49 protein-coding genes and 1 pseudogene (2 of these 50 running past the window's edge) are annotated in these 57,671 nt (G+C 56.8%); 22 read left to right on the top strand and 28 right to left on the bottom strand.

Going from position 1 to position 57,671, the window contains the following annotated elements; genetic code table 11:
* The 4 genes in view from ACR0CR_RS14285 to ACR0CR_RS14270 are tightly spaced (at most 26 nt apart) and all read right to left on the bottom strand, a layout consistent with a single transcriptional unit that may run on beyond the window.
* A protein-coding gene (locus tag ACR0CR_RS14285; protein WP_480600139.1) for an alpha/beta fold hydrolase crosses the window boundary here: on the bottom strand, positions 1–48 show its beginning. Its footprint begins 783 nt before the window's first position; 48 of the gene's 831 nt are visible here — the first part of the coding sequence; its start codon is at positions 46–48; its stop codon lies beyond the left edge, outside the window.
* On the bottom strand, positions 45–1,682 hold the full coding sequence (locus ACR0CR_RS14280) for a PHA/PHB synthase family protein (protein ID WP_480600137.1): 1,638 nt from the start codon (positions 1,680–1,682) through the stop codon (positions 45–47). Before ACR0CR_RS14280 ends, ACR0CR_RS14285 begins: the two co-directional genes overlap by 4 nt.
* A gap of 26 nt (positions 1,683–1,708) precedes the next feature.
* Positions 1,709–2,188: a MaoC family dehydratase gene (locus ACR0CR_RS14275; RefSeq protein WP_480600135.1), complete on the bottom strand. Its 480-nt coding sequence runs from the start codon at positions 2,186–2,188 to the stop codon at positions 1,709–1,711.
* Between the two features lie 3 nt (positions 2,189–2,191).
* Positions 2,192–3,823, bottom strand: coding sequence for an AMP-binding protein (locus tag ACR0CR_RS14270; RefSeq protein WP_480600133.1), 1,632 nt, complete (start codon positions 3,821–3,823; stop codon positions 2,192–2,194).
* A gap of 465 nt (positions 3,824–4,288) precedes the next feature.
* On the opposite strand from ACR0CR_RS14270, the gene ACR0CR_RS14265 reads away from it, so the two are divergent.
* The 3 genes from ACR0CR_RS14265 to ACR0CR_RS14255 all read left to right on the top strand — a co-directional run bounded on the left by ACR0CR_RS14265 (position 4,289) and on the right by ACR0CR_RS14255 (position 7,722).
* Positions 4,289–5,914, top strand: coding sequence for an AMP-binding protein (locus tag ACR0CR_RS14265; protein WP_480600131.1), 1,626 nt, complete (start codon positions 4,289–4,291; stop codon positions 5,912–5,914).
* An 83-nt stretch (positions 5,915–5,997) separates the two neighbouring features.
* Positions 5,998–6,912, top strand: a complete 915-nt coding sequence (locus ACR0CR_RS14260; RefSeq protein WP_480600129.1) for a LysR family transcriptional regulator — start codon at positions 5,998–6,000, stop codon at positions 6,910–6,912.
* 105 nt (positions 6,913–7,017) lie between these two features.
* Positions 7,018–7,722, top strand: a complete 705-nt coding sequence (locus ACR0CR_RS14255) for an NAD(P)H-dependent oxidoreductase (protein WP_480600127.1) — start codon at positions 7,018–7,020, stop codon at positions 7,720–7,722.
* 93 nt (positions 7,723–7,815) lie between these two features.
* Here the strand turns inward: ACR0CR_RS14255 and ACR0CR_RS14250 are convergent, their stop codons facing one another.
* The 7 genes from ACR0CR_RS14250 to ACR0CR_RS14220 are packed head-to-tail and all read right to left on the bottom strand — an operon-like array spanning position 7,816 to position 14,356.
* Complete coding sequence (locus ACR0CR_RS14250) at positions 7,816–8,658, bottom strand: fumarylacetoacetate hydrolase family protein (RefSeq protein ID WP_480600125.1); 843 nt, start codon at positions 8,656–8,658, stop codon at positions 7,816–7,818.
* 37 nt (positions 8,659–8,695) lie between these two features.
* Positions 8,696–10,198 carry an aldehyde dehydrogenase (NADP(+)) gene (locus ACR0CR_RS14245; RefSeq protein WP_480600165.1) on the bottom strand — a complete coding sequence of 501 codons (1,503 nt, stop codon included), beginning with the start codon at positions 10,196–10,198 and terminating at the stop codon, positions 8,696–8,698.
* 12 nt (positions 10,199–10,210) lie between these two features.
* Positions 10,211–11,323: a fumarylacetoacetate hydrolase family protein gene (locus ACR0CR_RS14240; RefSeq protein ID WP_480600123.1), complete on the bottom strand. Its 1,113-nt coding sequence runs from the start codon at positions 11,321–11,323 to the stop codon at positions 10,211–10,213.
* A 1-nt stretch (position 11,324) separates the two neighbouring features.
* The gene (locus ACR0CR_RS14235) at positions 11,325–12,155 is read right to left on the bottom strand and encodes an amidohydrolase family protein (RefSeq protein ID WP_480600121.1); all 831 of its coding nucleotides are present in this window, start codon (positions 12,153–12,155) and stop codon (positions 11,325–11,327) included.
* Positions 12,152–12,580: an RbsD/FucU family protein gene (locus ACR0CR_RS14230; protein ID WP_480600119.1), complete on the bottom strand. Its 429-nt coding sequence runs from the start codon at positions 12,578–12,580 to the stop codon at positions 12,152–12,154. The genes ACR0CR_RS14235 and ACR0CR_RS14230 overlap by 4 nt, the downstream gene beginning before the upstream one ends.
* Complete coding sequence (locus ACR0CR_RS14225) at positions 12,570–13,622, bottom strand: aldo/keto reductase (RefSeq protein ID WP_480600117.1); 1,053 nt, start codon at positions 13,620–13,622, stop codon at positions 12,570–12,572. The genes ACR0CR_RS14230 and ACR0CR_RS14225 overlap by 11 nt, the downstream gene beginning before the upstream one ends.
* Complete coding sequence (locus ACR0CR_RS14220; protein WP_480600115.1) at positions 13,619–14,356, bottom strand: GntR family transcriptional regulator; 738 nt, start codon at positions 14,354–14,356, stop codon at positions 13,619–13,621. Before ACR0CR_RS14220 ends, ACR0CR_RS14225 begins: the two co-directional genes overlap by 4 nt.
* 83 nt (positions 14,357–14,439) lie before the next feature.
* Between ACR0CR_RS14220 and ACR0CR_RS14215 the strand changes: the two genes are divergently transcribed.
* The 6 genes from ACR0CR_RS14215 to ACR0CR_RS14190 all read left to right on the top strand — a co-directional run bounded on the left by ACR0CR_RS14215 (position 14,440) and on the right by ACR0CR_RS14190 (position 21,650).
* Positions 14,440–15,993 (top strand): UxaA family hydrolase, encoded by a 1,554-nt coding sequence (locus tag ACR0CR_RS14215; RefSeq protein WP_480600113.1) that lies wholly within the window; start codon positions 14,440–14,442, stop codon positions 15,991–15,993.
* A 41-nt stretch (positions 15,994–16,034) separates the two neighbouring features.
* Positions 16,035–17,561 carry a sugar ABC transporter ATP-binding protein gene (locus ACR0CR_RS14210; protein WP_480600111.1) on the top strand — a complete coding sequence of 509 codons (1,527 nt, stop codon included), beginning with the start codon at positions 16,035–16,037 and terminating at the stop codon, positions 17,559–17,561.
* The gene (locus tag ACR0CR_RS14205; RefSeq protein ID WP_480600109.1) at positions 17,558–18,565 is read left to right on the top strand and encodes an ABC transporter permease; all 1,008 of its coding nucleotides are present in this window, start codon (positions 17,558–17,560) and stop codon (positions 18,563–18,565) included. The genes ACR0CR_RS14210 and ACR0CR_RS14205 overlap by 4 nt, the downstream gene beginning before the upstream one ends.
* 41 nt (positions 18,566–18,606) lie before the next feature.
* A complete protein-coding gene (locus ACR0CR_RS14200; RefSeq protein WP_480600107.1) occupies positions 18,607–19,551 on the top strand; it encodes a substrate-binding domain-containing protein in 945 nt (314 codons plus the stop codon).
* A gap of 176 nt (positions 19,552–19,727) precedes the next feature.
* A complete protein-coding gene (gene speB / locus ACR0CR_RS14195) occupies positions 19,728–20,699 on the top strand; it encodes an agmatinase (protein WP_480600105.1) in 972 nt (323 codons plus the stop codon).
* A gap of 264 nt (positions 20,700–20,963) precedes the next feature.
* Positions 20,964–21,650, top strand: coding sequence for a hypothetical protein (locus ACR0CR_RS14190; protein WP_480600104.1), 687 nt, complete (start codon positions 20,964–20,966; stop codon positions 21,648–21,650).
* Positions 21,651–21,776: 126 nt separating this feature from the next.
* On the opposite strand, the gene ACR0CR_RS14185 is transcribed toward ACR0CR_RS14190, so the two are convergent.
* The 15 genes from ACR0CR_RS14185 to ACR0CR_RS14115 all read right to left on the bottom strand — a co-directional run bounded on the left by ACR0CR_RS14185 (position 21,777) and on the right by ACR0CR_RS14115 (position 39,716).
* Complete coding sequence (locus ACR0CR_RS14185) at positions 21,777–22,994, bottom strand: aminopeptidase P family protein (RefSeq protein WP_480600102.1); 1,218 nt, start codon at positions 22,992–22,994, stop codon at positions 21,777–21,779.
* 161 nt (positions 22,995–23,155) lie between these two features.
* Positions 23,156–24,367 (bottom strand): ABC transporter permease, encoded by a 1,212-nt coding sequence (locus ACR0CR_RS14180; protein ID WP_480600100.1) that lies wholly within the window; start codon positions 24,365–24,367, stop codon positions 23,156–23,158.
* Positions 24,368–24,372: 5 nt separating this feature from the next.
* On the bottom strand, positions 24,373–25,647 hold the full coding sequence (locus ACR0CR_RS14175; RefSeq protein WP_480600099.1) for an ABC transporter permease: 1,275 nt from the start codon (positions 25,645–25,647) through the stop codon (positions 24,373–24,375).
* A 70-nt stretch (positions 25,648–25,717) separates the two neighbouring features.
* A complete protein-coding gene (locus tag ACR0CR_RS14170; RefSeq protein ID WP_480600098.1) occupies positions 25,718–26,809 on the bottom strand; it encodes an extracellular solute-binding protein in 1,092 nt (363 codons plus the stop codon).
* Positions 26,810–26,911: 102 nt separating this feature from the next.
* Entirely contained in the window at positions 26,912–28,012 is a 1,101-nt protein-coding gene (locus ACR0CR_RS14165; RefSeq protein WP_480600096.1) for an ABC transporter ATP-binding protein, read from the bottom strand.
* A 132-nt stretch (positions 28,013–28,144) separates the two neighbouring features.
* On the bottom strand, positions 28,145–28,858 hold the full coding sequence (locus tag ACR0CR_RS14160) for a maleate cis-trans isomerase family protein (RefSeq protein WP_480600095.1): 714 nt from the start codon (positions 28,856–28,858) through the stop codon (positions 28,145–28,147).
* Positions 28,855–30,000, bottom strand: a complete 1,146-nt coding sequence (locus ACR0CR_RS14155) for a M24 family metallopeptidase (RefSeq protein WP_480600093.1) — start codon at positions 29,998–30,000, stop codon at positions 28,855–28,857. Before ACR0CR_RS14155 ends, ACR0CR_RS14160 begins: the two co-directional genes overlap by 4 nt.
* Positions 29,997–31,040 (bottom strand): pyridoxal-phosphate dependent enzyme, encoded by a 1,044-nt coding sequence (locus tag ACR0CR_RS14150; protein ID WP_480600091.1) that lies wholly within the window; start codon positions 31,038–31,040, stop codon positions 29,997–29,999. The genes ACR0CR_RS14155 and ACR0CR_RS14150 overlap by 4 nt, the downstream gene beginning before the upstream one ends.
* Before the next feature lie 201 nt (positions 31,041–31,241).
* The gene (locus ACR0CR_RS14145; protein ID WP_480600090.1) at positions 31,242–32,288 is read right to left on the bottom strand and encodes an ABC transporter ATP-binding protein; all 1,047 of its coding nucleotides are present in this window, start codon (positions 32,286–32,288) and stop codon (positions 31,242–31,244) included.
* On the bottom strand, positions 32,288–33,535 hold the full coding sequence (locus ACR0CR_RS14140; protein WP_480600088.1) for an MGH1-like glycoside hydrolase domain-containing protein: 1,248 nt from the start codon (positions 33,533–33,535) through the stop codon (positions 32,288–32,290). Before ACR0CR_RS14140 ends, ACR0CR_RS14145 begins: the two co-directional genes overlap by 1 nt.
* A 5-nt stretch (positions 33,536–33,540) precedes the next feature.
* Positions 33,541–34,749 (bottom strand): carbohydrate ABC transporter permease, encoded by a 1,209-nt coding sequence (locus tag ACR0CR_RS14135; RefSeq protein WP_480600086.1) that lies wholly within the window; start codon positions 34,747–34,749, stop codon positions 33,541–33,543.
* Positions 34,749–35,981 carry a carbohydrate ABC transporter permease gene (locus ACR0CR_RS14130; RefSeq protein WP_480600084.1) on the bottom strand — a complete coding sequence of 411 codons (1,233 nt, stop codon included), beginning with the start codon at positions 35,979–35,981 and terminating at the stop codon, positions 34,749–34,751. Before ACR0CR_RS14130 ends, ACR0CR_RS14135 begins: the two co-directional genes overlap by 1 nt.
* Before the next feature lie 58 nt (positions 35,982–36,039).
* On the bottom strand, positions 36,040–37,395 hold the full coding sequence (locus ACR0CR_RS14125) for an ABC transporter substrate-binding protein (RefSeq protein WP_480600082.1): 1,356 nt from the start codon (positions 37,393–37,395) through the stop codon (positions 36,040–36,042).
* A gap of 24 nt (positions 37,396–37,419) precedes the next feature.
* Entirely contained in the window at positions 37,420–38,550 is a 1,131-nt protein-coding gene (locus ACR0CR_RS14120) for a LacI family DNA-binding transcriptional regulator (RefSeq protein WP_480600080.1), read from the bottom strand.
* A 140-nt stretch (positions 38,551–38,690) separates the two neighbouring features.
* Positions 38,691–39,716 (bottom strand): nucleotidyltransferase family protein, encoded by a 1,026-nt coding sequence (locus ACR0CR_RS14115; protein WP_480600078.1) that lies wholly within the window; start codon positions 39,714–39,716, stop codon positions 38,691–38,693.
* Positions 39,717–39,978: 262 nt separating this feature from the next.
* On the opposite strand from ACR0CR_RS14115, the pseudogene ACR0CR_RS14110 reads away from it, so the two are divergent.
* The 4 genes and pseudogenes from ACR0CR_RS14110 to ACR0CR_RS14095 all read left to right on the top strand — a co-directional run.
* Positions 39,979–40,579: pseudogene (locus ACR0CR_RS14110) on the top strand (IS5 family transposase); the annotation flags it as partial.
* A gap of 600 nt (positions 40,580–41,179) precedes the next feature.
* Positions 41,180–41,509 (top strand): Nif11-like leader peptide family RiPP precursor, encoded by a 330-nt coding sequence (locus ACR0CR_RS14105; RefSeq protein WP_480600077.1) that lies wholly within the window; start codon positions 41,180–41,182, stop codon positions 41,507–41,509.
* Between the two features lie 171 nt (positions 41,510–41,680).
* On the top strand, positions 41,681–42,937 hold the full coding sequence (locus ACR0CR_RS14100) for an FAD-binding oxidoreductase (protein WP_480600075.1): 1,257 nt from the start codon (positions 41,681–41,683) through the stop codon (positions 42,935–42,937).
* 24 nt (positions 42,938–42,961) lie between these two features.
* A complete protein-coding gene (locus tag ACR0CR_RS14095; protein WP_480600073.1) occupies positions 42,962–44,422 on the top strand; it encodes an NAD(P)/FAD-dependent oxidoreductase in 1,461 nt (486 codons plus the stop codon).
* Between the two features lie 195 nt (positions 44,423–44,617).
* On the opposite strand, the gene ACR0CR_RS14090 is transcribed toward ACR0CR_RS14095, so the two are convergent.
* Together ACR0CR_RS14090 and ACR0CR_RS14085 are read right to left on the bottom strand one after the other, a co-directional pair.
* Positions 44,618–44,947 carry a Nif11-like leader peptide family RiPP precursor gene (locus ACR0CR_RS14090; protein ID WP_480600071.1) on the bottom strand — a complete coding sequence of 110 codons (330 nt, stop codon included), beginning with the start codon at positions 44,945–44,947 and terminating at the stop codon, positions 44,618–44,620.
* Positions 44,948–45,194: 247 nt separating this feature from the next.
* Positions 45,195–46,154 (bottom strand): pyridoxal-phosphate dependent enzyme, encoded by a 960-nt coding sequence (locus tag ACR0CR_RS14085; protein ID WP_480600069.1) that lies wholly within the window; start codon positions 46,152–46,154, stop codon positions 45,195–45,197.
* A gap of 260 nt (positions 46,155–46,414) precedes the next feature.
* On the opposite strand from ACR0CR_RS14085, the gene ACR0CR_RS14080 reads away from it, so the two are divergent.
* The 9 genes in view from ACR0CR_RS14080 to ACR0CR_RS14040 are tightly spaced (at most 25 nt apart) and all read left to right on the top strand, a layout consistent with a single transcriptional unit that may run on beyond the window.
* A complete protein-coding gene (locus tag ACR0CR_RS14080; RefSeq protein ID WP_480600067.1) occupies positions 46,415–46,840 on the top strand; it encodes an ATP-binding protein in 426 nt (141 codons plus the stop codon).
* A gap of 16 nt (positions 46,841–46,856) precedes the next feature.
* Positions 46,857–47,606, top strand: a complete 750-nt coding sequence (locus ACR0CR_RS14075; RefSeq protein ID WP_480600065.1) for a hypothetical protein — start codon at positions 46,857–46,859, stop codon at positions 47,604–47,606.
* Positions 47,607–47,610: 4 nt separating this feature from the next.
* A complete protein-coding gene (locus tag ACR0CR_RS14070; protein ID WP_480600063.1) occupies positions 47,611–49,842 on the top strand; it encodes an MFS transporter in 2,232 nt (743 codons plus the stop codon).
* Entirely contained in the window at positions 49,826–50,950 is a 1,125-nt protein-coding gene (locus ACR0CR_RS14065; RefSeq protein ID WP_480600061.1) for an ABC transporter substrate-binding protein, read from the top strand. The genes ACR0CR_RS14070 and ACR0CR_RS14065 overlap by 17 nt, the downstream gene beginning before the upstream one ends.
* Positions 50,947–51,723, top strand: coding sequence for a hypothetical protein (locus tag ACR0CR_RS14060; RefSeq protein ID WP_480600060.1), 777 nt, complete (start codon positions 50,947–50,949; stop codon positions 51,721–51,723). Before ACR0CR_RS14065 ends, ACR0CR_RS14060 begins: the two co-directional genes overlap by 4 nt.
* Positions 51,723–53,573 (top strand): PP2C family protein-serine/threonine phosphatase, encoded by a 1,851-nt coding sequence (locus ACR0CR_RS14055; RefSeq protein WP_480600059.1) that lies wholly within the window; start codon positions 51,723–51,725, stop codon positions 53,571–53,573. The genes ACR0CR_RS14060 and ACR0CR_RS14055 overlap by 1 nt, the downstream gene beginning before the upstream one ends.
* 25 nt (positions 53,574–53,598) lie before the next feature.
* A complete protein-coding gene (locus tag ACR0CR_RS14050; RefSeq protein ID WP_480600057.1) occupies positions 53,599–55,413 on the top strand; it encodes a sulfotransferase in 1,815 nt (604 codons plus the stop codon).
* A gap of 3 nt (positions 55,414–55,416) precedes the next feature.
* Positions 55,417–56,709: a TfuA-like protein gene (locus ACR0CR_RS14045; RefSeq protein WP_480600055.1), complete on the top strand. Its 1,293-nt coding sequence runs from the start codon at positions 55,417–55,419 to the stop codon at positions 56,707–56,709.
* Positions 56,706–57,671, top strand: the 5' portion of a protein-coding gene (locus ACR0CR_RS14040; protein WP_480600053.1) for a YcaO-like family protein. Its footprint extends 264 nt past the window's final position; only the first 966 of its 1,230 coding nucleotides appear in the window; its start codon is at positions 56,706–56,708; the stop codon falls past the right edge of the window. The genes ACR0CR_RS14045 and ACR0CR_RS14040 overlap by 4 nt, the downstream gene beginning before the upstream one ends.

Here is a 57,671-nt window from a genome sequence, read left to right as displayed (position 1 = left end):
CGTTGTGATTTTAACCCGCGTTTGTTCTGTCACCGGTGCTGTTCTCATGCGTTTCCTGCTTCTTGATGAACATAGGTTCCCGGAGACGCGCAGATCGCCGGAAATTCTTTATTCCCTGTCGATTTAGGGGCCGTCTTTTCCTTCCCTGAGCGTTCGGTCATCCATTCAACCCAGTGCAACCACCATGTGCCTTCAACTTCAGTGCTCTTTTCAAGGTAGGTTTCGGTCTCTTTCGGCGGGTTTTCCATGCGGCGGAACTTGGCCTTGCGGTTGCTTGGTGGGTTCACGATTGCCTGGATGTGACCGCTGGAACTTAGGATGAACTCTGTATTCCCACCCAGCATGTTGACGGTGCGATAGCAGCCTTCCCACGGGGTGATGTGGTCGGTCGTGCCGCCCAGAACATAAGAATCACAGGTGACTTTGGACAGATCGGCCTTTTCGCCGAGAACCATGGCAGTGCCAGATTCCAGCCCGTTTTCCTCCAGCAAGTCCATATAGTCGTTGTGCAGGCCGGCCGACATATTGGTGGTGTCGTCATTCCAGAACAAGATGTCGAAGGCAGGCGGGTTCTGACCCATCAGATAGTTGTTAATCCAATAGGCCCAGATCAGATCGTTTGGCCGCAACCACGCAAAAACCTTAGCCAGATCATCACCTTCGATCACGCCTCTGGTACGAGAGATCGTTTTGGCCAGCGACAGGATTTCCATGTTGGCAAATAGGCCCATCGAGGTGTTCGCCGCCCCTTCCGTGTCCAGGATAGTCACCAGGAATGTGGCGCTGGCCGCACGGTCGATGCCCTTTGCTGCCCAATAGCTCAGCAACATGGACATGGTGATCCCGCCCGAGCATGCACCAGCGATATGTACCTTGGGCGAACCGCTGATCTTGGTGACAATTTCGGACGCCTGATCCAAAGACTGCACATAGTCATCCAGCCCGTAATCTGCGTCTTGGGGGCCAGGGTTGCGCCAGGACACGATAAAGACCGTAAAACCCTGCTTCACGAGGAATTCGACCAAGCTGCGCTCGGGCGAAAGGTCCCAGACATAGAACTTGTTGATTTGCGGCGGCACGATCAGGATCGGCGTGCCTTTGACCTTATCTGTCTGGGGCGCATACTGAATCAATTCACGCAACTCATCGCGGTGAATCACATCCCCTTCGGAGATCCCAAGGTTCCCGCCCACTTTGAATTTGGATCGGTCTACCGAGGACGGCATGCCGCCGTTGTTGACGATATCGTCAACCAGATTGCGCATGCCCGCAACGATGTTCTCACCGCCGGTCTCCAGCGTTTTTTTCATGGCAGAAGGGTTGCCCATCAGAACATTGGTTGGCGACCATGTGTCCAGAAAAGTGCCAGTCAGCAACTTCATGCGTTCGGTGTCGCGATGGTCCAGATCTAGGTCGTCGATCCATTGCATCGTGTTCTGGCACCAGGCCATGTAGCTTTGCTTGAGCGCGCGATACGCCGGATTGCTTTCCCAAACCGGATCCGCAAATCGCTTGTCGCGGGTCTCGTCCTGTGACGGGCTCATGCCGCTGAAAATACCGAACATCTGATTTCCGGTATTCATGCCCATGCGCATCAGCTCCATGGGGTGTTTCGCCATGGCACTGTAGAATTTCGAGATCGAACCGGCGAATCCGTCGTCCTTGGTGTCTTTATCGGTCATATCGGTATTCTCCTGTCCGTGGAGTATCAGGTAAAGGCCATTGCAAGCGATTCTGCGATCAGGGCAGGGCTGTCAGCCCCGACGACCTGCGCCGTCACCGTCGAGCGGATAAGAATGCGACCACCCTCTTTGCGCTCGACGCTCGACAGAACCGCCGATACCTCGACATCAGCTCCGCTGGGAACCGGTGCCAGAAAGCGCACCTTGTCCAGACCATAGTTCATAACGCCTTTGCTACCCTCGGGGACGATGCCCAAATCCATCTGTGCCGCCGCCAGCAGCGAAAGGGTCAAATAGCCGTGCGCAATCGGGCCGCCGAAAGGGCTGTGCTTGGTGGCGCGTTCAACGTCGACGTGAATCCATTGCTGGTCGCCGGTGATATCGGCAAAACCTTGAATGCGCGCCTGATCCACAGTTACGGGGTCGCTGGGGCCGAATACTCGGCCCACATGCTCTTCAATGTTTGCTACGGTGTAGCTTGGTGGAAAGGTTTTTCCGTCACTCATAGCTTACAGCCCCCTCAGGTCTTTCCGTAGGATTTTACCCACCGTGGATTTCGGCAGTTCGTCCAGGAACTTGATCTGTTTGGGAACTTTATACCCTGCCAGACCCTTGCGGCAATGTTCGATCACCTGCTCGGACGTAAGGTCAGCACCGTCCGCCACACTGATGAACAATCGGATTGCCTCTCCGGTTTTCTCGTCCGGCACGCCAACCGCGGCCACTTCGGCCACCTCATCCAGCATGGCAACATGTGCTTCGATCTCGTTGGGGTAGACGTTGAAACCCGAGACCAGAACCATGTCTTTCTTGCGGTCCACGATCTTGATCAGACCTTTCTCGTCGCGCACGCCGATGTCACCGGTGCGGAAATACCCGTCATCGGTAAAGTTCGACGCGGTTTCTTCCGGACGATTCCAGTAGCCTTGCATGACCTGCGGACCTTTGGCGCAGATTTCCCCTGCTTCACCGGTGCCGACCCGATTGTCCTCGTCATCCAACAGGATGATGTCGGTCGAAGGCAGCGGATAACCAACTGCGGCCGAGAAAGCATCCTGTCCCATCGGGTTCAGCGTCAGAACCGGTGAGGTTTCCGACATGCCATAGCCTTCCAGAACGTGGTGACCGGTGATCTCCTTCCAACGATTCGAGACCGCCTCTTGGACAGGAGCACCGCCGCCGATCATCGCACGATAGTTCGAGAAATCGACATTCTTTAGCTCGGGATGCGAGACCAGTCCGGCAATCAGGGTGTTCACGGCAGTCGAAACGGTGAACCCACTGTCGCGATAGGCCGAGATCAGTTGCTGCGGATCACGGGGGTTGGCAACCAGATAGTTTTTGGCACCGATCGAGCCATAGGTGATCATGTTCACCATCAGCGCGAAGATGTGATACAGCGGCAGCGGGGTCACAATGACCTCTACACCGTGGCGCATGGCTTCAGGCAGGGCGGCTTTGGTCTGCTCGGTGTTGGCCACCAGGTTGCGATGCGACAGAACGGCCGCTTTGGAAAGGCCGGTGGTGCCGCCAGTATACTGCAGGAACAGCAGATCGTCGCCGGTAATCTCTGGCGGATTGAAGTCCAGGTCTTCACCTTCGTCCAGCAGCTTGGCAAAGCTCAGTGTGTTTGCCAGACGTTCGTCAGCAGGCGGGCTGGGGATTTCAGTTGGAGACGCATCGCCCAGATCAACAGTGATCACGGTCTTGATCGGAGTGTTGTCGACAACCTCGGCCAGCGTCGGGGTCGAGCCGCCGAAGATCACGATGATCTCGGCACCTGCGTCGTTCAACTGATGCTCCAGCTCGTGCGGCGTATACATGGGGTTGACGTTTACCTGAACGCCACCGGCGCGAATGATGCCCAACATGGCAATCGGGAAGGCCAGAATATTTGGCACCATCAACGCGATGCGATCGCCCTTCTTCACGCCCAGCTTCGCTTGCAGATATGCCGCAAAATCGCGCGACAACCGGTCTACATCCGTATAGGTCAGACTGCCGCCCAAACCGACATAGGCCGTGTGCTCGGGATAGGTGAGAAAAGCCTGTTCAAACATTTCAACAACCGAGGAATAGCTGTTAGGATCAATTTCGACCCCCATGTCAGGCCAGATGACTTCAGATGTGATTTCACTCACTGATCTCTCCTCCAAAAATAATTTCAGTGTTTTCCGGAAAACCCGGATTTTCAGCCCTTACGCGCATTACGCCGGCATCATCTTTTGAATCGTTCTCTGTTCAATGTTGTTAGAGGACGAAAACTCGACATGCGGGGACATTGTCCGATAGTTACGCCACGGCCCGAGAAGTTTCGCGCTTCCAAAATGTTCGTGTTCGTCCGGAGCGCCGAGCAAGCCAGACTCGGAGATTCCTGACACTGATCCTTGTGGTGTTGCCACAATTGCACCGAATTTTCCAGCAATCAAACTGATATTAAGTTCCGCGCGACGGGGCGGGACGTCGCCCTGTCCGATCCCTTTCCTTGACGTCGGCCTCATTTCGGGGCGTTTCAGGCGGTATACGCTTTTGCGCATTTTATCCGTGCCAAACGCGGCCAAGTGAATGTAGTCTGCCCCGAAACCGCAAATTCGAGAGGTAAGGCCGTGTTGGAGAATTACGAATCGCTGGGTCCAAACGCTGCCAATTTTGTGCAGCTTTCACCCTTGTCCTTTCTGGCCAGAGCCAAGGCGCTGCACGGCGACCGGGTCGCGGTGATCTATCAGGATTTGCGGCGCAATTGGTCAGAGATCACAGATCGAACGCATGCCATCGCCAGCGGACTTCGCGCGATGGGGATCGGAAAAGGGGATACCGTATCGGTCCTGGCACCCAATATTCCCGAATTGTTCGAATTGCATTTCGCGGTTCCGCTTTCGGGCGCGGTGCTCAACACCATCAACATACGGCTTGAGGTCGAGACCATTGCCTATATCCTGGATCACGCAGATTCAAAGCTGGTGATCGTTGACCGGGAATTCATACCATTGCTGTCCGATGCCTTCGAACATATGGGTCGAACGATCCCGGTGGTCGAGATTGATGACCCCAATTTCGAGGGCACGGCAACGTTGGGTGGTAAGGACTTTGAAGACTTGGCCGCAACGGGGGTGGACCCGTCGCTCGCGTCTCTGCCCGAAAATGAATGGGACGCCATTGCGCTGAACTATACGTCCGGGACATCGGGGCGCCCGAAGGGCGTGGTGTACCATCATCGTGGGGCTTACCTGATCGCACTTGGAACCGTCGCTGCGTGGCAGATGCCACACTATCCGGTGTACCTGTCGGTTGTTCCGATGTTTCACTGCAACGGCTGGGGACATCCTTGGGTCATGGCAATCCTTGGCGGCACCTCCGTGTTCACCCGCATGCCTGCTGCCGACTTGTTGCTGGCGGCAATCCGCAAACATGGGGTGACTCATCTGGGAGCGGCACCGATCATTCTGCAGATGATGGCGGAAAGCGAAATGGCAGGGGACGCCCCTTTTGATCCGCCAATCCGTGTGCTTACGGCGGGCGCACCTCCGCCACCCACGGTTCTGGAAAAGACCAAGGCGATGGGACTGGATGTGATGCAGGTTTATGGCCTGACCGAGACTTATGGCCATATTTCCCAGTGTCTGTGGCAGGAGGAATGGGACGACAAGGATCCGGCCGAGCAGGCGCTTTTGCAGGCCCATCAAGGCATTGCCTTTCCTATGGTTGAGGCGGTGAGTGTTGTCGATGATCAAACTGGCGAAGAGGTCCCGCGCGATGGGCAGACTCAGGGCGAAATCGTCATTCGGGGCAATACGGTAATGAAAGGCTACTACAAAGACCAAAACGCAACTGAAAAGGCGTTCAAAGACGGTTGGTTCTGGTCCGGAGACGCGGCTGTCATGAAACCGGACGGGTACATCCAGATCAAGGATCGCCTGAAGGACGTGATTATCTCGGGCGGTGAAAATATTTCGTCGGTTGAAGTCGAGGCCGTCCTGTTCCGTCACCCGGCAGTTCAGGCTGCGGCAGTGGTTGCAAAGCCAGACGAGAAATGGGGCGAAGTGCCTTGTGCTTTTGTCGAACTACGACCCGGTCACCAGGTGGACGAGACTGACCTGATTGCTTTCTGCCGCGAACACTTGGCTGGGTTCAAAACGCCAAAATCCGTTGTGTTCGCGGACCTGCCAAAGACATCCACTGGAAAGATACAGAAATTTGAACTGCGCGAAGCAGCGCGTGATGATGCAGGCTGAGGTGAAGGCAAAGTAATCGTTCGTCGAATTACCAACACTAGTACAGACAGAAAGATGAAAGCGACCGTAATATTGCAAAACCGATGTCACTCGATCTGAACAATCTGCAGCTATTTGTCCGGGTGGCAACGTTGGGGGCCATTGGTCGCGCGGGTGCGGAATTTGGTTTTTCGCCCACAAACACGTCGCAGCGGATTCAGGCGCTCGAAACGGAGTTGGATGTAAAGCTGCTGAACAGAACGACACGGGCTATTTCTCTGACCCCGGACGGAGAGCTGTTCTTGGAACATGCAAAACGCATTCTCGAAGATTTGGAGGACGCGCGTACCGAATTGTCCAGAACCTCCGCATCTGTGTCAGGTCGGCTGCGCGTGACGGCGTCAGCTTCCTTTGGTCGCTCGCATATCGTTCCCTTTGTGCCCGAGTTCCTGCGCCGCTATCCGCATGTGCAATTGGATCTGAATCTGACGGACACGATCATCGACATCATCGAACAAGGCTATGATTTAGCCTTTCGGATTGGTGATCTGGGTCCTTCCAGCCTGCTGGCCCAAAAACTGGATGATGATCCCCGGATGCTGGTGGCCGCTCCGCAATATTTGGAGCAGGCAGGGATACCGCGGGTTCCGTTTGACCTGACAAATCACGCCTGTCTGACCATGAAACAGCGCGAGGTCTGGCATCTGATCGACGGCGATGAGCGCATGCACGATGTCCGTGTCTCGGGGCCGGTCACTGTTAGCCTTGGTGATGCTATCGTCGATTGGACGCTGGCGGGGCTGGGCATCGGGCGCGCATCCCTCTGGCAAACGGGTGATTATATTCGGGACGGCCGTTTGATCCCGGTGCTGCCGGGAATGCGCGCCTGGCCGGAATCGAAAATCTGGGCGGTGCGTCCGCCGGGTCGTTTGATGCACGCGCGCGTCAAAGCCTTTCTCGATTTCATGCGCGAACGCATCTTGGAAACCAACAAGGCCTGTTACGCCGACCTGATCTGAACCATTCTTTTGCCATTCGGGATAATCTTTCCCGAATTCAACAGATAGTGGCTGGTTTCAAGTTCACCTAAATGCCGCTCATCAACGAGCAGGAGCTTGATCCTAATGAAAGACATCATCGACACAGTCGACGTTCACACCCAGATCATCGACGCATTTAACTTCCGTCACGCCACAAAGGTCTTCGACCCAAACCGCAAAATCAGTGACGGTGAATTCGAAACCATCCTTGAAGCTGCACGTCTGTCTCCGACCTCATTTGGTACAGAGCCCTTCCAGCTTTTGGTTGTTCAGTCCCCGGAAAAACGCGAGCTGTTTCGCGAATTCACCTGGGGCGCGAACGGTGCCACAAATGGCACAGCAGGCCAGTTGGGAACATCCAGCCATTTCGTCATTGTATTGTCTCATACGGGCGCGACAATGAAGGCTGGGTCCGAATATCTGGACACGCACAATCGCGAGGTCAAACAATTCCCCGAAGACGCCGCTGGGTTTATCAAAGCTGCCTATACGAAGTTCCAGGAAAACGATTTCAAACTGGAAACGGACGCGCAAATTGCCGAATGGGCGGCGCGACAGTCCTACATCGTTTTGGGCAACATGATGACCGCGGGCGCGCTGATGGGTATCGATTCTTGCCCGATCGAAGGGTTTGAGATCGACAAGACCGAAGCCGTGCTGCAAGAGCATTTTGGCATCGACACATCGGTTTACAAACCTGCCGTCATGGTTGCGTTCGGATACCGTGCCGATGGTCCGATGTATCCCAAAACACGCCGTCGGATCGAAGACGTCGTTTCTTGGGCCTGAACCTTCAGATCAACGTCAGAAACGCGCACAAAAAAAGGCGCTGGCAGTTTGCATGCCAGCGCCTTTCTGTTGGGCGCGTCCGTGCATCAGCGGTTAACCCGCCACGACGTCCTGTGTTTGAACACCCAGCCCTTCGATTCCCAGCTCAATCCGATCGCCCGGTTTCAGATATGTCTGCGGGTCCTGCCCCATACCAACACCCGGGGGTGTCCCGGTTGAGATCACATCACCCGGCTGCAGAGACATGAACTGTGACAAATGCGAAATCACGGTCGCCACTCCGAAATGCATCGTCGTGGTGGACCCGTCCTGATAGCGATGTCCGTTCACTTCAAGATACATGGGCAGGTTTTGAGGGTCCGGAATTTCGTCCCTTGTCACCAGCCAAGGACCAATCGGGCCGAAGGTGTCGGCTGATTTGCCCTTGACCCATTGCCCTGAACGATGCAGCTGAAAGTCACGTTCGGACAGGTCGTTGACTACGCAATAGCCTGCGACGTGATCCAGCGCCTCGTCCTCAGAGACATATTTTGCCTCTTTGCCAATCACCACACCCAGCTCGACCTCCCAATCGGTCTTGACCGAGTTGCGTGGGATTTCGACCGTGTCATTGGGGCCCATGATGGCCGAGGTGGCTTTGAAGAAAATCACAGGCTCTTCGGGCAGTTCCATGCCGGATTCAGCTGCATGGTCGGCATAGTTGAGGCCGATGCAGATGAACTTGCCAACATTTCCGACACAGGCACCGATACGCGGTGAACCATCCACAACAGGCAGAGTTTCCGGGTTCAGACCACGCAGGATGTCCAGGCTTTTGTCCGACAATGCCTCGCCCGCGAGATCATCCACTTGACCCGACAGATCGCGGATTGCACCAGTCGCATCCAGCAATCCCGGTTTCTCCTGGCCTGCCGGGCCGTATCGCAAAAGTTTCATCCCTTATTCCTCATACTCTCGTCTCTAAAGACGTTCATCAGACCGACTCTGGCAGCAAATCCACAGGAAGATTCTGATAGCACACAGGTCGCAGGAACCGTCTGATCGACAATGTTCCAACAGATGTCGCACCGAAGTTGGTCGAGGCAGGGTAGGGGCCTCCGTGAACCATGCTGTCGCACACTTCCACGCCTGTTGGGAATCCGTTTGCCAGCAATCGTCCGGCTTTACGCTCAAGCAACGGCACGAGGCTACGCGCGGTATCCGTGTCTTCTGCATCCATCTGCAATGTACATGTCAGCTGTCCTTCGACAGATCGGGCGACTTGCAGCATCTGGTCGATGTCCCGCACCCGTACAATGATACCCGTTGGGCCAAAAACCTCTTCGTGCAGTCTGGCGTCGGCAAGCCAGTCATCACCCGAAACGACAAACAGGTTCGGCGCGGCGCAGCGCGCTGAACTTTCCATATCGACAACATGTTTCACTCCGTTTCCAGAGGCGATCTGGGCAACACCTTTTTTGTACGCATCAGCGATGCCGTCGGTCAGCATGGTCTGGCTGGCTACGGCGGAAAGGCCGGTTTCGGTTGCCGCCTGGAACGCATCCGCATCCGGACCTTCGACGATGACGGCAATTCCAGGGTTGGTGCAAAACTGACCGGCCCCCATGGTCAGAGATCCGGACCAACCCGTGCCGATCTCGGCACCCCGCGCAGCAGCGGCCTGCGGCAGTACAAACATTGGATTGACCGAGCCCAGCTCACCAAAGAACGGGATTGGCTCGTCGCGCTGTGCGCACAGATCAAACAGGGCACGCCCACCCGCCAGACTTCCGGTAAAACCAACCGCTCGGATCAAGGGATGTTGCACAAGGCGGGTGCCGACATCGCGTTTGCCGCCCTGAACCAGAGAGAAAACGCCGGGATGAGTTCCTGTCGCCTTGATTGCGGCGTCGATGGCTTGGGCCACAATCTCGCCGGTGCCTGGATGCGCCGAGTGCCCCTTGACGACAACCGGGCACCCCGCAGCCAATGCAGCAGCGGTATCGCCCCCTGCGACCGAAAAGGCCAAGGGGAAGTTCGACGCGCCGAATACTGCAACCGGACCCAACGGACGCTGGACCATGCGCAGCTCTGGGCGGGGCAAGGGCGCGCGATCGGGCAACGCAGGATCGTGGCGACGATCCAGATAATCTCCGGCCTCGATGTGATCCGCAAACAGGCGCAACTGACCTACGGTGCGTCCTCGTTCGCCCTGCAGCCGCGCTTCGGGCAGCCCGGTTTCCTGCGTGCCGATCTCGGTTATCGCATCCCCTCGCGCGTCAATTTCGTCAGCGATTTTGTGCAGCAGCGCGGCGCGTTCGGCGCGGGTGGACCAGCCGAATGAAGCAAAAGCATCCTCGGCGGCATCGACAGCAGCGTCGACAAGCGCAGCCGTGCCAATGGCAAAGTCATGGCTGGGACCGTGCGCGGGTTCAGAGGCAAAGGTGGCATCAGTGCCGACCCATTCGCCGGCGATCAGGTGTTTTCCGGTCAACATGTTCATTTTCTCTCAAATCAGCCCGCGTTGGGCGAGGTTTCGCATCAGATGAGACGCCCCAAACGTCCATTCGGGGCATTCTGTGGACAGGCGCACTGTATTGGTCAGCGCGCCAAGTTGGTCATTGGCGATGGTGACGACATCGCCAAGTTTATGAGTGAAGCCACCACCGGGCGTGTCGCGGTCCTGCGTTGGGGCAAATAGCGTGCCAAGAAACAGCATCAGCCCGTCAGGATATTGATGGTGTCGTCCGACAGTCTGCCTTACAAGGTCGGCAGGATCGCGGCTGATCTGTGACATCGACGAATTGCCATTCAATTCGAAGCCGTCCGGCCCGGTCACGGTCAGCGTCAGCTCGGCCTTACGCACATCGTCCAAGGTGAACCCACCATCGAACAACCGGATCATCGGTCCTATCGAGCAGGAGGCATTGTTGTCCTTTGCCTTGCTCAGCAACAGGGCCGAGCGTCCTTCGACGTCACGCAAGTTGACGTCATTGCCCAATGTCGCACCTTTGATTTCTCCGCGCGATGTGACGGCCAAAACCACCTCTGGTTCGGGGTTGTTCCAAGTCGAAATCGGGTGCAGCCCGATATCAGCATCATGCCCGACCGAGGATAAAACCTGCGCCTTCGAGAACACCTCGGCGTCGGGGCCGATCCCGACTTCAAGGTATTGGCTCCAGAGACCTTCGGCGATCAGCGCGTCCTTGACCTCGGCGGCGGCTTCAGATCCGGGCACGATGTTCGAGAGGCTGTCCCCGATCCGGTCTCCGATGCGCGCTCGGATCACGTCTGCCTTGGCCGGGTCGCCGGCCGCCTGTTCCTCGATCACGCGCTCGACCATGGACCCGGCAAACGTCACGCCGCAAGCTTTCACCGCCTGCAGATCGCACGGGGCAAGCCATTCATGGTCCGCTTCCAGTGGTCCGATGTTTTCGCCCTGTGCAGAGCGCACATACTCCGCCGTATCGTCGCGTTCTAGAATGTCGCGGACGGTAGGTGCTGTTTTTGAGGTGATATCGACAACCTGCCCATCGCGCAGGGTTACCACGCTGGGGCCGATCCCCGCGCATTCAACGCGGCCCAGCCACAGTCCGTTCGACTCCAATGTAGATATGGTCATTTCAATCCCTGAGGTTATATGCCCGGGCGGCATTGCCACCCATTATTGCTTGGTGCTCCGCGCTGCTTAGGTCACTCAGCAGCAATTCGGTCGTTTCCAACCAGCGCTCGTAACTGCTGGCCAATGTGCAGACTGGCCAGTCACTGCCCCAGATCAGGCGCGACGGGCCGAAGGTGTTCAGCAAGTGGTCCACGTAAGGACGCAGGTCTTCGATCGTCCAGTCCGCGGTGGCCTCTGTCACGAGGCCGGACAGCTTGCACCATGCGCCGGTATCTCGGGCCAAGGCGGCCATGTTGTCAGACCAATCCCCTAAGACTGCGTCTTTGATCAACGGTTTAGATCCATGGTCGATCACCACGCGCAGATCAGGATGACGGCCAAGGAGCCGCTTGAGCGGGACCAGATGCTGGGGCAGCGTCAAGGCGTCGAATGTCAGGTCGTGCCGCTGTACCGCATCAAAAGCCGGTGTCAGTGCGTCGCCGAGCATCCACTCGGGATCGGCGATGTCTTGTATCATTGGGCGAAGACCGACCAATGCCGGGTGGGCGACCAAAGCGGCAATTTGCCCGGCGGCGTTGTCGGCTTCGAAGTCGACCCAGCCCACAACACCTCTGATGAATGCGGTCCGATCAGCCAAAGACAGCAAGTATTCGGTCTCGGCCACTGTCGGCGCGGCCTGCACCAGAACCGTTCCGTCAATCTGTGCTTCCTTGATCAGGGGAGACAGATCGTCCGGTTCGAAATTCTGGTAGATCGCGCTCAGTTCGGGTGTCAACCAGCCATAGTCGCCGCGCGTCAAATCCCAAAAATGTTGATGGGCGTCGATTTTCATTCAATCACGCCTTTTTTCAGAATGATATTGCCATAGAGCCTGCGTTCGCCGGTTTGCACGATGGCAAAAGCTTTGGCAGCGCGATCATAGAACGCGAACCGCTCCAACCCTTGCGCTTTGGTTGGGTTGTCGGCCGTTGCGTCAATGATGCGCTGAAAGTCGGCGACAGCGTCAGGAACCGCCTTCGGATCACCGACCACCTGCATGGTCAATGCCGGATCGGGTACGAACGTGTCCAGTGGCATCACGGACAACACGGCCTGCAAAATTTCACTGGCCGAAGACCCATCGGCCCGAATGCAGTCCGGACCTGTGCTGTGGCCCGGAAAATTCGCGTCCGCAATCACAATCTCATCCCCATGGCCCATGGTCCGCAGGGTCCAAAGCAAATCCGGCGACAGGATCGGGTCGATGTTACGCAGCATCTGCGGCCTCGCTTGGCAGGGGTGCGTCGGGACGGATCAAGCCTTCGGATCTGAGGTCCGACCACAACCCCGGAGGAATGTCGCGCTCCATCAGGGCAACGTTGGATTGTACTTCAGATGCGCTGACGGCCCCGGGGATAACTGTCTTGACGCAAGGATGACCCAGGACAAACTGCAGCGCCGCGGCAATTAGCGGCGTGTCATGCGTCTGGCAAACGGCTTCAATCTTTCTGACCCGGTCCAGAATATCCTCGGGCGCGTCTGCATAGTTGTATTTGGCGCCGGGAACTGCCCCGGTTGCGAGAATGCCGGAATTATACGGTCCTCCGAGAATAATTCCGACATCCCGTTTTTCGCAAAGTGGCAAGAAACTGTCGAGGGCTTCCTGCTCCAGCAACGTATAACGCCCGGCCAAAAGGAACCCGTCGAAATCTCCAAGGCCCAAAAGTTTTTCACAGACCTGCCATTCATTCACGCCCGCGCCGATGGCAGCAATCTCACCAGCATCGCGCAGTTCGACCAGCGCTTTGTAGCCGCCGCCATCAAACAGCTCGCGCACCTTCGCGTCCGACATTTCCTGACTGCCCTGACTGAAAACGCAGACATCATGCACCAACAGGATATCCGCATTTGCGACACCAAGGCGTTCGCGGCTGGCCTCGTAGGACCGCATGACCCCGTCATATGTGTAATCAAACACGATGCGTTTTTGCGGGACATCCACGAAAGCCTCAGGCGTCACCTCATGCGGCTCACAATCCAGAAGCAGTCGGCCGATCTTGGTTGATAGTTGAATATTCTCGCGCCCAAACCGGGCAATCGCCTCGCCAAACCTGTGTTCGGATCGGCCTAGCCCGTATTGCGGCGCGGTGTCGAAGAATCTGATGCCTGCGTCATACGCGGCCTGCAAGGCCGCTTGCGCATCATCATCGGATACTTTTCTATACAAGTTCCCCAATGGTGCGCCGCCGAAACCCATTTGGGTCAGGGCTACGGGCCGTTGGGTACGGTTGTTCAGTAGTTCTGTCTGGGAAACGGTCATCCTGCCTCGCGATCTGGCTGTGGGGTGAGGTTGAACAAGTGTGGCTTTTGCTGTTTCAAATGCTCGATACGCGGCATCAATTGTCCAAGGTGAGTGCGCATAGCGTCCTGCGCGCCTTGTTCATCCTGATTGCTTATGGCATCGAAAACAGCCCGGTGTTCCGCCAGTGTCTCGGCGATCCGTCCCGGCGTCGGCAACAACAGCATACGGGCACGGCTGACTTGCAAGGAAACGGTTTGGGCGACGTCCGCAAGGCGGCGGAAGCCGGTGAATTCCATTAACAGGCCGTGGAACTCTTCATCGGCCTGATAGAAGCCGGGGACATCTTCATCTTCGATCAACAATTCTTGCAGGCGCATGTTGCGGCTTAGCCGCTTGCGTTGATCATCGGTCAGGTCCAGTGCAACTTTGGCGACTGTCGCCAGTTCAAGCGCCTCGCGCAGGAAAACGCCTTCGCGAATCTCGTCCATCGAAAAGTAAGACACACGAGTGCCCGATTGCGGCACCACATCCACCAATCCTTCCGAGGCCAGCCGCGCAATCGCATCGGCGACGGGTGCACGCGACACGCCCAATCTCTCGCATACAGGTGCTTTACGGAGATTCGCGCCGGGCGGAAAATCCAACGATAGAATCGCTTGTTTCAGTGAGTGGTGAACCCGCTGAGTCAGCGACCCTTCGGCTGTTGTGATCTCAGGAAGCAGAGCGGCGTTTATGTCTTGTTGCCTATTCATGTTGACTGATTAGCATTCTAACATGTTAGTTGACAAGTAATGATTTTGGGCTTAGCAGAGTGAGCCAAGCAAGCGGGGAAAAGATGCAAGCACAAAGCGGCATAAGTGTTTTGGAAGGGGCAGAGCGCGACGTCTTAAAGCTCAATCCACACGACAACATTGTCATTGCATTGCGGGACTTGGAGGCAGGTGAGCGACCTGCATCTGTGCCGGTGCCGCTTGTGGCATCGGTATCGCGTGGCCACAAGATAGCCATTGCCCGAATCAAAGCCGGTGAAAACATTATCCGCTACGGACAGATCATCGGGCAGGCCAAAAGTGATATCGCCCCGGGTGAGCATATCCATGTGCACAACCTCGGTATGGGCGCGCATCAGCAAGACTATGCACATGCCAGCGCGAACGCTCCGCTGGCGGCGCTGGCCGAAAGCCGGACATTCGAAGGCTACCACCGAACCGACGGCAAGGTGGGTACGCGAAATTACATCGGAATTCTGACCACCGTGAATTGCTCGGGCTCTGTGGCGCGCTTCATCGCCGAGGCTGCGGAAAAATCCGGGTTGCTGGACAGTTTTCCAAATGTGGACGGCGTGGTGCCGATAGTGCATGGAACCGGTTGTGGCATGTCCGGCAAGGATGAAGGCTATGCCACTTTGTTCCGAACACTGGCCGGTTACGCGCAGCACCCCAATTTCGGGGGAATCCTGTTGATTGGCCTTGGGTGCGAAGTGATGCAGGTGGCCGACCTTGTCGGAGATCGCCCAATCCGCGCGGATGGCGCGCTGCGTTATATGACCATTCAGAACGAGGGCGGTACACGTCGCACCATCGAGCGCGGGCTGCAAGAACTGCGCGGTATTGCGGAGCTGGCCAATCAGGTCGAACGTTCCCCGGCGCCGATCAGCGCCATCACAGTGGGTATGCAATGTGGCGGGTCAGACGGGTACTCGGGGATCACCGCGAACCCGGCGCTTGGATATGCCTCGGATCTTCTGGTGCGCCATGGCGGCACAACGATCCTGTCGGAAACATCCGAGATTTATGGGGCAGAGCACCTGCTGACCCGTCGGGCCGAGACTGTAGCTGTCGGCGAAAAACTGATCGAACGTATCCATTGGTGGGAAGACTACACTGCCCGAAACGGCGGCGAGATGGACAATAACCCAAGCCCCGGCAACAAGCGCGGTGGTCTTACCACCATCCTTGAGAAATCTCTTGGTGCGGTTGCAAAGGGAGGCACCGCGCCGCTGCGTGGGGTCTACAAGTTCGGTGAGATGATCGACAAAAGCGGTTTTGTCTTCATGGATAGTCCGGGTTTTGATCCGTGTTCGGTCACTGGACAAGTGGCCTCGGGCGCAAATCTGATCGTGTTCACCACCGGCCGCGGCTCGGTTTCGGGGTATCAGCCGACGCCTTGCATCAAGTTGGCGACAAATTCGGAAATGTATACCCGTATGGCCGATGACATGGACCTGAACTGCGGCGACATCGTGACCGACGGAATCAGCATCGAGGCCAAAGGAGAAGAGTTGTTTGAAATTCTGATCCGCGTCGCCTCGGGCGAAAAGACAAAAAGCGAAGAACTTGGCTTTGGGGGCGTCGAATTTGTCCCCTGGCAAATCGGCGCGGTGATGTAATGGACGTTTGGCCCAACGGATAAGGGCAAATGGGAGGAAAGATGACGAAATTGGTCGAAATGGCGGGGATTGATAAATTCTTCCCCGGCGTGCACGCGCTGAAATCCGTGCAGTTCGATCTTGAACCGGGCGAAGTTCACGCTGTGATGGGCGAGAACGGGGCCGGAAAGAGCACGTTGATGAAGATTCTGTCGGGTATCTATCAACGAGACGGCGGTACCCTGAAAATCGAAGGTCACGAGGCCAGCCCCACAACCCCGCGCGCAGCGCAGGATCTGGGCATTGGGATCATCCATCAGGAACTGAGCCTGATGAACGATCTGACGGTTGCTCAGAACATCTTTATCGGGAGAGAGCCGCGCAAGAGCTTTGGGCGTCTGGACGAGGTCGCGTTGAATGCGCAGACCGCCGAAATATTCGCATCGATGAACCTAAACCTTGATCCCAAGGCTTTGGTGGGCAGTCTGACCATTGCAAAACAGCAGATGGTCGAGATCGCCAAGGCATTGTCCTTTCGGTCCAAGGTTCTGGTTATGGACGAGCCAACGGCCGCTCTGAATGACGCCGAGATTGCCGAGCTGTTCGTGATCATTCGCCGCCTCAAGGCCGAAGGTGTTGGGATCGTTTACATCAGCCACAAGATGGACGAACTGAAGCAGATATCTGATCGCGTGACAGTCATGCGCGATGGGGAATATGTGGGAACAGTGCGAGCCGCCGAAACGCCGATCACGCAGATCATCGCCATGATGGTGGGCCGCGAAGTCAAAGAAGAACCGCTTGACGTTCCTGATCTGGGTGACGCCGAGATGTCCCTGCAAGTCACCGGTTTGAACCGGGACAAAGAGATTCAAGATGTCAGTTTTTCCGTCCAAAAGGGCGAGATTCTGGGCTTTGCCGGACTGATGGGTGCAGGTCGTACCGAAGTCGCACGCGCCATATTCGGGGCTGATCCAAAGGACAGCGGCGAAATCCGGGTACATGGGCAAGTGGTATCGATCAAAACTCCGACTGACGCCGTCAAGGCTGGGATCGGGTACCTTTCCGAAGACCGAAAGCACTTTGGTCTCGCCACAGGTATGAACGTGCGCGACAACATCGCGCTTGCGTCGATGGACTTGTTCACCGGTGCAGGCGGAGTTTTGCACGACGGCGAAATCAGTGACACCGCCAAAAAATATATTCAGCAGCTTGGCATTCGAACACCTTCCGACGTTCAGGAGGTCCGGCTGTTGTCTGGCGGCAATCAGCAAAAGGTCGTCATCGCCAAATGGCTCCTTAGGGATTGCGATATTTTGATATTCGACGAGCCGACGCGCGGCATCGACGTTGGCGCGAAATCCGAGATTTACAAACTGCTGGAAGAACTGGCGGAACAAGGCAAGACGATCATCGTGATCTCGTCGGAATTGCCCGAGATCATGCGCCTCAGCCATCGCATTGCGGTGATGTGCGAAGGGCGGCTGACCGGGATTCTGCCCGGCGGCCAAGACACCACTCAGGAAGACATCATGCATCTGGCCACGCAGCGAGCGGCGGCGATGCAGGTAACAGGGGCACCACAATGACCGCGGCAACAGACGTCGAAAAGAAAAAACCACTCGCGGGATTGTCCGACAGCAGCGCGTATCAAAAGCTGCTGGCTTTTGCCAGTTTGATAGCGCTGCTGATCGGCTTCTCGATCGCATCGCCGAATTTCATGCAGACCTCGAACATGATCGCCATTCTGCAGGCGACATCTGTCAATGGGGTGTTGGCTGTAGCAGCGACGCTGGTCATCATTACCGGCGGCATCGACCTGTCCGTGGGGACATTGATGACTTTCTGCGCAGTGATCGCGGGCGTAGTGCTGACCTATTTGGGGATGCCACTATTGCTGGGCGTGGCTGCGGCCATTGCTGCGGGCGCGTTCTGTGGCCTCTGCTCGGGTACATTCGTCGCAAAGATGAAAATTCCGCCCTTTATCGCCACCCTGGGCATGATGCTAATCCTCAAAGGCCTGTCGCTGGTGATCTCGGGCACTCGACCGATCTATTTCAACGACACGCCGGGCTTTGACCAGATCTCGCGTGGGTCGCTGATCGGAGAGGTCTTCCCGGCGCTGCCCATTCCGAACGGCGTGCTGATCCTGTTCCTGGTGGCAATTGCGGCATCCTATATCCTCAGCCGCACGGTTTTGGGCCGCTACACATTTGCTTTGGGTTCGAACGAAGAAGCAGTGCGCCTATCGGGTGTGAACACGGACGCATGGAAGATGCGCATCTATGCGCTGGCGGGTGCAATCTGTGGCATCGGCGGCATCTTGATTGCTTCGCGTTTGAATTCGGCGCAGCCCGCGCTGGGTCTGGGGTACGAGCTTGAGGCCATTGCGGCTGTGGTGATCGGCGGCACGTCGCTGTCGGGTGGACGCGGCACCATTTTGGGCACTCTGATCGGAGCACTTATTATGGCAGTGCTGACCAACGGGCTGCGTGTCCTGTCCGTGGCGCAGGAGTGGCAGACGGTTGTCACCGGTGCAATCATCATTCTGGCGGTCTATGCTGACATGGCGCGGCGCAAAAAGTCCGGCTGAAGAAACTAACAACAAAACGACCAACTGTGGAGGAGAAAAACATGTTTTCACGTCGTTTCATTCTGGGGGCGCTGAGCGCCGCCACCCTTGCAGCCCCGGCTTCGATGGCCACTGCCGAGGAAATCTATATCCCGCTGGTGTCCAAAGGCTTCCAGCACCAGTTCTGGCAGGCGGTGAAATCCGGCGCGGAACAGGCGGCTGACGAGTTCGACGTCACGATCACGTTTGAAGGCCCGGACAATGAGACCATGGTGGACCGCCAGATCGACATGCTGGCTGCCGCTCTGGCCAACAATCCCAAGGCGATCGGCTTTGCTGCACTGGACAGCCAGGCGGCGATCCCGCTGCTGCGTCAGGCGAATGACAAGGGTATCCCGATCATCGCATTCGACAGCGGCGTCGACAGCGATATCCCTCTTTCGACCGCAACAACCGATAACCTGGCTGCTGCTGGTCTGGCTGCCGACAAAATGGCAGAGAAACTCGGCGGTAAAGGCAAAGTCGCCGTGGTGGCCCACGATCAGACCAGCCGCACCGGCATTGATCGCCGCGATGGCTTCGTCAACCGCATTGCCGAAAAATACCCTGACATCGAAGTTGTTACAGTACAATACGGTCAGGGCGATCATCTGAAATCGACCGAAGTGACCAAGGCGATCCTGACAGCAAACCCTGATCTGAACGGTATCTTTGGCACCAACGAAGGCTCGGCCATCGGTGTGGTGAACGGGGTACAGGAGCTGGGCACCGAGGGTTTGATCATCATCGGCTATGACAGCGGCAAAGCTCAGAAAGACGCAATCAAAAGCGGTCTGATGGCAGGCGCGATCACTCAGAACCCGGTCGGAATCGGCTACGAAACAGTGAAGGCTGCGGTCGCGGCACTGAACGGAGAAGAGGTTCCAGCCCTGATCGACACCGGCTTCTTCTACTACGATGCCTCGAACATTGACGATCCGAAGATCTCGGCCGTTCTATACGACTAAGATCAACAACTCACGGATGCTGACCCGCCCCCAATGGCGGGTCAGTTTCGTTTTGCGCCCTTGATACCAAGGCAGTCAAAGCCGACACTCGATGGAATTTCGGGTTACGTGAAAGAGTTTGCTCGACTAGATTGCTCGTGTGACATCCACGCGCAAATCTTGGAAAGGGATCGCTCTTGCAGGATCACGGTTATGACTCAGGCAGGCTGAATCTGCCCTTCGTCGGGATTTCGACTTTTACCAAGTCTCCTTACGTTCAGGACTGGGACGATATCGATGCTGATATCGCCATTCTGGGCGCGCCGTTTGATTTTGGTACCCAGTGGCGGCCCGGGGCGCGGTTTGGGCCGCGGGCGGTACGAGAAGCTTCAACGCTGTTCAGCTTCGGCCATGCCGGGGCCTATGATCACGAGGATGACGCGACATATCTGGATAGCTCGGTGCGGATTGTCGATCTGGGCGATGCGGATATCATCCACACCAAAACTGACGAGAGCCATGCCAACATTCAGTTCGGGGTCGAGAAGATCCTGAACGCCGGTGCCTTGCCGGTCACCATTGGCGGGGATCATTCAATCAACATCCCCTGCATCAACGCCTTTGCCGAGGATTGCGCGCAGAACGGGCCGATCCATGTGATTCAGATCGACGCGCATCTGGATTTCGTCGATGAACGCCACGGGGTGACCGTCGGGCACGGCAACCCGATGCGACGGGCGATCGAGAAAGATTATGTCTCGGGCATGACGCAGTTGGGCATTCGCAATGTCTCGTCCACTGCGAAGGAGGGGTATGAGGATGCCCGCGCGCGCGGGTCGGATATCCTGTCGGTGCGGCAGGTGCGCAAACTAGGACCCGAGGCGGTTCTGGCGCGTATCCCGCAAGGTGCGCGGTATTATGTGACCATCGATATCGACGCGTTCTGCCCGTCGATTGCGGCCGGTACCGGCACGCCCAGCCATGGCGGGTTTCTCTATTACGATGTGCTGGAGATACTACAGGGGCTGGCCAAGCGCGGGGACGTCGCGGGCATCGATCTGGTCGAAGTGGCCCCGGCCTACGACCCGACCGAAAGCACCCAGATTCTGGCCGCGCAGCTGTTGCTGAACTTTCTGGGGTTTATCTTTCACGAACGTGCGCTGCGGTAAGGGGGCGTTTGTCGCAACTGCCTTTCGCATTTCGTAATGCAGTTGGGCGAAGCTACTGGGAGCTGAGCGTCCGCGAAGCGGGCAAAGCTGCAGTTCGTCTAGGAACGATCAACGTCTGCTTTAACTAAATCAACCTCCCCCAGAGACTCTTAAAGTTAAGCACGCGAGGAATGTTGATTATTGAATTCGGTAAAAATTTTGGGTGGTCAACCAAGTCCAAATATTTCAGCATGATTCAGAGTGATAAATGAAGGCAATACTACGTTGAAGACATCAAAGTTCACTACTTTCGCCCGCGAAGCAATTGCCTCATTGACGATTGAATTTAAAAGCCAGCCCTTATCTTGGATCGCCAATATAGCTACCGTCTGTGGACTAGGAATTGCGATATATGCACTCGTTAATCCTGCAACGGTTGCAAATTATCTTGAAAAAATTTCGGACGCCACTAATTCCAGTGCGACTAGCCTTGCTTCAATTGAGGCGGATACACCGATTATTGCAGAGGGTTCGCAGCGTACAGCGAATGCTACTGAAACGTTGGCGGCAGCATTGAAGCTACGACCAAAATTCGCGGCACAGTTCTTCAAAGACTCCAACCCTCAGTTACAGCTAACACTGAGCAATCAAACATTACAGATACTACGTGGGCTTGAGATTTTTGCAGTCTATCCAACTAACAAAACTAGCAAGCTGGGGCCATTTGTTTTGCCGCCGACGGAAGATCTATTGATCAATATCGATGGGGAGATGCCTACGCTGCTATGCTATGGGTATGAAACTGACAACCCAAGTAAGCAATTCTTAATCGAAATAAGGACTTTAACACGATTATCCGGATCGGTTCGAGAAGCAGGTGGATGGGACGGCTCTTTTGCTAACGTGGCAACTTCACAATACCGGTTCGTCACTTCGATCAGCAATACGCTGAACAAGGAATGTCGAATTTAACGGCCATTCGTGATCCCTGTAGCATTACACATGTCGGGCTCGGAGCGGACAATGCGCTCCGAGCGTTATCATCGCTTGGCTGCACCTCTCACGGAGAAGCACTGACCTTGAACCCTACGTGTTCTCTTACGCACCGATGATGTTGTGGCCGGGGCCGTAAGGGAAGCCCGTGATGTTCTCGGCCCCGTCGTCGCCAACCACGAGGATATCGTGTTCGCGGTAGCCACCCGCGCCGGGTTGGCCTTCGGGAATCCAAAGCATCGGTTCGATTGAAACGACCATGCCGGGTTCCAGCGCCGTGTCGATATCTTCGCGCAGTTCCAGACCCGCCTCGCGCCCGTAATAGTGGCTGAGGACACCGAAGGAATGACCATAGCCGAAGGACCGGTATTGCAGCAGGCCCTCATCTTCGAAGAAGCGGTTGATCTCGGCGGTGATGCCGGAACAGGTGGCACCGGGCTTGATCAGGCTCAGGCCCAGTTCGTGGGCTGCGACGTTGGCCTTCCAGATGCGCAGGCTTTCGGCGTCGGGTTCGCCCAAAAACAGGGTCCGTTCCAGCGCGGTGTAATAGCCCGAGATCATGGGGAACGTGTTCAGCGACAGGATATCGCCCTTTTGCAGCGCGCGTTTGGTCACCGGGTTATGCGCGCCGTCGGTGTTGAGGCCGGACTGGAACCAGACCCATGTGTCGCGGTATTCGGCGTCCGGGTAGGCGCGGGCGATCTCGGCCTCCATCGCGTCGCGTCCCGCCATGGCGATCTCGATCTCGGTTGCGCCTTCGCGGATGGCGGTGTGGATGGCGGCTCCGCCCACGTCAGCGGTTCGGGCACCGCCCTTGATCAGCTCAATCTCTTCTGCGGATTTCACCATGCGGGCGGCCATGGTGTCGGGTGCGATGTCGATCAGTTCGGGCTGACCCAGCATCGCCAATGCCGTATCGCGCGCGGCCAGGGTCATGTGATCGCTCTCGATCCCGATCCGTTTGGCACCTGCTATCAGGCTGGCGACCGCGCGCCAGTAATTGTCGCGCTTCCAATCGGTGTAGATCACGTTGTCCTCGACCGAGCGCCGCCATGGCTGACCTGCGTCGATATTGGCCGAAACGGTGGCGCAGGCGTCCTGCGTCACCACGCAGCCATAGGGACGGCCAAAGGCGCAGTACAGGAAGCCCGAGTAGTAAGCGATGTTCTGCATCGAGGTCAGCAGAACGACGGGAATGTCTCGCGCAGCCATGATGGCGCGCAGTTTGCCAAGGCGGCGGTCGTATTCGCCCTTGCTGAACGGCAAGGGGGCCTTGTCGCCATTGTGGCAGGTGAAGAATTCGGGGCGTTTTGTGTCTGTCATAACAGTTCTCTCATCTATGCCGGGCGGCAACACCCGGCCACTTGTCCCGGCGTTCAGGACAGGCGGTCTCGGGGTCCGAGAGCCGATCACCCCCGATGATGCCGCGACGCCATCGCGGCTGGGGTGAACGGGTGAATCGTTAAATCAGGTGCGCCTTTGCGTCAAGCGGGGGAGAGACCCCGCAGACGCTCGGACCGGCGGCGAAGCAACTCGACCGTGGTCAGCAGCGCGATCGACAGCACAACAAGGATCGTTGCAACCGCCAGAATGGTTGGGCTGATCTGTTCGCGCAGTCCGGTGAACATCTGCCACGGCAGCGTTTTCTGGCTTGCCGAGCCGACAAACAGCACCACGACCACCTCGTCAAACGAGGTGATGAAGGCAAACAGCCCCCCCGAGATCACACCCGGCAGGATCAGCGGCATCTGGATCTTGAAGAAGGTCCGCACCGGCCCCGCACCCATATTCGCCGCCGCCCGCGTCAGCGAGCGGTCAAAGCCCACCAGCGTTGCGGTCACGGTGATGATAACAAAGGGAATGCCCAGAACGGCGTGGGCAAGGATCACCTTCACATAGCCTACGAAGTTTTTATTCATGCCCAGCGTGCCTTCCATGAAGCGACCGATATCGCTGTAGAAGAAGAACATGCCAGTGGCGGAAATGATCAGCGGCACAATCATGGGTGAGATCAGGATGCCCATGATGGCGCGACGACCGGGAACGTGGCTCTGGCTCAGGCCAATTGCTGCGAGTGTGCCCAGCGAGACCGAGATCACTGTCGCAATCGGCGCGATGATCAGCGAGTTCTTGAAGCTGCGCTGCCATTCATTGTTGGTGAAGAAGTCTCGGTAATGCTTCAACGAATACCCCTCGGGGTCCAGCCGTAGCATCTCGGGCGTGAAGGTAAAGAAGTCTTGCGCGTTGAACGAAAGCGGCAGAACCACAAGGATCGGAGTGATCAGGAAGACGAAGATCGCGCCGCAGATCACACGGAACAGATAGTGATAGAACACCTGTTTTGGCGTCAGGTAGGGCAGCAATTTCTGACGATAACGGCCCTCATACAGCCAGAAGATGAACCAGCTGAAGAACCAGCCGCCAAGCAGGCCCAGAACGCCGCCCATCGGGCCCGAAAACAGAAAGCCCGCGACGCCGAAGCCGAGGATGGTGATCCAGCGGGCCAGCTTTTCGTTCTTGAGAACAGTGATGTAGACCCAAGCCAGTGCGGCGATCAGGGCCGCCCCGGCAAAAATGCCAAGAAAGACCGAGCCATTGCCCGCGCCAACAAAAACCCCGGCGAAGGCCCCTGCCAGCGCGACGCTGGGCAGGACCATGGACAGAGGTTTGCGGGATATCGGAGTAAGTGCGGCCATGTCGATTATCCCAGCTTCACGTTATCAATGCCGACGATCTTGTCGTAGACCCAGTAGAGCAGCAGCACGACGCCCAGCAGGATCGTCCCCAATGCCGCGGCCAGTCCCCAGTTCAGCGAGGACGAGATGTGGTAGGCAATTCGGTTCGAGATGAAGACACCTTTGGTGCCGCCCACGATCTCGGGCGTGATGTAGTAACCAATCGCCAGAATGAACACGAGGATCGAGCCCGCGCCGATGCCCGGTATGGATTGCGGGAAGTAGATGCGCCAGAAGGTCGTCCAGTTGGTCGCGCCCATGGATTTCGCCGCGCGGGTGTAGGAGGGCGGAATGGTCTGCATTACCGAATACATTGGAAGGATCATGAACGGCAGCAGGATATGCGTCATCGCAATGATGGTACCGATCTGGTTGTTGATGATCACCAGCCTTGCATCATCTGCCACTAATCCCAACCAAACCAGCGTTTCATTGATCACGCCCTGTTGCTGCAACATCACCTTCCATGCCGAGGTGCGCACCAGAAGCGAGGTCCAGAAGGGCAACAAGACCAGGATCATCAGCAGGTTCGATACCCGCATCGGCAGGGTCGCCAGCAGGTAACTGACCGGATAGGCCAGCAAGATACAGGACGCGGTGATCACCAGTGACATGAACAGGGTGCGCCCAAACAGTTTGATCAGGATCTGCTTGTCCTCGGGCTGCGATTGCGCGCCTTCGGGTGTGCGGCGCATGTCGACCGCGTTCAGGAAATAGCCGTTGGTCACAGCAGGCGAGTGGGTCTTGATCACCGCCCATGTCTGCGGCTCACCCCAGCCTTCGTGAATCTCGATCAGCTGCTCCTTGAACGGTCCATCCGTTTCTGGGTCCAGCTTACCAAGCTTGCGTCCTGACCGGCGGAACAAAGAAGACATCCCAGTTTCTTCATAGTTCAGACGCGAGCCGAGACGCGTATGTGTCTTATTGTCGACAGCGATAACCATATCGCGGACAAAGGCGTCATAGACGGCCTCGTCCGGCAGTTCGCCGCTGGTCTCGTCCCAGTTTTGCAACGCCTCGACCGTCAGCGGCAGCGTTTCTTCAACGATGCTGTTTTCCACCGACCGGAACAGCATCGACGCAATCGGCACGATGAACGAGAAAAGAACAAACAGCAAAAGTGGAGCAATGAGCATCAGCGCGCGCAGCTTTTGCCGCCGCAACGAACGTGCCAGCGATTGCTTAAGCGGCGTTCCATCCGCTGCCAGCATAGGTCCGGCGTTTTGGCTTGCGTCAGTCATCGATGCCCCTTGGGTTTTCTTGGGTCCGGGGGCGGCGTACCGCCCCCGAATGTGTCGAAATTTCAAGCACTTACTGCGCCAGCCATGCCTGGAATTTGGCTTCGATATCGTCGCGGTAGTCGGCCCAGAACTCGTAGTTATACAGGAACGTGTTCTTGGCGTTCTCCGGGTCGGTCGGCATGTGTGGTGCCATATCGATGCCCAGTTCGGCGTGCTGACCCACCAGCGGAGCCGACGAAGCGCGGGCCGGACCGTACGAGATGTACTTGGCCTGATCCGCCAGACGCTGGGTGTCGGTTGCGAACATGATGTAGTCCAGCGCGCGCTGCTGACGCTCTTCGCTCAGACCGGCCGGGATGATCCAGCCGTCCAGGTCAAAGATCTGCGCGTCCCACAGCATGGCGACGGGCTGTTTCTGCTCTTCGATGACGCTGAACAGACGGCCGTTATAGGTTGAACCCATGACGATTTCGCCGTCAGCCAGAAGTTGCGGCGTGTCAGCACCGGCAGACCACCAAACAACATCGTCTTTGATCGTTGCCAGCTTGGCCAGTGCCTGATCCTGTCCTTCGGACGTTGCCAGCACATCATAAACGTCATCTTTTGCGACGCCGTCACAGATCAGAGCCCATTCCATGTTGTTGATCGCGCGCTTTTCCAGCGAGCGCTTGCCGGGATAAGCCTCGGTGTCGAATACTGCACAGACGTCAGTCGGCGGAGTGTCACCAACCAGATCAGTACGATAACCGAAAGTGGTGGAATAAACGATCTGCGGGATGAAGCAGTCGCTCACCAGCAAGTCGCCAAAGTCATCCGCAGCCGAAGTGCCATCGGGCGCAGGCGCCAGCATGGTGTCAGGGTCGATTTCCAGCGCAAGACCTTCGTCGCACAGACGGATCGCATCCGCCGCCACAACGTCAACAACGTCCCAGGTGATGTTGCCCGCTTCGTTCATCGCGCGCAGTTTGGCCACCGCTTCGGCCGAGCTATCGTCATTCAGGATGGTGACGCCGGTCTTTTCCGAATAGGGCTCGTGATACGCCTTAAGCTGCGATTTGGAATAGGCGCCGCCCCATGAGACGATGGTCATCTCTTCGGCAGAAACGCCACCGGCCGCTGTTGCCAGAGCCGCTGCAGTCAGCAGTGTCTTTGTTGTTTTCATGTGTTACTCCCAGTACTTCCCGTTTGTTGTATGGTCAGCTGACGCACGGGTTTTCGCCAGCCGGTCCCTCAGTGAAACTGCGCTTGTACCGCGCGGTTTGGTCTATGCGTCAAGCGCACGACAGTCCTTGGCCAGCCAGCCGATATCGATCTCTTGACCGGGCTGCAGGCGGATGGCATCGGGGGCGTTCCGGGTCTTGACGATGAACTCGTCATTGCCGGCGACCGACATTCGGAAGCGGAACACGTCACCCATATAGATGAATTCCTTGACCGTCGCCTTCAGCGTATGCGCATCGGCATGCAGACGGTCCTTGTTGAATTCCACACGTTCGGGGCGGATCGAAACCTTGGTCCGTTCGCCCGGATTGTGCACGTTGATCGGAACCGCGTCGATTTCCGAACCGTCATCCAGTTGCACCAGACAGGCATCGCCGTCGATCGATTTGACCACACCTTCCAGCGTGTTGTTTTCACCGATGAACTGCGCGACGAAGCTGTTTTCAGGTTCTTCATACAGTTGATCCGGTGGCGCAAGCTGCTGAATGCGGCCGTCGTCGAACACCGCAACCCGGTCGGACATTGTCAACGCTTCGGTCTGGTCGTGGGTCACGTAAACGGTGGTGATGCCCAGCTCATGCGCAAGGCGCGTGATCTCGAACTGCATATGCTCACGCAGCTGTTTGTCGAGCGCGCCCAGCGGTTCGTCCATCAAAACCAGTTCCGGTTCGAACACCAACGCGCGCGCCAGGGCGATCCGCTGCTGCTGCCCCCCCGAAAGCTGCGCCGGGCGGCGATTGCCAAACGCACCCATCTGCACCATGTCCAACGCGCGTTTGACCTTGGCTTCGCGGGTGGATTTGTCGAGTTTGCGGACCTCCAGCGGGAACGAGAGGTTCTCGGCCACCGTCATATGCGGGAACAGGGCATAGTTCTGGAACACCATCCCGATACCGCGTTTATGCGGAGGGATGTTGTTGATGGGTTTGCCATCCAACAGAATCTCGCCATGTGTGGCAGTTTCGAATCCGGCAAGCATCATCAGGCAGGTCGTTTTACCTGATCCGGACGGCCCGAGCATGGTCAGGAATTCGCCCTTTGGCATCGCCAGGTTGAGATCTTTGACGACAAGGTTCTCACCGTCATAAGATTTTTGAACGCGTTGAAATTCAACAAACGCGGCGTCGTTATTTTTGTCGGTCACAAGACCCCCTGTTGCGTCAAATGATTATCCGGGTGGGCCGAATTTCATTGATCTTCTCGTGCATTGTTGCCGAGGCTAGCAAATGCTCGCAAGTCCGTAAAGCGGGTGGGTTATCACGAACGTCGTTTTGGATCAGGTTTGCGACATATTGAGGCGCTTCATGTGCCAGGCCAGACTTTGGTTGCTGGACAGCACAGGTTTGCCGATGCGAGCCTGGATTTTTGGGATGGCCGCCATCGTTCGCAGGTTAGTACAGCTCAGAAAAACCGCATCAACCGCATCGTCCGAGCCCAAACGAACTGCAGCCTCGACCACGGACTCGGTTGATATTCGCACCACCATGGCCTCTTCGGATTCGCCGAATGTACCGAATAAGTCCATATGTATGCCAAATTGTGCGAACGCCTGACGCAAATGTGTGTTCACCTCTTCGATGTATGGCGAGAGCAGAGCGAACCGATCCACGCCATGATCGGCGGCGCACGCGGCAGCGGCCTTCAGAGGGTTTGTAACGGTGGCCGTATTGCAGGATTGCTTGACCAATCTTTCGACCTGGTCTGAACCGATCACCGAGCTTGCCGATGTGCAGCCATAGCCCACGACGCGGTAGGGCCGTGCTTTGGGTAAAAGATCTGCAGCTGCTGGCAGGTCTTGCTGCATTTGCGACAGCGTATCGGTGCTGACATTGGCCCCGCTCGGAATTCGGGTAACGTAGATGGGGCTTGGGTTTTGCGCGAACAGGGTGTGAAATTCTGGTTCGATGGTTTCATCTGTCTGCAGTACGATCAGGCCCATTGGGCTGATGCGCGGATCATCTGGATCGATGGTATAGGGCAGGGTGGTCATAGTTGAGGCAGGTCCGGTCCAATGCGCGGGCTTAAGTATTGTGGCGCAGCGTTTGTGATCAGAATGTTTTCTTCATGCACCAGAATTTTGCCGTTCACTTCGATGCCGGGTTCCAGTGTCAGGACCATGCCAGGCAACAGTTCGGTATGATCGGTTGGGATCAGAGACGGCCATTCCGTCAGTGACATCCCAAGCCCGTGCCCCAAACGTCCGGCCTCGGTACCGTCGATGCCACCGGACAACACAGAATTCATCGTTTCGAACAAGTCTGCCGCTGTCTTTCCGGGCCGGGCCTGCGCAAAAGCAGCATCCGAAGCTTCGATCAATCGGGCATGGGCGCTGCGGACAGACGGGTCCGCAGACCCGACGGACCAGTTTCGATCAAAGTCGCAGAAGTACCCGTCCCATACCAAACCGGTGTCCAGCATTAGAACGTCACCGTGTTTCAGAGGGGTCGTGCGTGCCGGGGAAATGACGTCTGTGTACCCGCCGTGTTCGGCGCCGCCTGCAAGATACGGTACCCAGTCTGCACCTTCCTCCAGACAAACCATTTGAAACTGCCGAAAGACCGCGTCCAGTGTGGTTTCAGCATGGGCAAATTCGGGCACACGAGCGAAAGCCCGACCGCCAATCTGGCAGGCGGTTCTGATCTTATCGATTTCGGCGTCGGATTTCACCATCCTCAACTGACGCATGATCCCGCGATCGGAGTCGATCTGCCGCGTTCCGATGGCTTTGCGAACGCGATTGAGGTCCGCCAGTGGCATGCGCAGATGGGTTTCATGCCCATCCGGCGTCCCAATGATCCCATCTGTTGGCGTCAGCTCGGTCAGCGCATCAGCCAGCAACGTAACGCCGTCATCTTGCAGGTCAGGCGACACCCAGGTCCGGACATCCCGAATCCAGGTTTTTGCCATAAGGGCGGCCCCGATGGACGGCATCACGGCGACCGGCTGGCCTGAGATGGGCACTATCAGGAACCAGGGGCGCGTGGGGCTTTCCCAGAACCGGGTCAGAAACCCTGTAAAGTACCGGATTTCAGGTTCGGTTGTCAGCAACAGAGCAGACAGACCGTGGCGCTCCATCATGGCTTGCGCCCGCTTGGTGCGCGTTTCGAATTCTGCCTGTTCAAAGCCCCTCATTCGGCGGTCTCTGACAGGATGCACAGAACGCGGGCTTGAGGGCCGATGCCAATTGCGGCTTTGGCATGTAGGTCCATAACAGCGGCCAATCCGGCACCGCCGGATGCGGTCGTGTGCAGCCCGGTCCGCGCCATCGCTTCAAGCTGCCCTGCGACTTCATCGTCGGTCAGCGTAAGAAACAGGTCTGCGTCTCTGGCCAACCCGTTCAATGCGATTAGAGAGGGTTCTTTGCAGTCCAGCCGTCCCATGATGCTGTCTGGTCCGTCGGCAAAGACACATGTCCCTTGTTCGATACTGGCCTGAAGAGCGGGTGCCGAGTCTGGTTCGACAACGACGATCTGGGGATCATCCCCCCAAACTTTTCGGGCGTAAGCTGCGACGGCTCCGGCCAATCCACCCACACCGGCCTGCAACAGAATGTGCGTGGGCGGTTCGGGGCATTGCCGCGCCGCTTCTGCGGCCATTTGGAGATACCCCTCCATCAGAACATAGGGGGCATCAAAATAGCCCTCCCATGAACTGTCCGACAATAGAATCCAGCCGTTTTCTTCAGCCGCCTGACTTGCAGCAAGCATACTTGCGGCATAGTCCTCTCCGCTGCGGACGACTTTGGCTTTTTGTTCACGCAGTCGATCAGCAAAGGAGTCGGGCACAGTTTCCGCGATAAACACCACGGCTTCGGCACCAAATACTCTGGCGCCGGCAGCAACGCTCATCCCGTGGTTTCCGGCGCTCGCGGTGACATAGGTTTGCCCGGTCAAAGTTGTTTCGTCTGGAGAAGAAGATTTTTCGGCGGCGTGGCGGGCGATGACGTATGCCGCACCAAGCGCTTTGAAAGAGCCCAGGTTCATCCGGGATCGCTCATCTTTCACCCACAGATGCGCCACTGGGGCTAAACCGTCGGCATTGACCAGTGGTGTTTCCCTGGCGGCCGGGCATAAAGCCAAAAGATCCGACACGCGTTGCGCGTCTGTCGAAGGATACGGAGCTGAAGCTATGAGCTTCGCGCCAGCACGATGTGAGTTTTTGACAATCCGCATTACACCTCCGAAATGCTGTTGTCCCGACGTGAGCCAATTGCGGTTTGACTGTCAACCTCGGTGTTGCAGCGGCACAACTTGGGATACGCCTCGGAGAGTGCATTTACGTGTCAGTTTTGGCGCATTTGCTTATCCCAATCCCATCTGACGGTTCCTAAGTGGGTGGTTGATCAGCGGCGCACTCCAACACTCGCCGAGGTTTCAGAGGGCCTGATCGTTTTCGTCAAAGAAATGGAGCTTCTCAGTTGGAAACTCCAGCCCGATTTTGTCACCCGCCTTTAAGTCCGTGTCTCCGCTCAGGCGCACCGTCACCATCTCTTCCTCACCGCTGTTCACGATCAGAAATGTATCAGCGCCAAGATACTCGATGACCTCGATCAATCCGTCACTTTGACCCAAACCGGGTTGTGTCAGTCCTATATGTTCCGGGCGAATGCCCAGGTGCTTGGCCTGGCCAGTACGGTCATAAGTACCACTGCCGCCATGTTTCAACTGATAGGTATCACCGTCGGTTTCACAGGGCATAATGTTCATCTTAGGGCTACCGATAAACTGAGCCACAAACAGGTTCGCGGGACGTTCGTACAATTCCCGAGGCGTGCCGACCTGGGCGATCTTGCCAAATTCCAGAACCACGATCCGATCCGCCAAAGTCATGGCCTCGACCTGATCATGCGTCACGTAGATCATCGTGCGTTTAAGGCTTTGGTGCAGTTTGGCAATCTCATACCGCATCTCGACCCGAAGTGCGGCGTCCAGATTTGACAGAGGTTCATCAAACAAAAAGGCGGTAGGGTCCCGCACAATCGAGCGTCCGATCGCCACTCGCTGCCGTTGTCCACCAGACAAGTCTTTCGGGCGGCGTTCCAGGTAGGGGCCAAGCTTCAGAACATCGGCCGCCGTGCCAACGCGTTCGGCGATTTCCGATTTTTGGACACCTGCCACTTTGAGTGAAAAGCCCATGTTTTCGGCCACCGTCAGATGCGGATAGAGCGCATAGGACTGGAACACCATCGTCAGTCCCCGCTTGGACGGGGGGTGGTCCGTGACGTCTGCGCCGTTGATATGTAAGCCCCCACGCGAGATATCTTCGAGACCGCCGATCATGCGCAACAAAGTGGACTTGCCGCATCCCGATGGGCCGACGAAAACGACGAATTCGCCTTCGTTGATGCTTAGATCGATACCTTTGATGACCTGCGCTGTTCCGAACCACTTTTCAACGGCTTTCAGTTCAATGCTACCCATCAGTTCCTCCCCGCCCAGTGCAGCCAGACAGCGGCCGTCCAGGTGAATGAATTTCCGCCTGCCGGGCTGCCGGTCAGCGGATCGTAGTATTCTGCAAACCCGTTGCCGGAAATCAGATCCGAGGTTTTGCGACGCAGTGTTTCAGCTTCGGTTGCGTGCCCCATGTCAGCCAATCCAAACCCGATCAGCATGTTCATGAACGCCCATGTCGGTCCGCGCCAATATCTGCGCTGATCGAATTTCGGCATGGTTGGGTCGTAACTGGGAACAGAGTAGGGAACGGCTTGGAGCGTTGCGTTAAGGCGTTGCAACATCGGTTGCGAGTCAACACCAGCGTACCAACACAGATACGACGCGTTCGATATGCTGCCCGCCCATTCACCAGACAGTGCATCGCGCGAGTCAAACGAACCGAGATCGGCGTTCCACAAGGATCGCGCACCGGTGTCCAGTTTTTGAATGTCGTCCACCAACCCATCGGTGGCAACGTTCAGCCCATTGCTGATCGCCAAGAGGTCACGGGCGGCGCGCAGGGTAATGAAGGTCATCGTCGGATCAGCGACCCGGAACGGGTTCAGACTCAGCAGTTTTTGTTGATCCCATTCGACCTGACACCCGATCTGAACCAGTTTGATATATCGGTCATAGTCATATTTGGTCGGCCGGTCGTCGCTGTTGACGTGGCTGGTGTCGCGGCGCTGATAGTCTCCGACGCCAGAAGGATCGACCCCTTCCATCGCAGCATCCCAGTCCGGGGCGTTGTCGCGGCCCGCCTCCCACGGATGTGTGGTGCAGACCGCTCCGTGATCATCAAGCCGCCATTGCATAATCCACCGGTGCCAGGCCAAAAGGGCAGGGAAAAGTGCGCGGATGCGCGCTTCACCAGCAGCCTGATCCTTTTCCCAGATCTTTCGCGCCACGGTGGCAGCCACCGGCGGTTGGATGATGCCAGAGGACGGGATCGGCCCGTGCCCACCCCAGACATCCGGTCCGGGGAAATACCCGTCATCCTGCTTGTGGAACAGGATATGCGGAACCATACCGTCGTCCCATTGGCCCGAAAACAGGGTCTCCAGCTCGACCCAGGCCCGGTCGATGTCGAACTCGGCAAAGCCAAGGGCCGCAATCGCGCTGTCCCAGTTCCACTGGTACGGGTACAGCCCCGCAGTGGGGATGGTATAGCCGCCGCGATCATTGGCGATCAGGATGTTGCGCGCCTCGCGGTCGGGGTTCGTGTGTAGGTTCATCTCAGTCATCCTTTGACAGACCCCGCAGTCAGGCCCTTGGTCATGAAACGTTCAAGCCCGAGGAACAGCGCCATGATCGGTACGGTGGCAATCACCGCACCGGCCATCAGGTGCTGTCGGGGAATTTCCGAGGAGTTCAGCATCGTGACGCCTCGGGTCAGGGTAAATTTCGACGGATCGTCAAGCAGCATGAAGGCCAGCAAGAACTCGTTCCAGGCGATCATGAAGACATAGAGCGACACTGACGCCAGTGCGGGCAAGCTGAGCGGCAGGGTGATCTTCCAGATCACCGCCAGCCGCGACAGACCATCCATCAGACCGGCCTCTTCGACCTCGGTCGGTAGTCCTCGGAAATAGCCCTGCAGCATGTACAGCGCGACCGGGATCGTTGTGACCGGGTAGATCATGACAATGCCGAGGATCGAATTGCGCAGGCCCGTCAGCGAGAACGCGATGTAGATCGGCAGTGCCAGAACGATCATCGGCACCATGTAGATCAGCAGGATCGAGCGTGAGAATGCCTTTTGACCCTGAAACCGGAACCGCGCGACAGCGTAAGCGCCGGGGACGCTGAACAACAGGGTTATGAATACGGTCAGGACCGAGACATAGAAGGACGTCCACAGATAGGTGCCGAAATTGAAGTCGCGGAACAGCTCGGTATAGCTGCGGAACAGGGCCGTGCCTTGCGACAGGTCGACCGAGAAATCCAGTGGGTTCTGCAGCAGCGCCTGTTGCGATTTCAGGCTGGTCATCACCATGACGTAGAATGGAATAACTACAATCGCCGTAAAGAAGATGTATCCAAATCCGGTGCAGAACCGGATCACCGCGTCCTCGAATTCATGGCGGGTCAGCGTTCCAAACGGAGTATCCCTCAGGATCGCCGTCAGGGAAACATGGGTGACGACTGCCATGGCGACAACCGTAACCAGAACTGCCTGAAGCGAGGTGTCCGACCCGATCAGAACCGGCCCAAACCCGGTCAGGCAAGAGAGACCCAAAAGGGCAGAGACGCCCAATCGTGCAAGTGCGCGCTGCGCTGGGAAGCGAACATAGACCAAACCGGCGACTGCTCCCCAGATCAGGCAGAGCAGGACTTGGGGTCGAAACGCCGCGCCGGTCGAGAAGGACATGGTAATGGCGACTGTTGTGGCGATAACAACCAACCAAAGCGCGCCCAGAACCGGGCCGGTGATAAATCCTTTGCGCATCACAGACCCTCCTCACGGCTGATGAAGCGGAAGAAGACGAAACTAAAGGCGATCAGGCACATCAGGATTACAACCGCCACGGCCGCGCCCGCGCCGATATTCGAGATGGCGAACGCCTGTTCATAGACGTTTACAGTCAACGTGCGGGTGCCCGCATTGCCGCCGGTCAGCAGGAAGATGTCGTCGAACTTGTTGAACGTCCAGATGAAGCGCAACAGGAACAGCACCGACAGGATACCCAACAATTGCGGGATGCTCAGCAGCCAGAACTTCTGGAAGGGCGAAGCCCCGTCCATATCCGCTGCCTCATACATGCTGGAGTCGATGGATTGCATCCTCGCCAGGATGAACAGGAAGGACAGCGGGAAATAGCGCCAGATCTCGAACACGGTGACCATGATCAATGCGAGCGGGCGTTCGCCGAAAAAGTTGATCGGCTCATTGCTCAGGCCCATTTGAACCAACAATGCGTTGGCCGAGCCCGAAAACGGGTCGAACAACGTGACCCATGTAAAGGCCACGGCAATCACCGGCGCCACGTAGGGGAACAGATAGAGCCCTCGGATAATCCCTTGCCCTTTGAAGCTTTTGTTCAACAACAAGGCCGCAAACAGACCCATCACCAAGGCCCCGATTGTGCCAAACACCGTGTAGAACAGCGTGACCCACAACACGCCCCAGAATTCGGATCCGTCAAAGACGCGGGCATAGTTTTCCAGGCTGAACTCAAAATTGGTCAGAACGCTCGGCCCGCTGCCGGTTACGTCGGGCTCCGAACCTTCGATCAGGTCTTCGAAGGTGTCCGGATCACCATCCAGAGTGACCGGGATGCGAATGCGTTCCCGTTGTCCGCCTTCCAAAGTGCCAAAGTCGCAAAACAACGCCTGACCTTCCAGCACACAAGGAGCCAGAACATCGCCAGCGGTCACACCGTCGGGCAATACATCCGTCACAGTCACGCCCGTGACGGCGATCTCCTGACTGGAATTGCGCACACGGTATTCGATCCGCAGATCATCGCCTGATCCACGCAGGCTTTCTCGGACAACCGGCGCAGGGGGTCGCAGGTCGGACAGGGTGAACGGTTTGAAGCTGATCCAGAAGATCGCCAGCAAAGGCAGGATCACCACAAGCGAAACACTGATCACGGTCGGAGCAAGCAGCGCCCAGGCCAGACGCGCCTCGCGTTTGGCAAGCGCCCCGGTTCCGGTCGGTGGGGTGGCCGAAGACATGGGTTGACCTCAGAGGGTTGGGTGCAGCGACGCGAACGCCGCTGCAGGTGCCGGTTCGTTACTGAACCTTGGCCAGCTCTTCGTTCATCGCAGCCACGGCTGTGGGGGCGTCGACTTCGCCATCGATATATTGACGCACGATCCGGTTGATGGCCTGAGAGTTGATCATTTTCGAAGCCAGCGACAGTTGCCCTTCGGTGACGCCCCAGCGTTGTGCCACGTCCAGACCGCCGACAATCTCGTCGATCATCGCTTGGTCATACAGCTCTCCCAGAGGCGCCTTGCGATCGACCCCGACGGGGAGCTGAGCCCATGCTTCTGAAAACGCGGTTGGATTGTCGGCATTACCGCGACGGACGGGGAACTTGCCCTCGGGCGCGATGGCCAGTGTTTGGGTATAGCCATCATCCATCGCGAATTTCACAAACTCCATCGCGGCGTCGGTGTCGGCGTCATTGGTGATGCCAAAGTACCGCACATCGCCCCACGCAGCCCCATCGGGATTGGACGGGCCCGAGAAATTGGTCACGATTCCGGTTTTCGATGCCAGATCGCGCGAGGTTGGATCATCATTGATCGTTGGCGGGGCGCTGTCACGCAGGCCTGCCAGTTCGTCCAGAATGAATGGTGACCAGATGATCATCGCGGCCTTGCCATCGAAATACAGCTCGCGCGATTGTTTCCAGTACAGCTCACCCGGAGGCGATGCTTTGGAGATCGCTTTGTAGAAATCCAGAACTTCGGTGGTCTTTGCTTCATCCAGAGGCTGGAACCCATCGGGACCAACCGGCGAGACGCCGTTGGCTAGGAACACATGCTCCAAAACCTGACTCATAAAGTTCTCGTCGACCTTGGTGGCGGAGACGAAGCCATACATTTCAGGCGGGTTGTGGAGCTTATCCAGCGCCGCCAGCACGTTGGCATACGAACTTGGCGCATCGAGGCCTGCGTCGTCGAACAAGTCTTTGCGGTACACGACCATTTGCGTCCAGCCGTCGACTGGGACAGACGCTGTTTCGCCGTTAAACGCCGCCATTCCAAGCGCACCCGGTGCGAACGTATTTGCACCCAGCTCTTCGATCACTTCGGTCGCGGCTTCTGTATCCAGAATCCCTGCCTCGGCCCATGGCAGTGCGTATTGCAGCGGGTGATAGACAACGTCCGGCAGGTCTCCGGCAGCGAACGCGGCCGTTGCGCGGGTGCCCAGATCTGTTTCGGTCACCGGAATCACTTCAACCGTGGTGCCGGTTTCCGCTTTGAATTGGTCAGCCATCTCTTGCTGTTTCGCCAGACGCTCGGGCTGTTCCTCGGTCGTCCAGAAACGGATCGTGTCCGCGTGCGCCGACATTGCGGTCAAGGCAAATGCCAGCGAAGTGCCCAGCATCAGCCGGGACGCTTTGGGTGTCAGTTTCATGTTCGGTCTCCTCCCCTATTATGATCAAGTGTTTCTTATCTTCTGCGCCAGTTCTGTTGATGTCAGGCTTGGCGGCCCGTCCGAGTCGCGCACGACCAGTTCAGCGTCGGCCAGTTCTCTTAGTGTTGAAGGGTCTTCTCCCCGAATTTGCCGGATCAAAAGCGTGGCAAGCCGTTCTCCGGCCATGCGGGAGTTAACGGAAAACGTCGTCAGGGCAGGGCGCGCATATTTGCTTTCTGGAATTCCGTCGTACCCAATGACCGAAACGTCTTCGCCAACCTTGAGGCCCAGATCTTCCGCAACCGAGTAGAACCCAAGAGCAGCCATATCAGTCGCGAAGACGATCCCTGTCGGCGGCTGATCCAACTGCATAAGCTCTCGCGCCAAAGCGGCACCTTCGTCACGTGTTCCAGCACCTTCTCGAACGAGGTCGGGGTCAAACGGAAGGTCGGTGGAATAAAGACCCTGGACATACCCGTCGCGGCGCAGATGGCTGTAGTTGTACCTCAGGTCGCCGCCCACAAATCCGATGCGCGTGTGGCCGATCCCGGCGAGGCGCAAAACCGCCTTGCGCATGGCGATCTCGCCCGAGATGTCGAACCATGAGCTATGCTTGCAAGGGTTCGGGCATCCGTATCCCGTGCGCCCATACAGGATATACGGGACGCCAAGCGCGCGCAGCACATCTATCCGATCGTCTTTGACTGCAGTTCGCGGCAAAATGAACCCGTCCGCTTTACGTTCTTCGAACAGGCGATTCAGTACCTTCAGCGTATCCCGTTCCGAGGTCGCGGTAGAGATTGTCATCGTCCAGTCAAATCCGCTGGCAGCGTCGCATGCGCCGGCAAGGAAGTGTTGCAAAAACGGGTTATGCTGATCCGGTTCGTCGCTGTTCAGAACCATGGCAATCGCCCGTACCCGGCCGGTCCGGATTGCCTGAGCATGGCTGAGGGGCCGATATCCCAACTTCCGCGCCGCAGTCTCAACCCGTTTTCGCGTGACTTCAGAGATATCAGGGTATCCGTTCAACGCGCGCGAAACCGTGCTTTTGGACAACCCCAAATGCGCCGCCATTTCGTCCAGCTTTACACGGCCTGAAACCGACGCCGGTTTCGTTGGCGAAGCGCCGAGTCGATTATTGAGATTCGCACCCATGTTCTCAATTAGGAGTTCCGAAACCGGTTTCGGCAACGAAAAACTTTCGCTTTTTTGCGTCTTGGGGAATGAAAACCCGATCAGAGCGTTTGAATTGCGGGGTGCCGTAGTGCAACAGAGTGGCGTCTGTTAACGGCCCGTCAGCTTTCCATTTGCCTCAGCCGGTCTGCGGTTTCGGGCATACGTGACAGGCTCGCGGCGATGCGCGTGCGCCATTTCGGGCCGCGCGACAGCGCATCCTGATAGGCGTCGTGCAACTCATCTGGTCGATCCTCAGCCAAGACGTCGATCAGAAAAGCGGCCTGCCGCCGATCTTTTTCGGACTTCAACCTATTTTCACTGCCGCGCCTGCGATCTGCGACGATGAGCTTGTGTATGGCAAAGCGCTCTGGCTGCGGGATCTGCACCAAAACACCGCTTCGATAACAGACGGCTGCTTTGATCGGGTCGGCAATCAGGTAGTTCAGGTGATGAAGGCTCTGTGCGTCAACACCAAGCGCGGGCAATTCGCGCAATTCTTCGTCCGCATCGAACGAGGGGGTCAGGAATTCAACTAACGTGTTGCCACGCGTTTGTTTCCACCGCCAAGTCTTGTTGCCATGCATGCTGGGTTGCGGCGCAAACGAGAACTCGCGAAACACGTTTTTGAGCGGCGGAGAAGCAGTGTCCTCGAGCGCGAGGGACAATCGGGAAAAGCTGGCGATATCGATATCATCCGTATGCGCCATCATGTCTGCGTCGAAGCGAACGCCCAATTCCCCCTCGTAAAGCCGAAACGCATGGGTGCCAACAACGGTTCCGCCCAAGCGAAAAACGCCGGATGCGGCCATCGCCGACAGGAGGCTTCCGGTCGCCGCGTCCAGGCTCAGAAACCCCTCCGCCCTCAGAAGCCGTACAAGCCGCGTTCGGTTCTTCCGTCTTTCTTCGTTGTCGGCCTTCAACTGCTGGTGTTTTTTCAGGCGTGATCTGAGTTCTGTGCTGTCTTCGCCGATGTAATGTTTCTTGACGTCAGATCCTACCCGATACGTGTCGTACCAATAAGTTTTTTTGTTCCGCTCGGTTCTCGTGGGTGTACCACGAATCCCTGATACCGTGTCGTCCTGCAAAGTTCGCAGCAGGTCGTGGTATGCGACCTGAGATATTGATGAGTGTCGTTTGAATGCCATTCGTGGGCCATTGTTCAACAATTTTGAGTTTTGTTGAGTATACTCCATGTTCAACAAAAATAAAGGATGTAGAACATTAGGGATGCAATGATGAGGCGTGACAACCGCGTTTAGGGCAACAACATGTCACCTGAGCGCCTGAAACTCCTCCACTTTGGATAGGTGCCGGCCAACTTAAGGACGGACAAATCAAGACGAGATTCACCGATGAACTGATCATTCAGATGATGAAGGAACAGGAAGCTCGTGAGATGGCCTTTAGGAATACGGACCACATAAGACGCTCTACAGCCGGTGGAAGCGTTGGAGCGAGAAAGGCATCTTCGCACGAATGATAGCTGGTCTGGCCGCCGAGTACGTTAAAAAGAAGACGGTTTTGATCGGCGCAACATACCTAAAAGCCCATCGCACGGCGTCCCGCTTGCGTGTCAAAAGGGGGGCGTGGCCGCCTAATTGGTAGAACCAAAGGCGGCATGAATACCAAGCTGCATGCTATCAGTGATAGCCAAGGTCGCCCACTCAATTTGTTCGTTACTGCCGGGCAATTCAGCGAATACATCGGTGCCTGGGCTGTGCTCAGCAGCATATCAAGTGTGGGTTGGCTGCTCAGAGACCAGGGCTATGATGCCGACTGGTTCCGAGACGCGTTGAAAGACAAAGGGATACGCGCCTGTATTCCAGGTCGAAAACAACTCAAGACGCCAGTCAAATACCACAAACGCCGATACAAACAGCGTAACCGGATCGAGATCATGTTCAGTAGGTTTTAGGATTGGAGGCGCGTGCCGACACGCTACGACCATTGCCCCAAGGTTTTCAAATCAGCCAACGCGCTCGCGGCAAACGTCATATACTGGCTATGAATCCTGACCCTAGGGCATCGAACCGCGAATACCAAAACGCCCTAACTCGGAGGACGTTCGATTGGCCAAGGCGCACTTGTGACAGCGAGATTGAGGAGAACTTGGACGCTTGCAAATCTCGACCCGCCAGTATGCACAAATTGCTCGGGGCTAGGTGGAATCGACTGGCCCTGAAACGCTTAGAGAACGCCCATTCCTTGTCGGACATCAGGTCTCGTGCCAAGTTGGACTCGATCGTGAATGTCGGCTTGAAACATGACCGTCCTACAATGTGAACCCTTTTTGCCACAACGATCTAAAGGCATTTTTGCTGAATGATCCTAATTTAATTATCCGGCTACTTACCCGGCTCTGTTCCGCGGACAAAACAGCACGAATGTCAGGGGCTTCGGGAACCGATGTATCAGTCGCAACTCGGGAAGACGATAGCTTCTTTCATTCGACACAACCGCTGCTTGATTTTTTCTTCCGTGTCCGGCACAACTATAGCGACACCGGCCTGTGCGCCATCTTGGTCGGTGTCCTAGGAAGCAGCGAACAATGAGTTACGCTGATTTCGGGATTGCCCATGGTGGCGTTGAACTCCTAGGGAGGTTGAGCATGAGTGTTGAAAACCTGAAAGAATATGCCCGTCGTTGCGCCGCAGATCCCGAATTGCGTGCCAAGGCCAAGGAAATTGGAGCCACTGATCTGGATGGGCAGATTTCCCATGCGGCTTCTATGGGTTTGACCTGGACGAAGGACGACATGGTTACTTTTCAGGAAGAGATTCAGGCCGACGGAGAGCTTGGCGAGGATGATCTTGAAAAAGTCGCCGGCGGCGTTGTGACAACTACGGCGGCAGCGGCGGCGGCCGTTGTGTCCGCAGGGGCAGCTGTCGTTGGAACCGCGACTGCGGTTACCACCACGACATCCGGTAGCGGCTGGTAACGGGTATCGCGCGGCCTTGCAAAGTCCGCGAACCTTCAATTCGACCCTCCGGGCAGTTGGCCGGGGGGTTTTCTTTTGAAAGAGGGTCATGCAGTTTCTGCGGAACGGGTCGACCTAAGAAACTGAGAAACCTCTGCCAAGCGAATTCATCCATGATCAAAAAGACGTTTCATGCCGCTCGCTGACTACGGAAAACTGTATCTGTCCCCGCTCGAAGCTTCTGTTCGTGCGCCAAAATCTGCCGAGGACGCCATCCTGCAGTGGCGCGAAGAACTCTCACATGGACGGCGCCTGCGTGTGCGGGGCAGCGGCCATAGTCTGAGCGGCGCGAGCTTGCCCAGACGTGATGAGACGCTGTTTCTGACACATGGCCTTAACGCGTTCGAAGTGGTTGCACCCGATCTGATGCGTGTGGGCAGCGGCGCTATTATGTGGGATATCCGCGATTTCGTGACGGCCCATGGGTTGAGCTTGCCTGTATTCAACGGCGGTTGGGCTGGCCCAACTTTGGGCGGATACGTTAATGCCGGTGGCATGGGGTTGCGTGTCCCTCCGACCACTCGAGAGGCTGCGGCGCGGGGCGAATCCAATGATGGCTATGTCTCGATCTCGGAAACCCATGGCGGCTTTTGGGCTCATGTCGAGGCGCTCACTCTGATAGATGGTCGAGGCGACGTGCACAGCCTGACTCCGGAGGACACGGACTTTTTCTGGGTTTTTGCCGCAATGGGGCAATTTGGCTTTATTCTGGATGCCACCCTCCGGCTTCAGCCAGTTCCAGGTGAGGCGAATCAACTTATGGTTGGTCAATCAGGAAGAATCCCGGTCACCAATCCGCTCAATCCGTCTGAGACAAATGATCTGCCCGGCGCAGACGGTCTGGACTGGCTCTACTGGTTTTCAGCCATGGTTCCCGTGGAAGAAGAAGACAAGTTCTGGACCCTGATCGGGGACTGGAGCAAACGACATGCCGGCACGTTGGAACCCAGTGGCGGATGGGTTGGACCTGCTGTGAACAGAGAGCCCATTGGATTCCGCTACATTGTCAAACGTCGAGCCCAAGTGCCGCCTTTGCTCTACCCAAAGGACGAAGACTTTTTGTTAATGGGGGTGATGGCGCTGTGCCGTGGAATTGGAAAGCCCGAAGTGGAAGCCGCGCTGGTTGAAGCCGAACGGGATTTCGTTTCGACCATCATTGACGCAGGTGGTCGCCTTTACGTGCAAGCCGAGAATCTAAGCCGGTCGCTGGACTATTCAGATTATTACGACGCAGAGACTTGGGCGAAGTTTTGTGCTTTGAAGAAAAAATATGATCCGCAAAACCTTGTTAACATCGGCGAGTTGCAGCGATCAAAAGAGACCGAGCCGATGACCGTCGCTCAGATACGCAGGATTGCGGCGGCCACGCAACGCGTATTGAACGCATAGGCCCGTTCGCCCGAGGAGGTGAAAATGGACGAAGTGCAGACAGCAGACGTTGCGGTGATCGGGGGCGGCCCCGCGGGGTCGGTGATTGCCGGTTTGTGCGCCAAGGCTGGTTTGTCCACAGTCCTTTTGGAAAGAGAGACCGGACCGCGCTATCGCATTGGTGAATCCTTACTGCCCGCGACTTTGCGCCAGGTTTTGCCCTTGATTGGGGCGCAGGAGGCTGTTGAAGCCGAAGCCTATACCGTCAAACGCGGGGCCACATTTTCCTGGGGCGCGGACAAGCACGACATATGGACCCTGGCCTTTGGTCCTGACCAGGCTGACAACCCACCATTGGCCCTTAACGTTGACCGGGCAAGCTTTGACGAAATTCTTCTGTCCAGCGCGCAGAAATGTGGTGCAGCTATTCTCAGAGGTCGTGACGTGCTTTCGGTCAGCGATGGCGACACGCGTCGCGGTCGCAATGTGATTTACACACACCGAGAAGATGGGAAAGAAGGCGCGGTGCACGCCAAGTTTGTTGTGAACGCAACCGGACAGATGCGCCTGAATATCCCCGAGCTGGACGCGCGTGAGCATTCTCACTTCTTTCGCAAAGTAGCTGTGTGGGGCTACTGGTCGGGCGGCGGGCGGCTGGATCCTCCTTTAGATGGGAACGTGTTTTTTGAAACCCTCGAAACCGAACATGGAATGGCATGGGTCTGGTACATTCCCCTGCGAAACGGACTGACCAGCATAGGTGTGGTTTCGCCGCGAGATTGTCTTGCCAAACTGCGGGTGGATCCACGGGCAGGATTGTCAGCCTGGCTTGCCAAATGTCCTCGGATCACCAAACTGCTGCGCCATGCCACCCCGGCCATGCAAACACCCTATGATCAAGTGAGCCTGTGCGCAGATTATTCTTATGCATCTAATACGTTCAGCGCGCCAGGCATTGTGCAGATCGGTGATGCCGCCTGTTTCGTGGATGTGCTTTTGTCTTCGGGTGTACATCTTGCGACCTACGGCGCATTGCTGGCTGCGCGGTCGATCAAGGCCACCCTCTCAGGTGCTGTCCCCGAAGATATTGCCATGGCCGAATACGAAAGTCGCCTGCGACAAGAGTATGCGGTTTTCTACGCGGGGCTTTCAGGTCTCTACGACATGGAAAAGAGATCCCAAGACTACGTCGGCTGGTTGCGCGCTCTGCTGCAAAACAGTAACGGCGTGCTTATGGAATTGGGGCGGAACGTGGATTGCCCTGGTGGATTGAACGTTGGTGGCACGTCTTGTTCCGGCGCCGATCTACGTACCCAGGCACAGAGAAACTTGACGATGATGCGCGGGTATAACTCTTATCAGTTATCGTACGACGGTCCCCCAAAGGCGACGCCGATTGAAGCCCTTCCAGCGATCCGAAATGTGCTAGCCATCGACGAGCAGGGCGAATGGGTGGTGCCAGCGCCCACGACAAAAACAACAACACCAGTCACTTCGATTGCCTGAAACAGAGCAACGCGAAGTTCAACTTTTAGGTGAATCTAGGCCGCTTCGGTTGGGGGCCACTCGGCGGGTTACCTGCCTGACTGCCTTACGAACGAAGGACAGTGAGCTGTACCTAAAAACAGAGACATTTCTGATGTCAGATCAAAAAAGGGGCGGAAGATAACCGCCCCTTTTTCGAAGTGTCTGCCGGTTGTTTTACCAACCGCTACCAGTTGATGCCGATGTAACGGCGGCGGCTGTGCCGACAACCGCCGCGCCAGCGCCAACGACGGCTGCGGCGGCTGCGGCCGTGGTGGTTACGACACCACCGGCGACTTTTTCCAGATCATCTTCACCAAGCTCGCCATCGGCCTGCATTTCTTCCTGGAACGAGACCATGTCGTCCTTCGTCCAAGTCAATCCCATAGATGCTGCATGTTCAATCTGGGCGTCTAGATTCGTTGCGCCAATCTCTTTCGCCTTTGCCCGCAGATCGGGGTCTGCTGCACAGCGGCGCGCATATTCCTTAAGGTTTTCGACACTCATTGCATTGTCCCTTCTCACATTTCGCCACGGGTCAAATCAGTGCCGGGTTCGCGACCGGACGTACAACCAAACCAAATGGCCTTGATATGCTCCACAATTAAAAAGTGTACAGAGGACCAATCAAAAATCAACCGTTGTCATTCAACTACCGGGTGTTTTTATCATAGATGATGAACATCCGCTCAGTTCTGTAGAAAAGCGAGCGGCGCAAAACCGCTACTGCCTTCTATTGGTCTCACTGCAGAACCTATTTGGACGCCAAGGAGGGGCCTTCGGTGACCAGCGAGACCACTTGAGCCGACCCGTCGAGTTCGGTGCGGTGACGCATCGCCTCATCCGAGAGAATCTCTTGCAAGCCCGCAAATGCTGCGGCGCCAGAAGGTTGAGTGAAAACCTGAGAGGCGTCGCTGCAAGACCGCAGGTTCTTCACGGCGTCGAGGGCGACGTCGTCCGAAATCGCCAGGGCTCCAAACAGTCTTTCGCGTAACATCCGCCATGCCACGGTAGATGGTGTCTCGCACGCAAGGCATGCCATTTTAGTTGTCGCACCTTCAGGAACACTTGCTAGACTTTGCGCTTTCAGGCTTGCAGCGATGGGTGCCACATGCAGCGGTTCGACGGTGATGATACGGGGCATTTTTCGACCAAGTCTCTGGGCAAACCGGGCAGCAACACCTGCAGCCAAACCGCCTACACCCGCGGGAACCAATACATGTGTCGGAGGCGAAGGTAATTGATCAAGGATTTCGTCCGCGATCCGGCCATACCCGAATAGAGTCAGATAGGGGATTTCCTCGCAGCCTGGGCGCCCTGTGTCAGAAAACTCAACCGCACCTGTCGCCTGCGCATCAGCGGCGGCGGCGGCAATTGCTCTGTCATATCCGCCATCGACACCAACCGTTTGCGTGCCAAACTGTTTGATCCGGTCGAAGTTTTCCTGTGGCACCGTCGCAGGCATGTAGACCGTCGCAGCGATATTAAAACGCTGCGCGACCCAGGCGACGGCGCGACCATGGTTACCATCCGAAGCGCAAACGAACCGGTTTGCATGCAGCAGATCAGGTTTTGCAGCCAGCACTCCGAGAACACCGAGCGCTTTGAAACAGGACAGGCCTTCATCCACAAAGCGTCTGCCTTCATTCTTGATCCAGCAGGTCAAACGGCCGCCGCTGTTGAACTGATCCGCGATCAAAGGGGTTTGTGACATGGCTGAGTGCTTTGCTATGTCTGAAAGTACCCTTTCGGATTGATCACCAAAATCCTCCCCAGGTGGGGCAGGCGACCACTGGGCGTTCCGGACATAGAGCGGTGAAGAATCGTGTTGCAAAGTTGCGCGCTCCGAAGGCGATGATTGAAAATTCTTCTAGCTGTATTTTGGGGCAAGCTATACAATCAAAAATAGAACCATGCACAAAATTGCGAGCGGTGCGCGCTGTTTGGCCAGTGGACGAGAAGGTAACATTCCAGATGCTGAAAGCCGAATTCCAGCTCGCCAACACACTTTCGGCTGTTCCGGGCTTGTTGGACGAACTGGACAGTACCCTCGTCGCCATGAAAGTGCCTGATGCCGACGCGTTTCAGGTCAAGCTCGCACTGGAAGAATTGGTCACCAACGCCATCAACTATGGGTTTGACGATGGGCAGACATCAGAGCTTGCGGTCGCGTTGCAGCGCCAGAACGAGGACCTCCTTTGCGAGCTGAGAGATCATGGCCGCATGTTCAACCCTTTGGACGCAGTCGAGCCGGACGTGACTCAGGACGTTGACCATCGCAAGGTTGGCGGGCTAGGCGTGTTTCTCGTTCGCCAGGTCATGGACGATGTGAGCTATGAAAGAGTCGGCAATATGAACGTGATGCGGCTGCGCAAGACGCTGGGCCGAGACGGCGAATAGGAAGGTAAAGACTAGAATGCGCGTGCTGATCGGGAGCTTTGCAACAAGGCTGATCGTCTATCTGGCACTGGCGTTTGCCATTGCTCTGGCGGCGGCTGTCGCGCTGACGATGGCAAAGCTTTCAACTGCGCTTACCCAAGCGGTTGATGGCCGATATGGAATTGTTGCATCTGACCTGCGCGCCAATATTGAAACTGGGGTAAATTTCGGACTTGGGGTCGAAGAGATCGTTTCCAATGTATCTGAGCAAATCGAAGAAAAGCTTGCCTCAGATACTGAAATATTAGCGATCCGTCTTGTTGCCGTGGACGGTCAGGAAATTCTGGCTCTGCAATCGCAAGTGGAAGGTCAGGAAGACACGAACGCTGAATTCATCGCGACCGTATCCGAGCCGATCATCAACTCTTTCGGCGTCGAGGTGGGACGCGTCGAGGTTTCTTATAATCAGCGGGGTGCTCAGGGAATTCTTGCGGATTCCGCCCGAATTCTTGCGCTGGAGGCTGGCGCATTGTTGGCGGCCTGTATCTGCGTGATCGGAGTAGCCAGCATGATGGCCGCTCGGCGTATTGATCACAGGCTGGACCAACTCACGGCACAGCTGGAAAACGGTGAGCCGACTGAAATCGCGTCTGTGTCGCACCGCGATCCAATGGACGAGCTGGCGCAAAGCGCCACGCAAGCCTATCGCGAAAGCCAGTCTGCGTTGGATGATCTTGAGGCTGAGTTGCAGAATTTGCCGCAAACTGCTGAGCTGAGCAGGGGGTGATCTGATGGATCAAATATCCAGACGATTTGCCGTATTCATCCTTTCGGTGGCTGTGCTGTGTCTTGTCGTGTCCGTCAGCGCTCTGGGTCTGCGTTCGATCGGGCTGCTTGAACGAAATGTTAGGCCCATTCTTGAAACCAATGCACTTGTCGTTACCCAGCGTGTACATGATCGTATCGAAAGCGCCGTGGCAATGGGTATCCCCTATGAGGGGTTGGCGCAGGTGGACGAATACCTTGACCGTGCGCTCGAAGGAAGTCACGGGATTTCGAGCATCACCCTGACCTCTCCACGCGGAGTGGTAATGTATGCGTCAGGCCGCACGCAACCGAACCCGGATCAAACTGAAACTGAATCCAAAGGGTCCGGCATTTCGGCGCCGGCAGAACCAGATCGTATGCGGGACCAAGGTTTGCAGATTCTACCGTCGGTGCTGCAAAGCAAACTGGTGCATTGGCTATCGCCGGAAATGTCTGCAACAGGGATTCAGGCAACCAATGACAGCGAGAGTGGCGTTGTTGTCTTGCCGCTGCAGGATGCGGATGGTTCCGAGTTTGGCAAGATCGTTACCCGCATCGATCAAACGTTCGTCGCGAAGCAACTTCTGGATGCTGCGGCTGATATTCTGGTCATGGTCTTTGTAGCCGTCGTGCTGGCCGTCGAAATTTTGTTGGTCGTGACCTCTACCAGTATCGGAGGTCCGCTGGCGCAAGTGACCAGATTGCTCAATGCTCTGGTGGGAAGAGATTACCGCCGGTTGGAAAAGCCTGCCGGAGGCCAATCCATGCGTCGGGCGATCAGGGCGGGAGACGCTCTGGTAGAAACATTGTCGACACGTATGGCGGCTCTGAAAGGGCGCATCGAAACTGGTTTGGCTAGCGCGGCCGATGTGGATCGGATGCGTACCCGCCTGCAAGCTATTGGCGAATTTGCCGAGGACGGGCGCACAAAGATCGGCACCGCCGCCCATTTGGCAGGCGTTCGCGGCGCTGCGTTCCTGTTTGTGATGACAGAAGAGCTGACCCGTCCGTTTCTACCGCAGTTCATCTCGGAGGTTTTAGGAGATCGCACAGCACAAGGTGTGGACGGGTTAGACAGCACCATCCTCATTGCGATTCCGATCTCGGCCTTTATGCTTGGGGCTGCGCTGATCGGCACGTTGGCTGCTGGTTGGGCAGACAAGGTCGGTCGCAGGAACGGCTTTTTCCTTGGGGCCGCCCTGGCCAGCTTTGGACTTGTGGTTACAGCTTTTGCGCCAAACCTGGCGGTTTTGATCCTGGCGCGCGCAGTGTCTGGCGTTGGCTATGCATTGTGCTTTTTGTCGTGCCAGGGGCAGGCGATTGACCAAACGACAACGGCCAACCGTGCGCGCGGCATGTCTATCTTTGTGGGCGGCATTATGGCGGCCGATGTTTGTGGGCCAGCGATAGGCGGTATCCTCGCAGAGCAATTTGGCTTTCAGATTGCGCTTTTATTGGCTGCTGGGCTGGGTGCCTTCAGCATTCTTCTGGCGACGCGGTTGCTGGACGGGCGTGCCGATGGGGCGCAGTCTTATAAATCGACCCATTTTGGATTCGAACCCAAGATTGTCATTGAATGCATGAGCCAGCCGCGCTTTGTTGTGGCCGCGCTGCTTGCGGCCCTGCCAGCCAAACTGCTGTTGTCTGGTTTCTTGTTCTTCCTGGTTCCACTGCTTCTGACCGATATAGGTGCAACCAGCAATGAAATTGGGCGCATCACAATGCTGTACGGCGCATCGGCGCTTATCCTTCTGTCTCTGTTCTCTCGGCTTTGCGATCGATATGGTTTACACGCCTTCATGGTCAGTGTCGGGGCCCTGCTGACGGGGTGGGGTCTGGTGCCGTTGGCCTATGGAGCCACGGTTTCGGCCGTGGCCTGGTCCGTTCTAGTCCTCGGCGTAGCGCAGGCCATGAGCATTTCGGCCCAATCGGCCTTGTTTACCATCCTGGCAAAACGCGAGATCGAAACCTACGGGCCGGGCAGAGTCTTGGGCATCTATCGCATGACGGAACGGGCCGGGTCTGTCATCGGGCCCCTTCTCGCCGGTGTTTTGTCCCAATACTGGGGACTGGCAGGGGCGGCGGCAATTCTGGGCGGACTGTCCGTTGTGACCGGAACCGGTTTTGCAGCCTTCTTCCTGGTCTCGGGATTGCGGTCCGAAGAGGATGACCTGAAAACGCGCGGCACAAGGGGGTACGATGTTGAGGCTGTGTGATCCGCGCAACGCTCTGGCTGGGTTGTTGGCCCTGACGATGCTTTTGAACCCAGAACGGGCTGAGGCGCAGGATCAGTCAGAAAACCTGTGCGAGCGTCCGCATGTAGAAGGCGCCCCCCATGTGGTGATGGTTTTGTGGCGCGGTCCCACGACCGTGGAACAAGGCGTTCAGGCCTATCTGGACAGTCGCGATCTGACCTTCAATTTCACATGCCTCAGTGCTGACCGCGACAGTTCGCGATTCAGTCGACTTATTCGACAGGCACAGGCGTTGGAGCCCGACCTGTTGTACACTTGGGGGACCTCTGCGACCTTGGCCGCGGTTGGGACGTATGAAAAAGACTCCGGAGCCTTTCCGACGCCGCAGATACCCGTTCTGTTCACGATGGTGTCCTACCCGGTTCAGTCAAAGGTGGTGCCCGATTTTGAGGGCAGCGGACGAAACCTGACGGGCAGTTCGCACACCGTGCCACTGGTTTCTCAGCTCAAGGCGATGCAGGCCTATCGCGAAGTGACCCGGATCGGGATGATTTTCAATCCGCGTGAAGTCAATTCGGTGCTGAACATGCACGAGATGAGCGCGTTGACTGATGAGATCGGGATTGAGCTTGTGGCCTTTCGCGTTCCCCTGATCGAGCGGCAATCCGATGCCCAGGCTCAAACGGAGGCTTCGGCGGATGACGGATATGAAGATGCCGCCGAAGGCCAGCCTGACCCTTCGGCCTTGCCTGAGCTGATTGCCCGGATGGCCGCGCGGGACGTGCAGTTTCTGTATATCGGGCCTGACAACTTCGTGGGAACCAATCAAGAGGCCATTATTGGCGAAGCCCTGTCTCATGGCATCCCGAGTTTCACCGGGACAGAACTGGAAATTCTCGATGGGGATGCGTTGGTTGGCTTGGTCACGCCCTACTACAATCTTGGGCTTCTGAACGGATCACTGATCGAACGCATTCTTGTGGATGGCGAAGCGCCCGAAGCGATTCCGATCAGCACCCTTGCGCGGTTCACATACATCGTGCGTATGAACGTGGCGCGGCGTATCGGAGTTTTCCCACCGCTGGATATTTTGGAATTTGCTCGCATTCTGGATGGAGAGACCGAATGATGGCAGCCGTGTCTCAAAGACCGGCCAATGCGACCGGAGACCCTCAGCCTTTAAGTGGGTCATGGCCGCAGGCTCTGCCGAATGGTCTTGTGATGCGAAAAATGGGCATAGCGGATTTAGGTAGGCTCATCGCCATGCATTCCGAACTGCATGAGTTGAGCCACCAACAACCTGCACCGTTCGTGCGCGAGAGCGAAGCGTTTTTTGCTGATCACCTGGCGGATGCTGGGGAGGTTTGGGGGCTTTGGGAAACCTCCGGCCCCGAAACTAGACTGGCCGGATATACCGTCCTCGGAATGCCGACGGCATCTGATCCCGCAAATTTTGGGCTGGATCTAGGGATGACTGACTCGACGCAGCTTGCGCGAGTGGCCCATTTGGACGGAACGGGGATCTTGCCGCATCGACGTGGGATTGGGCTGCAACGATTTTTGACCGGGCATCGCTTGGAGCGGGCCAGGGCGTTAGGACGAAGTACCGTGATATCGATGGCATCGCCACATAACGTTTATTCGTTGGCAAACCTTCTGCAGTGCGGGCTAACGGTTCAACGATTGATCCAGAAATACGGAGCAGCGCGATTTGTTCTGGTGCGCGCCTTGGCTGCGCAAGAGGCACCTGAAAGTGAACGTCATCGGGTGGCTGTGCCGTTGCTGGCCAAGGCTGAGGATCACCAAGAGCGCCTGCAAAAAGGCCGTATGGGTGTGGCACTTAGGAATGTCGGTGGTACCCTGTCTCTCGTCTACGCAAAACGAGAGGGGGAGGTGACTTAATGACCTCAACCTCTGATAGCTCGACGCTTGCAAAGCTAAGCCTGCGCAGCCGGATTACAGCCATCGTTTGCCTGGTGTTTCTGATCGTAACGGCGCTGTTGCTCTTTGAGATGCGCAACCGTGAAAAAGCGATGCAGACGCGGCTGGAAAACGCTCTGCTGACCAGTCTGGAGCTCAATCTCGAAAGTCTGCAAGACGTTGAGTTTCAAAGGGGTGAGGCGTATGCGCGACGGTTTCAGGAGAACCGCGAGCTGGCCCAGGGACTGCTGGACGGCGACGCCGATTTACTTGAACTGCAGCTTATCAAATTGCAGGGTGACCTGGACCCCACGGCTGCGCAGTTTGTCACGTTCGATGGTGCGTTTCTTGGCGGTTCGAACAGTTCGCTGGTAGAAACATCGATTTTGCAGGAGAAACACCTCGATCAGTTACGGGCCCAGGGTCGCGTCACGACAGGGCTGGCATTTGGCTCCGACGGATCCTTGGTTCATGTCGCGGCCGCCCCGTTGTTTCTGCGGGCGCGTCCGGTGGCTGCCGCTGTTGTCGTCAGCCCGTTTCAGCGAACGACCGATAAACTTGCCAGAGGGTTTGGTTCCCAGGTTCTAACCTTGTCCGAGACAGGAGAGATTCTACAATACAGCGGCGCAGTCATGGTTGACGAACAGCGGACAAATCTGGGCGCACAGGCGACCCAGCCCGGCATTTCGCTTCTGGAAGATGGAGATAGATTTCTCCAGATTGCCAGCCTGCCAATTCCCAGCGCATTTCTCGATACACCTCTTCACGTTGTTGGTATTCAGGATGCCTCCAAAGCCTTGCGCGAAACCCGGATCGGGAACGCTATATCGGCTTTGGCCCTTGCCAGCGGTCTGACTTTGTTTCTTGCATTCATCAACTGGTCTCTGCGCCATTCGTTCTTTCCTTTGAACGCGGTGATCCGTTCGTTGAACGCCTTGTCGGAAGGGAAAACGGATCAGGCTGTAAACGTGCCCAAGACCGATGACGAGATTGGCCGATTGGCCGGTACTTTCGAGGGTTTTCGAAAGGGGATGGAAGCGCGTACCGAATTGGAGCGGGTCAACCGTGAATTGGACGTGGCCACTCGCATTCAACAGCAGTGTCTACCGACGACATTTCCCGAAGTGGCGGAAATGGATTTTGCGGCGGACATGGTGCCGATGCGCGAGGTTGGGGGAGACTTTTACGACGTGTTCGACTTGCCATCGGGCAAGATCGGGTGCGTGATCGCCGACGTGTCAGACAAGGGCATGGGGGCGGCTCTGTTCATGGCTATTTCACGAACGGTTATGCGGGCAATTGCGGCATCCGCGCGTGGGCCAGCAGACTGCGTGACGATGGTGAACAACTACCTGTGTGTCGACAATGACGCGATGCTTTTTGTGACCCTGTTCTACGTCGAAATCGACCCAAGAACTGGCGAGATGGTCTATTGCAACGCCGGGCACAATCCACCGGTCATCGTCGGGCCCGAGACTGAGCCACGCTATCTCAAGGCAGATCAGGGCCAGCCCGCTTTGGCAGTGTGGGAGGATTTCGACTATGAGGAAGAAACCGGCGTACTGCACGCGGGCGAGACTTTGTTCTGCTACACCGATGGTGTGACCGAGGCGATGTCGGCCAAACTTGAAGAATATGGAGAAACGCGCCTGCTTGAGGCGATGGGCCCATTGATGGGGGCCACGCCGTCCGACCAACTCAAAGCCATCATGAAATCGGTGTCCATCTTCACCGAAGGGGCCGATCCCAGTGACGACATCACCTGTCTGGCGATTGAGTTCAAAGGTCAATCGACACAGTCGCAGGATGACGATGCGGAGCAAGCAGCGTGATCGGATTGAGTGGGCGGGGGCTGGAATGAAAACCATCGCAACATGGCTGGTACACGTTGTCCGCGCAACTCGTGTCGGATGGAGCCTCCCGCCTGCGATGGAAGCTGGACCGCGTGGTCAGTTGTTTGCCGATTTGATGCAAGATCAGATCGCAGAAACGCTCACGTCGGACAGATTGGCGCTCTATGAGGCCGTTCGAGACACGGTGCGCGAGGCAATATCAGTGCTTCATCAAGACGGGACCTTGGCGGCAGGAAAGGTCTTTGAGCAGGCTCAAAACCTGGCCGCACCGTTCGCTGATACGGATCCGGAACTGGACGCCTTGTCCCAAAGCTGGATCGAGCAGGCTATGGCTTTCTACGATGTACGCGTTGGTGATTTGCAATCTGCAGAGACCCGGCTGAAACGTGCCATGTCGGCCGATACGCGGTTGGAACAGGATTTCGGCTATGACCTGATGCATATCGGGCGCATTCATACGCTGCACCTCTGGCTTCGAGTTCAGGCGGCAAAAGGCGATGTTTCAACGGCCCTCGACGCCGCGGATGCCGTCTTGCGCTATTTACATTGTGGCGGTGAAACCCTGCCGTTCGGCACCGGATGGTCTCCGCAATTGGCAGCGGGTATCCGACCGGACCTTTCCTCGGCTATGACCTATCGGATTTGCAGTGAAATCGGCACCATTTTACAAACGTTGCCGCAAGCCGAGGTAGCTCAGTTTTTGCCGTCAATGCCGGGGCTTCGACAGGTGGCCACGTTGGACGGCTATGACGAAATAGCCGCGTGGCGAACTGCAAAACTGGCGTGGAGCGGCGGGCAAGTCTACGACTTTTTCGATGCGGTTGTACCTTCTCTGCTGGCCGGACGCGGCCAGACGTGTCTGTGGTACACAATGGTGTTGGACGCCGTTTCAGTCGCAAAAACGCTGCGGGATCAAAGTGGTCAGCTGTTTGCAGAAGATGTCGCGCAACGCGCCGCAGAAGACACGGCCGACGCAGCTGTTCTTCCCGGCTCTATTCGGGCGGCTTTGCGAAAATGCGGTGACACACGCCTTGCGACCCCTTTGGTGGTGAACTGGCCGAAGCGGCGGTTTCATTTGATGTGCATGGGATTGCCAAGATCGGGGACGACCTCTCTGTTCACGCTCTTTCGCCACATGCGCGCAGCAAATGAATATGCTGAGAAGGCAACAATCGAAGCTCTGACGCGTCGGATGCCCGATGCGGAATTGTCTACGTTTCTCGCCCGACGGGACCGGGAAAGCGCGTTGGAAATGGACGCGGCTAGTTTCCTGCATCTTGCGGCACCTCAGTTGGTCGCCCAATGCCCGGACGCTGGGTTTGTGGTTCCCATCCGGCCACCGGCAGAGTGGTTCGAAAGCTACCTGAAAATGCTGTTGCGCTGGTTTGACAGCTTCCAAGTAAAAGGCCGCACCCCTCCGACCTGGATGCAGGCATATGGACAATTGCTGTTTGGCCATTTTGACTGGTCAGAAATTGCCACGCCGGAGGCACGCGAACAGCACATGCCGGTTGTCGCGGAACGATTTTTGGGCCACTGGTCGGAAGCCACGTCACGTACGCTTGACGTTTTGCCGCCGCATCGCAGGCTGATCCTGCACACTCGGGATTTGGGCAAACGTCGCGGCGACCTTGCGCGATTTGCGGGTATTTCCGAAGACAGCCTGACGATGGAGAGCCATTCAAATATCAGCCCGCTGGGCGCAGATATTTTGCAAGGCCTATCAAGGTTGGAGCTCACGAAAATGGCGCAAGATATCTGTGGCCCAACTTACGCGGCCGCTAGCACCGAAGCTGATGTTCAGAAGGTGCCTGTATAGAATATGGCCGTGCAGGACTGCCAGATACCAACGGGTCGGGATCTTGTCTTTCTGGGGCCATCGCTGTCTTTGAACGAGGCAACCGCGCTGCATCCCGACGCGGTTTTCAAGCCTCCGATCAAATATGGCGATCTTTATTCCATTTTGGCACAGCCACCCGCCCGTGTCTTGATCATCGACGGGTACTTCCACGCGCAATCACCGATTTGGCAACGGGAAATCCTTGCTGCACTGCACGCTGGTGTTGAGGTATTTGGGGCGTCAAGCATGGGCGCATTGCGCGCGGTTGAACTGGCCCCATATGGAATGGTCGGATTGGGAGAGGTCGTTCGGCAATTCGAAAGCGGAGAGATCGAAGGGGACGACGAAGTGGCGCTCAGCCACGGACCGGCGGAGATGGGGTATGTTGAGCTTTCCGTTCCACTGGTTGACCTACGGCGGATCGTTAAAGACCTATTCCCCGATGAGCCGCTAGCCGGAAACCTGATTGCTAACGTCAAATCATGGGGACATGTCAATCGGACGGTCGAACGGATCGCAGATGCCGCCAGCCGGTTGGGCTTAGACGGCGCTGCGCTAGGGCAGGCGCTGAAGGTCCAGACCCGATTGAAGGCCCTCGATGCAAGATACGCGTTGAGTTTCTTGGCTGATAATCGGACTGTCACAGGCAACAGAACTGATCTGTGGCCAAATCCAGACCCGGCGCCGCTTGATGTCGATCCGCGTCTGGCACGTGTCGTGACCGTGCCGACGGGTCGATCGGTATCCCTGAACGCACAATTGCTTACCCTCGCCGAACAACCCAAAGCCCTCTCGGATGCGTGGCGGCTCAGCCGACGTCATTGGTTTCTAAGAGATTGGTGCGCATTGACGGGGCAAGGTCCGGATCAGGCTGAGGTTTCGCGCTTTGCCAACCAAGCCGTGGATAGGTACGCAGAGGTGCGGGGGCAAACACGGGAAACTTGGTGTGCGGCACACGGTTTACGGCCCGAGGAGCTATCATCCGTTTTTCGCGGAGCCGCAACAAGTGACTGGATCGCGCTGCATCCCGTTCAAGACTTGAACTTGCATGAACAGCTTGACCTGCAGCTGCCCTCCGAAATGGCTGTCCTGCTTGATTGGGCCGCGCGCGTTGGTGTTGTCCCGCCCAAAGAAGTTGCAGGCCCAACGGCCACTGCTGTTTGGATAGTGCAACAAGGTCCGATGTTCTTTGGGGCGGTGGATTGGCATGAGGATTTGGCTTTGCTGGACACGCTGATCGCTCGCAACGAACTATTTGCACAGGCCGAACCATGAGCGATGGCCTGCACGGACTGGACGGATTGCAATTCGGAGCAGGGCTCTCGAAGCATGCAAGCGAATTGGCCCAATTGCGCAAATTCTCGGCCGAAGAGACCTGGGCCCGCATCCAACCGGATCTGAAATCATGCGGCGTGACCCGCGTCGCGCCAATCACGCAACTGGACGTGCTGGGTGTGCCGTCCTGGGTTGCTGCGCGCCCTGGTGGGAAAGTGCTTCAGGTTTCAAATGGCAAGGGCTTGTCCGACGCCGCCGCACGGGTATCTGCCGCGATGGAGGCCTGCGAGTTGCATCGTGCCGAAAATCCGTTGCCCGACCAGATTTGGCAGAAGTCGCTCCAATCTCTACCGAGCAGGAAAAACGGAGGTGCTGACCGCATTCTGCGCCCTCATGAATTGCCGGGCATGTTGCCGCGTTACTATAACGACACCTTCGCCAACGAATGGACTCTAGGCGTTGAACTGAGCAACGGCGAGCCGTGTTTTGCGCCCTCCAGTGCGGTCTATTTCCTGCGCAGGCCTGGTTACTACGAAACCAGTTCGAACGGTTTGGCCTCAGGGAATTCGCTGGCCGAAGCCTATCTTCACGCGCTCTACGAAGTCATTGAGCGCGACGCGATGTGCGCGGTTCGGCAAAGTGGAAAGCTGTTGTTGCGGCAACGCGCGCAAATCATCGAACCAGACAGTGTAGATGACCCAATAGCCCGATTGATCCTTGATCGGTGTCGTGAGACCGGGTCGGAAATACGTCTTTTCGCGCTTCCTGCCGCCGTCAATCTTCCGGTCATCTGGGCCGTTCTGCTAGATCAAAGCTCTGGCTCGGCAAGGTCAAGCTGCAATGTGGGATGGGGTTGCCACGCACAACCTCAGGTCGCGTTGCACCGTGCCATCACCGAAGCCGCTCAGTCCAGGCTCGGCATGATCCACGGTGCGCGGGATGACATTCTGCGCAAACCCGTC

The sequence above is a fragment of the Ruegeria sp. AM2 genome (genome assembly GCF_056540685.1).
The sequence above is the reverse complement of the archived record's forward strand: the minus strand, read 5'-3'. Positions and strand labels throughout refer to the sequence as shown.

Excerpts from the sequence above, each read along its gene's own strand:
- ACR0CR_RS14085 (WP_480600069.1), bottom strand. The coding sequence starts at position 46,154 with ATGTCACAAACCCCTTTGATCGCGGATCAGTTCAACAGCGGCGGCCGT.
- ACR0CR_RS14220 (WP_480600115.1), bottom strand. The coding sequence starts at position 14,356 with ATGAATAGGCAACAAGACATAAACGCCGCTCTGCTTCCTGAGATCACA.
- ACR0CR_RS14100 (WP_480600075.1), top strand. The coding sequence starts at position 41,681 with ATGCCGCTCGCTGACTACGGAAAACTGTATCTGTCCCCGCTCGAAGCT.
- ACR0CR_RS14255 (WP_480600127.1), top strand. The coding sequence starts at position 7,018 with ATGAAAGACATCATCGACACAGTCGACGTTCACACCCAGATCATCGAC.
- ACR0CR_RS14210 (WP_480600111.1), top strand. The coding sequence starts at position 16,035 with ATGACGAAATTGGTCGAAATGGCGGGGATTGATAAATTCTTCCCCGGC.
- ACR0CR_RS14275 (WP_480600135.1), bottom strand. The coding sequence starts at position 2,188 with ATGAGTGACGGAAAAACCTTTCCACCAAGCTACACCGTAGCAAACATT.
- ACR0CR_RS14105 (WP_480600077.1), top strand. The coding sequence starts at position 41,180 with ATGAGTGTTGAAAACCTGAAAGAATATGCCCGTCGTTGCGCCGCAGAT.
- ACR0CR_RS14250 (WP_480600125.1), bottom strand. The coding sequence starts at position 8,658 with ATGAAACTTTTGCGATACGGCCCGGCAGGCCAGGAGAAACCGGGATTG.
- ACR0CR_RS14280 (WP_480600137.1), bottom strand. The coding sequence starts at position 1,682 with ATGACCGATAAAGACACCAAGGACGACGGATTCGCCGGTTCGATCTCG.
- ACR0CR_RS14050 (WP_480600057.1), top strand. The coding sequence starts at position 53,599 with ATGAAAACCATCGCAACATGGCTGGTACACGTTGTCCGCGCAACTCGT.
- ACR0CR_RS14160 (WP_480600095.1), bottom strand. The coding sequence starts at position 28,858 with ATGACCACCCTGCCCTATACCATCGATCCAGATGATCCGCGCATCAGC.
- ACR0CR_RS14135 (WP_480600086.1), bottom strand. The coding sequence starts at position 34,749 with ATGCGCAAAGGATTTATCACCGGCCCGGTTCTGGGCGCGCTTTGGTTG.
- ACR0CR_RS14180 (WP_480600100.1), bottom strand. The coding sequence starts at position 24,367 with ATGGCCGCACTTACTCCGATATCCCGCAAACCTCTGTCCATGGTCCTG.
- ACR0CR_RS14045 (WP_480600055.1), top strand. The coding sequence starts at position 55,417 with ATGGCCGTGCAGGACTGCCAGATACCAACGGGTCGGGATCTTGTCTTT.
- ACR0CR_RS14095 (WP_480600073.1), top strand. The coding sequence starts at position 42,962 with ATGGACGAAGTGCAGACAGCAGACGTTGCGGTGATCGGGGGCGGCCCC.
- ACR0CR_RS14240 (WP_480600123.1), bottom strand. The coding sequence starts at position 11,323 with ATGACCATATCTACATTGGAGTCGAACGGACTGTGGCTGGGCCGCGTT.
- ACR0CR_RS14145 (WP_480600090.1), bottom strand. The coding sequence starts at position 32,288 with ATGGGTAGCATTGAACTGAAAGCCGTTGAAAAGTGGTTCGGAACAGCG.
- ACR0CR_RS14185 (WP_480600102.1), bottom strand. The coding sequence starts at position 22,994 with ATGACAGACACAAAACGCCCCGAATTCTTCACCTGCCACAATGGCGAC.
- ACR0CR_RS14055 (WP_480600059.1), top strand. The coding sequence starts at position 51,723 with ATGACCTCAACCTCTGATAGCTCGACGCTTGCAAAGCTAAGCCTGCGC.
- ACR0CR_RS14150 (WP_480600091.1), bottom strand. The coding sequence starts at position 31,040 with ATGCGGATTGTCAAAAACTCACATCGTGCTGGCGCGAAGCTCATAGCT.
- ACR0CR_RS14125 (WP_480600082.1), bottom strand. The coding sequence starts at position 37,395 with ATGAAACTGACACCCAAAGCGTCCCGGCTGATGCTGGGCACTTCGCTG.
- ACR0CR_RS14155 (WP_480600093.1), bottom strand. The coding sequence starts at position 30,000 with ATGAGGGGCTTTGAACAGGCAGAATTCGAAACGCGCACCAAGCGGGCG.
- ACR0CR_RS14260 (WP_480600129.1), top strand. The coding sequence starts at position 5,998 with ATGTCACTCGATCTGAACAATCTGCAGCTATTTGTCCGGGTGGCAACG.
- ACR0CR_RS14200 (WP_480600107.1), top strand. The coding sequence starts at position 18,607 with ATGTTTTCACGTCGTTTCATTCTGGGGGCGCTGAGCGCCGCCACCCTT.
- ACR0CR_RS14205 (WP_480600109.1), top strand. The coding sequence starts at position 17,558 with ATGACCGCGGCAACAGACGTCGAAAAGAAAAAACCACTCGCGGGATTG.
- ACR0CR_RS14130 (WP_480600084.1), bottom strand. The coding sequence starts at position 35,981 with ATGTCTTCGGCCACCCCACCGACCGGAACCGGGGCGCTTGCCAAACGC.
- ACR0CR_RS14215 (WP_480600113.1), top strand. The coding sequence starts at position 14,440 with ATGCAAGCACAAAGCGGCATAAGTGTTTTGGAAGGGGCAGAGCGCGAC.
- ACR0CR_RS14065 (WP_480600061.1), top strand. The coding sequence starts at position 49,826 with ATGTTGAGGCTGTGTGATCCGCGCAACGCTCTGGCTGGGTTGTTGGCC.
- ACR0CR_RS14115 (WP_480600078.1), bottom strand. The coding sequence starts at position 39,716 with ATGGCATTCAAACGACACTCATCAATATCTCAGGTCGCATACCACGAC.
- ACR0CR_RS14090 (WP_480600071.1), bottom strand. The coding sequence starts at position 44,947 with ATGAGTGTCGAAAACCTTAAGGAATATGCGCGCCGCTGTGCAGCAGAC.
- ACR0CR_RS14225 (WP_480600117.1), bottom strand. The coding sequence starts at position 13,622 with ATGACCGTTTCCCAGACAGAACTACTGAACAACCGTACCCAACGGCCC.
- ACR0CR_RS14075 (WP_480600065.1), top strand. The coding sequence starts at position 46,857 with ATGCGCGTGCTGATCGGGAGCTTTGCAACAAGGCTGATCGTCTATCTG.
- ACR0CR_RS14170 (WP_480600098.1), bottom strand. The coding sequence starts at position 26,809 with ATGAAAACAACAAAGACACTGCTGACTGCAGCGGCTCTGGCAACAGCG.
- ACR0CR_RS14245 (WP_480600165.1), bottom strand. The coding sequence starts at position 10,198 with ATGTTGACCGGAAAACACCTGATCGCCGGCGAATGGGTCGGCACTGAT.
- ACR0CR_RS14230 (WP_480600119.1), bottom strand. The coding sequence starts at position 12,580 with ATGCTGCGTAACATCGACCCGATCCTGTCGCCGGATTTGCTTTGGACC.
- ACR0CR_RS14060 (WP_480600060.1), top strand. The coding sequence starts at position 50,947 with ATGATGGCAGCCGTGTCTCAAAGACCGGCCAATGCGACCGGAGACCCT.
- ACR0CR_RS14070 (WP_480600063.1), top strand. The coding sequence starts at position 47,611 with ATGGATCAAATATCCAGACGATTTGCCGTATTCATCCTTTCGGTGGCT.
- ACR0CR_RS14140 (WP_480600088.1), bottom strand. The coding sequence starts at position 33,535 with ATGAACCTACACACGAACCCCGACCGCGAGGCGCGCAACATCCTGATC.
- ACR0CR_RS14175 (WP_480600099.1), bottom strand. The coding sequence starts at position 25,647 with ATGACTGACGCAAGCCAAAACGCCGGACCTATGCTGGCAGCGGATGGA.
- ACR0CR_RS14235 (WP_480600121.1), bottom strand. The coding sequence starts at position 12,155 with ATGAAAATCGACGCCCATCAACATTTTTGGGATTTGACGCGCGGCGAC.
- ACR0CR_RS14080 (WP_480600067.1), top strand. The coding sequence starts at position 46,415 with ATGCTGAAAGCCGAATTCCAGCTCGCCAACACACTTTCGGCTGTTCCG.
- ACR0CR_RS14120 (WP_480600080.1), bottom strand. The coding sequence starts at position 38,550 with ATGGGTGCGAATCTCAATAATCGACTCGGCGCTTCGCCAACGAAACCG.